The organism is Streptomyces sp. NPDC005202, assembly GCF_040608235.1.
Classification (GTDB): domain Bacteria; phylum Actinomycetota; class Actinomycetes; order Streptomycetales; family Streptomycetaceae; genus Streptomyces.
Genome location: NZ_JBEXHW010000012.1, coordinates 142,525 through 187,075, shown reverse-complemented (window position 1 = coordinate 187,075; position 44,551 = coordinate 142,525). Strand labels below are relative to the sequence as shown.

The 44,551-nt window shown below is 72.5% G+C and carries 35 protein-coding genes and 5 pseudogenes; 15 read left to right on the top strand and 25 right to left on the bottom strand.

From position 1 onward, the window contains the following. Positions 1–85: 85 nt before the first annotated feature. Positions 86–2,458, bottom strand: a complete 2,373-nt coding sequence (locus tag ABZV31_RS20035) for a SpoIIE family protein phosphatase (protein ID WP_355895414.1) — start codon at positions 2,456–2,458, stop codon at positions 86–88. A gap of 263 nt (positions 2,459–2,721) precedes the next feature. Here ABZV31_RS20035 and ABZV31_RS20030 point away from each other — a divergent pair. Next, positions 2,722–5,150, top strand: a pseudogene (locus ABZV31_RS20030) (glycoside hydrolase family 2 TIM barrel-domain containing protein); the annotation flags it as partial. Positions 5,151–5,391: 241 nt separating this feature from the next. On the opposite strand, the pseudogene ABZV31_RS20025 reads toward ABZV31_RS20030, so the two are convergent. Both ABZV31_RS20025 and ABZV31_RS20020 read right to left on the bottom strand, forming a co-directional pair. After that, positions 5,392–6,112, bottom strand: a pseudogene (locus tag ABZV31_RS20025) (2OG-Fe(II) oxygenase). A gap of 13 nt (positions 6,113–6,125) precedes the next feature. Continuing rightward, positions 6,126–6,629, bottom strand: a complete 504-nt coding sequence (locus ABZV31_RS20020) for a methylated-DNA--[protein]-cysteine S-methyltransferase (RefSeq protein WP_355895411.1) — start codon at positions 6,627–6,629, stop codon at positions 6,126–6,128. A gap of 172 nt (positions 6,630–6,801) precedes the next feature. Between ABZV31_RS20020 and ABZV31_RS20015 the strand changes: the two genes are divergently transcribed. From ABZV31_RS20015 to ABZV31_RS20005, 3 genes are all read left to right on the top strand, one after another. Then, a complete protein-coding gene (locus tag ABZV31_RS20015) occupies positions 6,802–7,047 on the top strand; it encodes a hypothetical protein (RefSeq protein WP_355895408.1) in 246 nt (81 codons plus the stop codon). A 3-nt stretch (positions 7,048–7,050) separates the two neighbouring features. After that, positions 7,051–7,428, top strand: coding sequence for a toxin Doc (locus tag ABZV31_RS20010; RefSeq protein WP_355895405.1), 378 nt, complete (start codon positions 7,051–7,053; stop codon positions 7,426–7,428). A 470-nt stretch (positions 7,429–7,898) separates the two neighbouring features. Next, positions 7,899–9,551 carry an RICIN domain-containing protein gene (locus tag ABZV31_RS20005; protein WP_355895402.1) on the top strand — a complete coding sequence of 551 codons (1,653 nt, stop codon included), beginning with the start codon at positions 7,899–7,901 and terminating at the stop codon, positions 9,549–9,551. Positions 9,552–9,612: 61 nt separating this feature from the next. Here ABZV31_RS20005 and ABZV31_RS20000 read toward each other — a convergent pair whose 3' ends face one another. From ABZV31_RS20000 to ABZV31_RS19975, 6 genes and pseudogenes are all read right to left on the bottom strand, one after another. Beyond that, complete coding sequence (locus tag ABZV31_RS20000; RefSeq protein WP_355895442.1) at positions 9,613–10,782, bottom strand: lactate 2-monooxygenase; 1,170 nt, start codon at positions 10,780–10,782, stop codon at positions 9,613–9,615. 98 nt (positions 10,783–10,880) lie between these two features. Further along, a complete protein-coding gene (locus tag ABZV31_RS19995; protein WP_355895399.1) occupies positions 10,881–11,576 on the bottom strand; it encodes an alpha/beta fold hydrolase in 696 nt (231 codons plus the stop codon). 46 nt (positions 11,577–11,622) lie between these two features. After that, positions 11,623–12,294, bottom strand: coding sequence for a cyclase family protein (locus ABZV31_RS19990; protein ID WP_355895396.1), 672 nt, complete (start codon positions 12,292–12,294; stop codon positions 11,623–11,625). Next, entirely contained in the window at positions 12,294–13,880 is a 1,587-nt protein-coding gene (locus ABZV31_RS19985; protein ID WP_355895393.1) for a cytosine permease, read from the bottom strand. The genes ABZV31_RS19990 and ABZV31_RS19985 overlap by 1 nt, the downstream gene beginning before the upstream one ends. A 616-nt stretch (positions 13,881–14,496) precedes the next feature. Continuing rightward, a pseudogene (locus ABZV31_RS19980) lies at positions 14,497–14,739 on the bottom strand (IS607 family transposase); the annotation flags it as partial. A 68-nt stretch (positions 14,740–14,807) separates the two neighbouring features. Beyond that, positions 14,808–15,359 (bottom strand): hypothetical protein, encoded by a 552-nt coding sequence (locus ABZV31_RS19975; RefSeq protein ID WP_355895391.1) that lies wholly within the window; start codon positions 15,357–15,359, stop codon positions 14,808–14,810. Between the two features lie 324 nt (positions 15,360–15,683). Here ABZV31_RS19975 and ABZV31_RS19970 point away from each other — a divergent pair, with 324 nt between their 5' ends. Continuing rightward, positions 15,684–16,115, top strand: a complete 432-nt coding sequence (locus ABZV31_RS19970; RefSeq protein WP_355895388.1) for a protease inhibitor — start codon at positions 15,684–15,686, stop codon at positions 16,113–16,115. 325 nt (positions 16,116–16,440) lie between these two features. Here the strand turns inward: ABZV31_RS19970 and ABZV31_RS19965 are convergent, their stop codons facing one another. The 5 genes from ABZV31_RS19965 to ABZV31_RS19945 form a co-directional block, all read right to left on the bottom strand. Next, entirely contained in the window at positions 16,441–16,599 is a 159-nt protein-coding gene (locus ABZV31_RS19965) for a CDGSH iron-sulfur domain-containing protein (RefSeq protein ID WP_355895386.1), read from the bottom strand. 52 nt (positions 16,600–16,651) lie between these two features. Next, on the bottom strand, positions 16,652–17,305 hold the full coding sequence (locus ABZV31_RS19960) for a HemK2/MTQ2 family protein methyltransferase (protein ID WP_355895383.1): 654 nt from the start codon (positions 17,303–17,305) through the stop codon (positions 16,652–16,654). Positions 17,306–17,326: 21 nt separating this feature from the next. Next, positions 17,327–18,340 (bottom strand): iron-containing redox enzyme family protein, encoded by a 1,014-nt coding sequence (locus ABZV31_RS19955; RefSeq protein WP_355895381.1) that lies wholly within the window; start codon positions 18,338–18,340, stop codon positions 17,327–17,329. 407 nt (positions 18,341–18,747) lie between these two features. Further along, positions 18,748–18,927, bottom strand: a complete 180-nt coding sequence (locus tag ABZV31_RS19950; RefSeq protein WP_355895380.1) for a hypothetical protein — start codon at positions 18,925–18,927, stop codon at positions 18,748–18,750. 19 nt (positions 18,928–18,946) lie between these two features. Beyond that, positions 18,947–19,954: a Ppx/GppA family phosphatase gene (locus tag ABZV31_RS19945; protein ID WP_355895377.1), complete on the bottom strand. Its 1,008-nt coding sequence runs from the start codon at positions 19,952–19,954 to the stop codon at positions 18,947–18,949. Positions 19,955–20,243: 289 nt separating this feature from the next. Between ABZV31_RS19945 and ABZV31_RS19940 the strand changes: the two genes are divergently transcribed. Both ABZV31_RS19940 and ABZV31_RS19935 read left to right on the top strand, forming a co-directional pair. Continuing rightward, complete coding sequence (locus tag ABZV31_RS19940) at positions 20,244–20,594, top strand: metalloregulator ArsR/SmtB family transcription factor (protein ID WP_355895375.1); 351 nt, start codon at positions 20,244–20,246, stop codon at positions 20,592–20,594. Positions 20,595–20,599: 5 nt separating this feature from the next. Further along, on the top strand, positions 20,600–21,127 hold the full coding sequence (locus ABZV31_RS19935) for an SRPBCC family protein (RefSeq protein ID WP_355895373.1): 528 nt from the start codon (positions 20,600–20,602) through the stop codon (positions 21,125–21,127). 4 nt (positions 21,128–21,131) lie between these two features. On the opposite strand, the gene ABZV31_RS19930 is transcribed toward ABZV31_RS19935, so the two are convergent. From ABZV31_RS19930 to ABZV31_RS19910, 5 genes are all read right to left on the bottom strand, one after another. Then, positions 21,132–23,966, bottom strand: coding sequence for an NHLP bacteriocin export ABC transporter permease/ATPase subunit (locus ABZV31_RS19930; RefSeq protein WP_355895371.1), 2,835 nt, complete (start codon positions 23,964–23,966; stop codon positions 21,132–21,134). Position 23,967: 1 nt separating this feature from the next. Next, positions 23,968–26,190: an NHLP family bacteriocin export ABC transporter peptidase/permease/ATPase subunit gene (locus tag ABZV31_RS19925; RefSeq protein ID WP_355895368.1), complete on the bottom strand. Its 2,223-nt coding sequence runs from the start codon at positions 26,188–26,190 to the stop codon at positions 23,968–23,970. Then, entirely contained in the window at positions 26,187–26,993 is an 807-nt protein-coding gene (locus ABZV31_RS19920; RefSeq protein WP_355895366.1) for an HlyD family efflux transporter periplasmic adaptor subunit, read from the bottom strand. The genes ABZV31_RS19925 and ABZV31_RS19920 overlap by 4 nt, the downstream gene beginning before the upstream one ends. Positions 26,994–27,109: 116 nt before the next feature. Continuing rightward, positions 27,110–27,325 carry a type A2 lantipeptide gene (locus ABZV31_RS19915; RefSeq protein ID WP_355895364.1) on the bottom strand — a complete coding sequence of 72 codons (216 nt, stop codon included), beginning with the start codon at positions 27,323–27,325 and terminating at the stop codon, positions 27,110–27,112. A 451-nt stretch (positions 27,326–27,776) separates the two neighbouring features. Beyond that, complete coding sequence (locus ABZV31_RS19910) at positions 27,777–28,190, bottom strand: PaaI family thioesterase (protein ID WP_355895362.1); 414 nt, start codon at positions 28,188–28,190, stop codon at positions 27,777–27,779. A gap of 184 nt (positions 28,191–28,374) precedes the next feature. On the opposite strand from ABZV31_RS19910, the gene ABZV31_RS19905 reads away from it, so the two are divergent. Further along, positions 28,375–29,781 carry a S1 family peptidase gene (locus ABZV31_RS19905; protein ID WP_355895360.1) on the top strand — a complete coding sequence of 469 codons (1,407 nt, stop codon included), beginning with the start codon at positions 28,375–28,377 and terminating at the stop codon, positions 29,779–29,781. Positions 29,782–29,959: 178 nt separating this feature from the next. Here the strand turns inward: ABZV31_RS19905 and ABZV31_RS19900 are convergent, their stop codons facing one another. Further along, the gene (locus tag ABZV31_RS19900) at positions 29,960–32,110 is read right to left on the bottom strand and encodes a SpoIIE family protein phosphatase (protein ID WP_355895439.1); all 2,151 of its coding nucleotides are present in this window, start codon (positions 32,108–32,110) and stop codon (positions 29,960–29,962) included. A 261-nt stretch (positions 32,111–32,371) separates the two neighbouring features. After that, positions 32,372–33,502, bottom strand: a pseudogene (locus ABZV31_RS19895) (lantipeptide synthetase); the annotation flags it as partial. A 186-nt stretch (positions 33,503–33,688) separates the two neighbouring features. On the opposite strand from ABZV31_RS19895, the gene ABZV31_RS19890 reads away from it, so the two are divergent. Continuing rightward, a complete protein-coding gene (locus ABZV31_RS19890; protein WP_355895358.1) occupies positions 33,689–36,148 on the top strand; it encodes a SpoIIE family protein phosphatase in 2,460 nt (819 codons plus the stop codon). A 136-nt stretch (positions 36,149–36,284) separates the two neighbouring features. Continuing rightward, positions 36,285–36,575: a hypothetical protein gene (locus ABZV31_RS19885; RefSeq protein ID WP_355895356.1), complete on the top strand. Its 291-nt coding sequence runs from the start codon at positions 36,285–36,287 to the stop codon at positions 36,573–36,575. Positions 36,576–36,862: 287 nt separating this feature from the next. Here the strand turns inward: ABZV31_RS19885 and ABZV31_RS19880 are convergent, their stop codons facing one another. Next, on the bottom strand, positions 36,863–38,077 hold the full coding sequence (locus tag ABZV31_RS19880) for an MFS transporter (RefSeq protein ID WP_355895354.1): 1,215 nt from the start codon (positions 38,075–38,077) through the stop codon (positions 36,863–36,865). Between the two features lie 159 nt (positions 38,078–38,236). Here ABZV31_RS19880 and ABZV31_RS19875 point away from each other — a divergent pair, with 159 nt between their 5' ends. Then, positions 38,237–38,413, top strand: coding sequence for a hypothetical protein (locus ABZV31_RS19875; RefSeq protein ID WP_355895352.1), 177 nt, complete (start codon positions 38,237–38,239; stop codon positions 38,411–38,413). A gap of 72 nt (positions 38,414–38,485) precedes the next feature. Continuing rightward, entirely contained in the window at positions 38,486–39,463 is a 978-nt protein-coding gene (rfbB, locus tag ABZV31_RS19870) for a dTDP-glucose 4,6-dehydratase (protein WP_355895349.1), read from the top strand. Positions 39,464–39,482: 19 nt separating this feature from the next. Here rfbB and ABZV31_RS19865 read toward each other — a convergent pair whose 3' ends face one another. From ABZV31_RS19865 to ABZV31_RS19855, 3 genes are read right to left on the bottom strand one after another with little or no spacing between them, the layout of a single operon-like run. Then, positions 39,483–40,067, bottom strand: a complete 585-nt coding sequence (locus tag ABZV31_RS19865; protein ID WP_355895346.1) for a hydrolase — start codon at positions 40,065–40,067, stop codon at positions 39,483–39,485. A 5-nt stretch (positions 40,068–40,072) separates the two neighbouring features. Next, on the bottom strand, positions 40,073–41,476 hold the full coding sequence (locus tag ABZV31_RS19860; protein ID WP_355895436.1) for an MFS transporter: 1,404 nt from the start codon (positions 41,474–41,476) through the stop codon (positions 40,073–40,075). Beyond that, a complete protein-coding gene (locus tag ABZV31_RS19855) occupies positions 41,476–41,937 on the bottom strand; it encodes a MarR family transcriptional regulator (RefSeq protein ID WP_355895344.1) in 462 nt (153 codons plus the stop codon). The genes ABZV31_RS19860 and ABZV31_RS19855 overlap by 1 nt, the downstream gene beginning before the upstream one ends. 96 nt (positions 41,938–42,033) lie before the next feature. Between ABZV31_RS19855 and ABZV31_RS19850 the strand changes: the two genes are divergently transcribed. The 3 genes and pseudogenes from ABZV31_RS19850 to ABZV31_RS19840 all read left to right on the top strand — a co-directional run. Then, positions 42,034–42,534, top strand: coding sequence for a metallophosphoesterase (locus ABZV31_RS19850; RefSeq protein WP_355895341.1), 501 nt, complete (start codon positions 42,034–42,036; stop codon positions 42,532–42,534). A 107-nt stretch (positions 42,535–42,641) separates the two neighbouring features. After that, on the top strand, positions 42,642–43,052 hold the full coding sequence (locus ABZV31_RS19845; protein ID WP_355895339.1) for a DUF2267 domain-containing protein: 411 nt from the start codon (positions 42,642–42,644) through the stop codon (positions 43,050–43,052). 388 nt (positions 43,053–43,440) lie between these two features. After that, positions 43,441–44,551, top strand: a pseudogene (locus ABZV31_RS19840) (aminoglycoside phosphotransferase family protein); the annotation flags it as partial.

Here is a 44,551-nt window from a genome sequence, read left to right as displayed (position 1 = left end):
GGGTCAACGTCATGTGGGCCCTCCTGCGTGACGGACGGTGCTACGACCCCATACCGCCCGTCACGTCCGCCGCTTGACATCTCCATTAGGAATCGTCGAGCAGGCTCAGCTCCGCCCAGATCGTCTTGCCCTCGGTGGTGTGCCTGCTGCCCCAGTGCTGGGTGAGCTGGGCGACCAGCAGCAGACCGCGGCCGCCCTCGTCCCAGGTCCTGGCCCGGCGCAGGTGCGGAGCGGTGTGGCTGGTGTCGGACACCTCGCAGATCAGGTGGGTCTCGTCGTGGATCAGACGCAGCCGGATGGGCGGGGTGCCGTACCGGATGGCGTTGGTGACCAGCTCGCTCACCACCAGTTCGGTGGTGAACGCCGCCTCGCTCAGCCCCCAGGCGTCGAGCTGCTCGACGACCTGCTTGCGGATCGGGGCGACCAGGGACGGGTCGGCGGGTATGTCCCAGGTCGCCACCTGGGAGGGTGGCAGGCCCCGGGTGCGGGCGAGCAGCAGGGCCACGTCGTCGGAGGCGCCGCCCGGCGGCAGCAGGGCGTGCAGGACCCGGTCGCAGGTCTCGTCGAGGGAGTCGGTCAGGTCGGCCAGCGCCTCGCACAGCCGCCGGTGGCTCACGTCGGCGTCCCGCTCCCGGCTCTCGATCAGCCCGTCGGTGTAGAAGGACAGGACGGTGCCCTCGCGCAGGTCGAGCTCGGCAGACTCGAACGGCAGCCCGCCCAGCCCCAGCGGGGGACCGGCCGGCAGCTCCATGTGGCGGGGCGGGCCGTCGGGCGGAACCAGCACCGGCGACGGATGCCCGGCGCGGGCGAGCGTGCAGCGGCGGGAGACCGGGTCGTACACCGCGTACAGGCAGGTCGCGCCGACTTCGCCGGGGCGGCCCTCGCTGCCGGCCTCGGCGGACATCCGGGAGACCAGGTCGTCGAGGTGGGTGAGCAGCTCGTCCGGGGCCAGGTCGATGTCGGCGAGGGTGCGCACGGCGGTGCGCAGCCGGCCCATGGCGGCCGAGGCCTGCACCCCGTGCCCGATGACGTCCCCGACGACCATGGCGACCCGCATCCCGGACAGCGGGATCACGTCGAACCAGTCGCCGCCCACCCCCGTCCGCGCCGCCGGGAGATAGCGCGAGGCGGCGTCCACGGCGGGCGTGCGCGGCAGGGAGCGGGGCAGCAGGCTGCGCTGCAGGGCGAGGGCGGTCTCGCGCTCGCGGGAGTAGCGGCGGGCGTTGTCGATGCAGACGGCGGCGCGGGCCGTTACCTCCTCGGCCAGCAGCACGTCGTCGGGCATGAAGGGGGCGGGCTGCCGGAACCGGGTGAAGACGGCGACTCCGAGGGTCATGCCCCGGGCCCGGATCGGCACCGACATCATGGAGTGGATGCCGTACTGGTTGATCCGCCGGCTGCGCTCCGGATCCCAGGAGAGCCACTTCTCGAGGTCGCCCGCCCCCTTCGACACCACGATCGAGTGGCCCGCCAGCAGGGAGGCGCCCTGGGGCGATGTGAGGGGATAGACCTCCCTCTGCCCGGGCATGGTCACGGCCTCGGGACTGCCCGGGGTGACGGACTGGTGGGCGGCGCGGCGCAGGGTGACCGGCACGGTCAGCGGCCCGGTGAAGGGCTCGCCGCCGTGCTCCGGCAGGTCCAGCAGGTCGACGCTGACGAAGTCGGCGAGGGCCGGCACACAGACGTCGGCCAGTTCCTGGGCCGTCCGGGTGACGTCGAGTGTGGTGCCGATGCGGACGCTCGCCTCGTTCACCAGCTGCAGCCGCTCCTGCGCCAGGTACTGCTCGGTGCAGTCGTGGGCGGCGACGCACACGCCCCGCACCCGGCCGTCGTCGCCGATGATCGGGGACATGCGGGCCAGCCAGGCGCTCATCCGGCCGCCGCCGGTCGGCACGTACGTCCGCACGTCGTGCCCCCGGCCGGTGGTCAGCACCTGGTGCATGTGCCGCTCGATGTCCTCGCTCTGCGGCCGGCCGCCGATATCGGAGTGGCGCAGGCCGCGCAGCCGCTCTCCCGGGACGCCGATCAACTCGGCCATGGCCGAGTTGATGCCGTGCAGGCGCAGCCGGTCGTCATAGATGGCGACGGCACAGGGTGACTGGATCAGCCCGGCCCGGGACAGCGGGTCGTCCGGCCCCGGCGGCTCACCGCCCTCCAGGGGAGTGACCAGGAGCCAGCCGCCGCCGTCCTCCGGGCGTCTGTGGTGGACCAGGACCCAGACGGAGACGGTACGGCCGTCGCGGTGCCGCAGGGTGAGCGTGCCGTGCCAGCGGCGTTCCTCGGGGAGGGCGGCGTGGGAGCCTTCGGCCAGCAGGTCCACGGCCGGCCGGCCCACGACCTCCTCCGGCGTCCAGCCCAGCAGCCGGCGCGCGCCCTCGTTCCACTCGACGAGGACGCCGTGCTCGTCGACGACGGCCCGGGCCGTGGCGGCATCGTCGACCGGATACACCGGGCTCATCGTCGCCACTCCATCGCGCACACTCACAGTGAACAGGTGCGTCACTTGAGTTCCAGCCTAGTGCGTCCCGGCTGCGTGCGGTCGGGAACCCCTGCCGTCCGGGTGCTCGCGGTCAAGGGGAACCTCCGGCCGATGTGACGCCAGGGACAGAAGCGTGTCACCGCACCCTTGACGGTCACATGTGCCACACCGTCAGAATCTGTTTGTTCACGATCAGTTGTGATTACTTCTGGGCCCTGATGAGGGAATGAAGGAGAGCCGCCATGACGGTCACGCGCAGATCGGTTTTGATCGCCGGTACGGCAGCCCCGGCGGCCGGAGCGCTTCTGGGCGCCCCGGCCGCCGGGGCCGCGGAGACCGTGGAGGCCACGGTACGCGCACCCGGCCGCCGCACCATCCCCCTGCGCGACGGCTGGCGCTTCGCGCTGGTCAACCCGGGCGGCATCACCGACCCCACCGGCGCCTACGCCGACGCGCCGAGCCGGGCTACGACGACTCCGCCTGGCGCCGGGTGGCGGTCCCGCACGACTGGAGTATCGAGCAGACCCCGACCACCGACCACGGCACCACCAGCGGCACCGGCTTCTTCCCCGGCGGCCTCGGCTGGTACCGCCTCGCCTTCACGCTGCCGCCCGCACATGCCGGCAAGCGGATCTCGGTGGAGTTCGACGGCGTGTACATGGACTCGTACGTCTACTGCAACGGCACCGAGGTCGGCCGGCACCCCTACGGCTACACCGGCTTCGCCTTCGACCTCACCGCCCTGCTGCACACCGACGGCACCACGGAGAACGTCATCGCGGTCAAGGTCCACAACCAGCTCCCCAGCAGCCGCTGGTACTCCGGCAGCGGCATCTACCGCGAGGCCCGCCTGGTGATCACCGAGCCGGTGCACGTGGCGCGCTGGGGCACCTACGTCACGACGCCCGACATCACCGCCGAGCGGGCCGTGGTCCGGGTGCAGACCTCCGTGGTCAACGAATCGGGTGCCACGGCAGAGGTGGAGGTCAGGTCGACGGTGGTCGAACCCGACGGCCGGACGGTGGCCCATGCGGCCTCCACGGTCACGGTCGACGGCCAGAAGACGCAGATCCACGAACTCACGGTGGCGAAACCCAGGTTGTGGGACTTCGCCACCCCGCACCGCTACGTCCTCAGGACCGAACTGCGTGTCGGCGGCAGGAGCACCGACGCCTGCACCACCACGTTCGGCATCCGCACCTACCGCTTCGACCCGGACGAGGGCTTCCACCTCAACGGCACCCACACCAAGATCAAGGGCGTCGACCTGCACCACGACCAGGGGGCGCTCGGCGCCGCGATCAGCATCGACGCCGTGCGCCGGCAGATGACCATCATGAAGTCGATGGGCGTCAATGCCTTCCGCACCTCCCACAACCCGCCCTCCCCGCAGATGATCCAGGTCTGCGAGGAGTTGGGCATCGTGATGATGGTGGAGGCGTTCGACTGCTGGCGCACCGGCAAGACCAAGTACGACTACGGTCGCTTCTTCGACGAGTGGTGCGAGAAGGACGCCACGGAGATGGTGCTCGCCGCCCGCAACTCGCCCGCCGTCGTCCTGTGGTCCATCGGCAACGAGATCCCGGACTCCACCAGCACGGCCGGGCTCGCGATGGCCGACCGCATCATCGGCGCCATCAGGGCCGCGGACGACACCCGTCCGCTCGTCATCGGCTCGGACAAGTACCGCAGTGTGCCGAAGAAGGGCTCGCCGGCCGACCTCATGCTCGCCAAGCTCGACGGGCTCGGCCTGAACTACAACACCGCCAAGTCGGTGGACGCGCTGCACGCGGCCTACCCGCACCTGTTCCTCTTCGAGTCCGAGTCGTCGTCCGAGACCTCGACGCGCGGCACGTACCAGGAGCCGGAGCACCTCAACACCGGCGAGAACCACACACCCGGCAAGCGTGCGACCTCCTCCTACGACAACAACCTCGCCTCCTGGACCATGAGCGGCGAGTACGGCCACAAGAAGGACCGGGACCGCAAGTGGTTCGCCGGGCAGTTCCTGTGGTCCGGGATCGACTACATCGGGGAGCCCACGCCGTACGACGTCTTCCCGGTGAAGGCGTCCTTCTTCGGCGCGGTCGACACGGCCGGCTTCCCCAAGGACATGTACCACCTCTTCCGGAGCCAGTGGACGACCGAGCCCATGGTCCACCTGGTGCCCATGACCTGGAACCACGCGGAGGGCGACACGGTCGAGGTCTGGGCGTACGCCAACGTCGAGTCCGTCGAGCTGTTCCTCAACGGAAAGTCGCTGGGCACGCGGACGTTCGACACCAAGAAGACCATCGACGGCCGCACCTATCTGGAGACCACCGAGGCCACCGGCGGCGACAAGACCTTCACCGACGGCCCCTACCCCGGCAGCTACACCAGCCCCAACGGCAGCGCGGGCAAGCTGCACCTGATGTGGAAAGTGCCGTACGCGCCGGGCGAGTTGAAGGCGGTGGCCCGGCGGGACGGCAGAGTGATGGCCACCGATGTCCTGCGCACGGCGGGGGAGCCGCACGCCGTCCGCCTCACGCCCGACCGGAAGTCCCTGGCGGCCGACGGCCGTTCGCTGGTCTTCGTGACCGCGGACGTCGTCGACGCGCGCGGCGTGGTCGTGCCCGACGCCGAGCACCTGATCTCCTTCGACGTGTCGGGCGGCTCCCTGGCCGGCGTCGGACCCGAGGCCCGGTGTCGGGTTCGTACACCTCGCAGCGCAGCGGGATCGCCCCGCCGCCGACGCCGCGTTGGACGGCCTCGCACCCGAACGCCCGATCGGGTGCGGGCGTTGCGGGCCACCCTCGACGACCATCTCGAGCACGTGGAGGACCTCAACCGTCTTTTCTGGGAGCGCAGTTCCCGCCGCAGGTGGCTGTGGGCGGCGCGCGGACAGGGCGGCGCCGGTCGCCGCCACGGCGTCAGGACGCGTCGTGGAAGACCAGCCCCAGCGCGTGCCGCCGACCGGAGCGTACGGTGCTCACCCCGTGCCGCACCGCCCCGGCCGACCAGCCGCGCTTCGTGCGCACCGGCCGGTCCCGGGTGGTGAACACCAGCCCGTGCCCGGGCTGGAGCACGGTGGCGACACCCCGGGACTGCGCCCGCGGCCGCTGCTCGACCATCAGGAACTCGCCGCCGGTGTAGTCGCTTCCGTACGCGTCGAGCCCGACGACCACCTGGAGCGGGAAGACCATCTCGCCGAACACGTCGCGGTGCAGGGCGTTCCAGTCGCCCGCGCCGTAGCGCAGCAGGATCTGCGCCGAGCGGTCCTGCCCGGCCTCGTGGCACCGTCGAAGCCACTCCTGAAGATCGTCCGGCCACGGTGCCGGGCGGCCGAGCCGGGCCGCCCAGTCACGGGCGATCGGCAGCAGGCGCGGGTGGAGCGCGGCGCGCAGGGCGGCGACCGGGGCACAGGTCGTGGGTGAAGTAGCGGTACTCGCCGGAGCCGAAGCGGTGCCGTGCCATGTCGACGGTGGTCCGGAACAGCTCCGGTCTGTCGTACAGCGCGATGAGGTCACGGCACTCGGCGGGCGTGAGCAGCCGCCCGGTCGGCGCGCAGCCGTGTTCGTCGAGTTCCTCGGCGAGCGCGGCCCAGTCGGTGGCGGCGACCCGGCGGGCGACCCGTTCGGTGGTGAGGGTCATGGCCGTTTTCTCCTCAGCCGAGCATCGGCTGCAGCGTGCCCTCGTGCGTGAGCAGCCGCACCTTGCGTTCGACACCGGCGGCGTAGCCGCGCATCGAGCCGTCCGCGCCGATCACCCGGTGGCAGGGGCGGACCAGCAGCAGCGGGTTGGCGCCGACCGCCGCGCCCAGCGCACGGATCTCGGCCCGGGGCACGCCGAGCCGCTCGGCCAGTGCGCCGTACGTCGTCGTCGTGCCGTACGGGATGTCGTCCAGCGCCTGCCACACCCGCTGCTGGAACTGTGTGCCCTCGGCGGCGAGCCGCAGCTCGAAGCGGGTCAGGTGTCCGGCGAAGTACGCGGACAGCTGGCGGGTCGCCTCGGTGAACGCCCGGTCGTCGCGCCGCCAGTCGGCGCGGACGGCGGGGGCGCCGCGCCGGCCCGGCATGGACAGACGGGTGAGCGTGACGCCGTCGGACGACTCCTCGCCGACCAGCAGCAGCGCGCCCAGCGGGCTGTCGTGGGTCGTGTGCACGGTCATGAGGCCCTCTTCCTGGTCTTCCGCTCGTGGTTTCCTCTCTTCGAGTCTGGTGCTGCGCCGGGACGATGTCCGGCGGGAATCGGACATGGCGTTCACACCCTGCGGTACCGCAGCCCCAAGGCTGTGACCTGCGGGTATTTACGAGTAAGTACCCGCGCGGTACCGTGAAGGCATGCCAGCGCTCAATGTGGAGTTCAGCGACCGCGAGCTAGAGGACCTGCGGCAGATCGCCAAGGAACGCGGTACGTCGATGAAGGCGCTCGTGCGCGAGGCCGCCGCCGCCGACATAGCCCGGCACCGGGCCCTGCAGGAGGGCGCCGAGGCCTTCCGCCAGTTCTTCGCGGCCCACGCCGACGAGTTCGCGGCCGCCTTCCCCGACGACGAGCCGCCCACCAAGGGCGAGGGACGGGCCGCCTGACCGATGACCCCTGTCATCCACATCGACGTGCCCTGGCTGCTCCAGCGTCATGAGGAAGTCCTGCCGGACCAGCCCACGATCAACGACTTCTCGGCCTTAGTGGCGGCCGTCGCCCGCCATCGTGTGGACCCGCCCCGCCTCGGTGTGGACTCCGACCCGGCCTGGCGGGCCGCCGCGCTGCTGCACACCCTCGCCCTGCTCAAACCCCTGCCCTCGGCCAACGCCCGCTTCGCCTGCGCGACGGCCGTGGCGTACATGTTCGTCAGCGGCGTGGGCATCGACCCGCCCTACGGCGCCCTCGTCGACCTCGCGCGGGATCTGATGTCCGGCAAGACCGACGTCTACGGCGCCGCCGACCGGCTGCGCTCCTGGCAGATCTGACGCCGCTCGCCCCGCCCTCGGGGCCGCCGACCGTGGGCAGGAGGAACAGGGCCGGCGGCCGTCACGCGCAGGGGAGCCGCTGTCCTGCGGGGCCTGAACCGAGGGGCCGACTCCAGTGGACGACAGGGCCCGGTGCGCCGGGAGCGTGCGTGACGCGTCGGTGTGTACGCGTGCTTCACGTCGGTGTGTGCGCGTGCTTCACACGGGGCGCATGAAAGTCCAATGCCGGTGCGAGCCACCTGCGCCGGCCCGTTTTCCGACTTTCCTTCAATGATGGCGTCAAATGATGCGGATGTTGCCCGACTGCCTTGTTGGCCCTCATGCGGTTGTGCAAGGGTGACCTACCCGTGCGGGGGGCAACGGCCGGTTCTCAAGGGACAGTTGGCGAACCGGGCCCGATTCGCCGCCGGTTGAATTCAACGCCCCCTCGCACCTGCACCACACAGGTACGCACCAAAGGAATCCGCTCCGTGCTCACCCCCCACCCCCCTCTTCCTCCCTACCCGCCGCCCGGCGGTGTTCCCGGAGAATCCGACGAGTATCTCGCCGCCCGGCTCAGAGGCAGTACGGACGGCGAGGTCGCCCAATCCGTCGCCCTGCTGATCGCGCGGCACTGGCAGCCGGTCCACGAGTACGCGGTGATCTGCCTCGCCTCCTCGTCGCAGATCGCCGCCATGATCACCGCGGCCGCCTTCCACCAGGTCTTCGACCGTCTGACGCTGGGCGAACCCGGCGTGGCGCTGCGCCCCCGGCTCCTGGTGACCGTGCGGGACACCGTCCGGCAGTGGTCCGCCGAGGACCGGATATCCGGGCTTCTCCCGCAGTTGCAGAAACCCGCCGGGGGCCGGGGCATGCGTGCGGCAGTGTCCATGACACCGGAAAACCGCAGGCTCGCCCAGCGGTCTTTCGAGGCACTTCCCGCAGTGGCCCGGTGTCTGCTGTGGCACACCGAGGTCGAGGCCGAACCCATGACCGTCCCGGCCGGTCTGCTGGGCATGGACGCCGACACCGCGGAAGCCACCCTCGAACAGGCGCGGGAGAAATTCCGCGAGGGCTGTGTCCGCGCACACCGGGAACTCGCGCCGACCGACGACTGCCGCTTCTACAACCGCCTCCTCGACGTGCCCATCCGGCGCGGCGGCGCGCTGCTGCCGGACGTCCAGCGGCATCTGGCGGACTGCCGCTACTGCCGTGACGCCGCCGAACAACTGAGCCACATCGAGAACAGGTCGGGCGTTCTGCTCGCCGAGGCGGTGCTCGGCTGGGGCGCACGCCGCTACCTCGACTCGCGGCGGGGCCGTACGCACCACGGAACGCGCCCGAAGGGCACCGCCCGGCACGGCGCCGGACGGCCGGCCGGCGGTGGCCGCCACCGGCTGCTGTCCCGGATCCCGGCCCTCGGCCGCCGGATCCCCGGCGGGCCCCGGCCCTCCCGGGCGCTGCGCACGGGCGTCGGGCTGGCATCGGCCGGACTGCTCGCGACCGTGCTCGGCGTCAGCCTGTGGTCGCACGACGACGGCGCGGCCGCCCCGGCCGTGTCCACCGGAGTGACCGGCGAACGCGGCACGGTACCCGGCACCGACTCCCAGGCCCCGCCCGCCGGGTCCTTGTCGTCGCCCGGAACGGCCGGACTGCCCACGGCGACCCGGCAGACGCGGTTGCGCAACGCCGCAGCCGACCTCTGCCTCGACATCCGGGGCGAGCCGAAGGCCGGGGCGGCCGCCAAGCTGGCGGCGTGCTCGTCCGCGTGGACCCAGCAGTGGTCGCTGGAGAACGACGGGCTGCTGCGCAGCGTGGCCGATCCCGGCCTGTGCCTGGACTCGCACGCGGACGCCGGCGTCGTCATCCTCGGCACCTGCGCGGACGCGGCCGCCGAGCGGGGCCCCGACGTGCGCTACGACCTCACCGTGCAGGGGGAGTTGCTGACCCGCTGGCAGCAGGGGCTCGCTCTTACCTCCACCACGCCGAACCCGGACGCCGATGTCGTCGTCAAGGTCCGCGACGGCTCCACCGCCCAACGCTGGCTGACCGACTCGGTTCCGGTGAGCCCCGGTTCGCTGTCGATCGCCGGGACGGGCGCGCCGTCCGCCCGGCCGGTGGAGCTGTCGGACACCACCACGTGAGCGCCGTGGTCGCCTCCCGTCGCACGGGAGGCGACCACGACGAGCAGGTGCTCCGGGGCGGTCAGGCGGTGTCCTCGACGAGGTCGCCGGAGCCGACGGTGGCCGGGGTGGCGTGCCCCGCCAGGGCGAGGGTGAGGTCGAACTCCGCGAGCAGACAGCGGATCACGTGCTCGACGCCCGCCTGACCGTCGAGGCCGAGCCCGTAGACGTACGGACGTCCCACCAGCACCGCCCGCGCGCCGAGGGCGAGGGCCTTGAAGACGTCGTCGCCGGTGCGGACGCCGCTGTCGAACAGGACGGTCAGCCGGTCGCCGACCGCCTCCGCCACCCGGGGCAGCGCGTCGGCCGCCGCCACGGAACCGGCCACCTGGCGGCCGCCGTGGTTGGACACGACCACGCCGTCCATCCCGGCGTCGGCGGCGAGGCGGGCGTCGTCCGGGTGCAGGATGCCCTTCAGGACGATCGGGCCGTCCCAGTTCTCCCGCAGGAACTCGAGGTCCGGCCAGGTCTTGCCGGGGTCGGCGAACATGCCGACGAAGTGCATCACCGCCGCGTTCGGGTCCTCGTGCACCGGCTTGGCCAGGCCCGCCCGGAAGGCTGGGTCGGAGAAGTAGTTGGCCGTGCCCACGCCGTGCAGGAACGGCAGATACGCCTGGTCGAGGTCGCGCGGGCGCCACGCCAGCAGCGGGGTGTCCAGCGTGACGACCAGGACGCTGAACCCGGACGCCTTCGCCCGGTTCAGGAAGCTCCGCGTCACCTCGCGGTCCTTGGCCCAGTACAGCTGGAACCAGCGCTCGGCGTCGCCCATCACCTCCGCGACCTGCTCGATGGGCGTGCTGGAGGCCGACGACAGGATGTACGGCACGCCCTGCGCGGCGGCGGCCCGGGCGGCCGCCGACTCGGCGTCCGGATGCATGATCGACAGCACGCCGACCGGCGCCAGCGCCAGCGGGGCGGGCAGGCCGCGGCCCAGCACCTCGACCGACAGGTCGCGTTCGTCCACGTCCCGCAGCATCCGCGGCACGATCCGGCGCCGGTCGAGGGCCGCCCGGTTCGCGCGCGCCGTGCTGCCGTTGCCCGCGCTGCCCGCCACATAGCCCACCGGGCCGGGGCCGAGCCGCTGCTCGGTCAGCTCCTCCAGGCGGGTCAGATCGGTGGGCAGTCTGGGTACGGCACCCGTCATCCCGTTCAGATAGATCTCGTACTGGAAGTCCGCCCAGTGCTTCGCCATCCGTCCGTCCCGCCTCTCGTCGCTGAGCACGCGCTGCACCCCGACGATACTGGCAGGTAGGGGCGGGTCTGCCCGCCGGGGACGGACCCGCGCCCGACTCAGGTTCCGGCCGCCGACTCGTGCAGGATCCGGGCCAGCTCACGCGGCCGGGAGAACATCGGCCAGTGGCCGGTGTCCATCTCCACCAGCTCCCAGCGCTCGCTCCCGAGGAGTTCGGCCACGGCGGGTATCGGCTCGTCGCCGTCCAGCAGGCACTTGATGTACGTCGCCGGGAGCTCGCCGAGGGGACGCTTGAGAACGGCAGGTTCGGTGAGCGTGGCGCCCGGGTGCGGGGTCCCGCCGTCCACGATGCGCTCGATCTGCTCGTCGGTCAGCCCCTGGCCCGCGTAGTCGCCCGCCGCCGGCGGAGGCCAGAAGCCGCCGTTGTCCGCGATCGCCTGCCGCACGTGCTCACTCGGCCAGCCCGACAGGAACGACTCCCCGTCGGCCGGCACGTTGGAGTCGACGAACACCACGCGCCGCAGCCGTTCCCCGATCCGCTCGGCCGCCTGTCCGACCGGGATCCCCGAGTAACTGTGTCCGACCAGGACGACGTCCCGCAGGCCGAGGCGCTCGACCTCGTCCACGACGTCCTGCACGTGCGTCTGCTGCCCGGCCGGTGCTCCCTGCTTCTCGGCGAGGCCCGACAGGGTCAGGGGGTGGACGTCGTGCCCGGCCGCCCGCAGGTCGCCCGCCACCTCGTCCCACGCCCACGCACCGAGCCACGCACCCGCCACCAAGACGAATTGAGTCATGCCCGCACCGTAGCGGCCGGGTCCGACAACGGCCCCCGGCCGCCGGTCAGCCCACGCGGGCGACCGCCCGCACCGGCGCCCCGTCCGCGCCGGGCAGCCGCAGCGGGAAGAGGAACACCTCCACGTCCCGGGCGTCGACCAGCCGCTCCAGGCCCGTGAGGTTCTCCGCGATCACACCGCCCGCGCCGCACAGCACCCGGTGGGCCGGAAGTACGAAGTCGGGGTGGGGATCGCCCGGTTGGGGCAGGGGGTCGACGCTCAGCGCGTCGATCGCGACCGTGCGGACACCCGCCTCGACGACCGCCTCGGCCGCCTCAGGCGTCAGCCAGGGGTGCGCGAGGTACTCGGCGGTGCCCCAGTACGCCGACCAGCCGGTGGCGAGCAGGAGCACCGCGCCCGGCTGCAGCCTGAGCCGGCTCAGCGCGGGTGCCAGCAGGCCGGGTGTGATCGGCGCCCGCGCCGGCAGGCCGCGGACGTCGGCCACGACCGCGCGCCCCGCGAACCGGTCCAGGGGCAGCTCGTCCAGGCGGGGCCAGGCGTCGTCGACGTGGTAGGGCGCGTCGACGTGCGTTCCGGACTGCGAACCCAGATGCAGCCGCAGCACGTTGACGCCGTCCGTCGGTGCCCGCAGGGCGGGGGCGACCGTGACCTCCGGGTCACCGGGGTACACGGGCATCCCGGTGACCACGGGCACCGACAGGTCGAGCCAGCCGGTCATCAGCCGGCCTCGGCGGCCGGCACCGGAGTCGCGGCGTCGGTCTTGGCGCCGGGACCGGTGATCGGCGGCACCGGCACGTCGACGGTACGGGCCAGCCGGGCGCCCTCGGGCCCGTACGCCGCCCGGGGTTCGGGGAACAGCCACAGCAGCGCCAGGAACAGGACCGCGGCCACGACCATCGACAGCGGCAGGCTGATGTCGACGCCGTTCGCCAGGTTGCCCAGCGGGCCGACGAACTGCCCCGGGATGTTCGTGAACAGCACCCCCACGAGCGCGGACACCCACCAGGCCGTCATGCCGCGCCAGTTCCAGCCGTGCGCGAACCAGTACCGCCCGCCGCGCTGACGGCGGTTGAAGACCTGCAGCGCGTCCGGGTCGTACCAGCCGCGACGGGTGTAGAAGCCGAGGGTCATCACGACCATCCACGGCGTGGTGCAGGTGATGATCATCGTTGCGAAGGTGCTGATCGACTGCACCAGGTCCAGGCCGAACCGGCCGATGAAGATGAACGCGATGGACAGCACGCCGACCAGCAGCGTCGCCTGCACCCGGGACAGCCTCGGGAACACCGAGGAGAAGTCCAGCCCGGTGCCGTACAGCGACGTCGTACCCGTCGACATGCCGCCGATCAGCGCGAGCAGGCACACCGGCAGGAAGAACCAGCCCGGCGAGATCGCGAGCAGTCCGCCCACGAAGTCGGGGGCCGCCGGGTCGACGTACTTCGGGGCCTTCGCCGCGATGATGCTCGCGGTGGCCAGGCCGAAGACGAACGGCAGCAGTGTGGCGATCTGCGACAGGAAGGCGGCGCCGATCACCTTGCGGCGCGGGGTGGCGGCCGGGATGTAGCGCGACCAGTCACCGAGGAACGCGCCGAAGGACACCGGGTTGGACAGCACGATCAGCGCCGCGCCGATGAACGAAGGCCAGAACATCGACTGGGTCGCCGCGTCCGCCGAGGCGGTGAAGACACCGGCGTACGACGGGTCGAAGTCGCCGGCGAAGGCGACGGCGCCCAGCAGGAACAGCACGCTCGCCGACGTCACCGCGATCTTGTTGACGAACAGCATGAAACGGAAGCCGTACACGCACACCGCGAGGACCAGCCCCGCGAACAGCGCGTAGGCGACCGCGTACGAGACCGTGCTGCGCTGCAGGCCGAAGAGCCGGTGCGCACCGCCGACCAGGGCGTCGCCGGAGCTCCACACCGAGATGGAGAAGAACGCGATCGCGGTCAGCAGCGACAGGAACGAGCCGACCACACGGCCGTGCACACCGAGGTGCGCCGACGACGAGACCGCGTTGTTGGTGCCGTTGACGGGGCCGAACACCGCCATCGGGCACAGGATCAGCGCGCCCGCCACGACGCCGAGGACGGTGGCCGCGAGGCCCTGCCAGAAGGAGAGTCCGAACAGGATGGGAAAGGCGCCGAGGACGCAGGTGGAGAAGGTGTTGGCGCCGCCGAAGGCGACCCGGAACAGGTCCAGCGGGGTCGCGGTGCGGTCGGCGTCGGGGATGCGCTCGACGCCGTAGGTCTCGACCTCGGTGAGCGAGGGTGCTGCGGGGGAGGAGTCGGGTGTCGAGGACAAGGGGGCTCCAGCGGGGGGGACGACGGTGGAGCGCGTGGTGGCGCGGTGGCGGGACGGCCGCGTGCCGCCACGGGGGTGTGCGGCGGGACCGGATGCCGTCCTCGGGGGTCTTTCGACGTTATGGCTCCGCGCAACAGCCCTACCAGAGGACGATTCATCCATATTTTCTGCCGCAGGTGGACGGATCCTCCACCTGTCGATCACCGTTCCTAAAGACTGAGCGGGAGTGAGTCCTGTTGCCAGGACTCATGCTCAGCCGAACGCCCCGAACGGTGTTGGGCGTTCTGGTTCTCCGCGTTCGCTCCGCATCCGGCGTCGACGGATCGTGTCCGTGGTCCGGGAATGCATCCGGCGTCGACGGATCGTGTCCGTGGTCCGGGAATGCGGGGGCGGGTTCCCTCACGCCCAGGGACCTCCCATCGGGCCTGGGCGGTCCGATGCCCCGCACGATCGCTCTGGTCGTGTGGGGGCGGTGCCGTCCGTCGCCGGATGGGGTGTCCCTGGGCGCGCCTTCCGATCGCCTCGGGATCGGCCAGCAAACGCCGGGCCTTGGCACGCGCCCCGTTCATCCCGAACCGGTCTCGGCCTCAACCCGGACGACGCGGTGGCCGGCCCTGGACGCCCACGTGGACAGCCGGGCAATCTGGCGTTCCAGGTCCGCTTTCTGATCACGGGAGGAGACCCGGGCATACAGGCCCACACCACCGACAGCCTCAGGCGCCGCGTTGGCCTCAACGTTCACCAGGTTCATGCGTGGCCCAACCCGCTGCGCGGGTACCGGCAAGATGCCCTCACGAAATTAGCGATACGCGGTCTGCGGATGCACACCCTGCGCTCTCGCCCACTCCGTCAGCTTCACACCCTCACAACGATGCTCACCCCATCGAAGTCACGCTCACTCAAACGACCTCGAAGGCGAACAGTTAATTACCCCTCCCCGTCAGGGGCGTCCTTGGGCTCCGTGTCGGGCCCCTGAGCCCTGACCCGCTGGACGTGTTCCAGGGACTCCCGCAACTCGGTGAGCCAGTCGTCGGTGTGCTGCTGGACCAGGCGCACGCACCAGGCGAGGGCATCGCTGCGGCTGCGTGCGACACCGCCCGCGACGAGGGTGTCGAGGACCTGGCGCTCGGGCTGCCGCAGGCGGGTCATGACGGGCGCGGCCACGTGCGTGAACAGGGCGCGCTCCCCGTCGCACTCCACGCCCCAGGACACCTTCCGGCGGAACCGGTGCTCGGCCTCGCGCGCCACTGCCATGCGGGCCTCCCGGGTGCGTTCCCGGAACTCCTGCACGCGGCCCTGGACGGCTGCCTCCTTCTCCGTGGCCGAGGCGTCCTCGGCCAGCCGGGGCGCGGGGATGCGGCCGATGACGGTGATCTCCTCGCGGTCGACCGTCACCTCGACCAGCTCCTCGAACAGGTCGTCCGGCAGGCGGCCGGCGAACCAGCCGCGCAGCTTCTCTCGCTGCTCTGTCGTAATCATGTAATGACGATTACTCGCCTCGAACATGAACACAAGGTGCTGAGGGGGAGTCCGCCGAGAGCGGAACCGGAATGTTTCAGGACGATTAACGGACGTGGGGAATCAAGCCATCCGGCCGGATCAGGTGATCGGCAACCGCGCAGATTGGGGGTTGGAACGTTCGAATTCTGTGACTTCACGCCACTGCTTCAATACGTAACGTTACCGAAACCCGTGGGTTGGATGTGAGTTTCGGCGGCGGACTCGGCAGACTCCCGCACGCCGGTCCGGCACCGACCGAGCCGGGTCCGGCAACCCATCGAACCAAGCGGAAGGATGCACACAATGCGGAACACCGCGCGCTGGGCAGCGACCCTCGGCCTGACGGCCACCGCCGTCTGCGGACCCCTCACCGGGGCCGCCGTCGCCACCCCAGCCGCCCCCGCCTCGCTCTACGCCCCCTCGGCCCTGGTGCTCACCGTGGGCCACGGGGAGAGCGCGGCCACCGCCACCCCGGAACGCGCCGTCACCCTGAACTGCGCCCCGACATCCTCCGGCACCCACCCGGCCGCGCCCACGGCCTGCGCCGAACTGCGCGGTGCCGGCGGTGACTTGGACGCCCTGACGGCCAGGGGCGACGTGCTGTGTACCAGGGAGTACAACCCCGTGGTGGTCACGGCCGACGGTGTCTGGCAGGGCAAGCGCGTCTCCTACGAACGCACCTTCGCCAACGAGTGCGTGAAGAACGCCTCCGCAACGAGCGTCTTCGCGTTCTGAGGGACCGGGATCGCGCGGTCCCCGTGAACATCTGAAGGGTTCCGCAGATGGGGAGTGCGAGCCCCTGTCGCGGGGACCCCTGCGATCTCGCACCAGGGGCCGGCCGGGCGGAGTGGGGCCGCCCGCCGGCCCTTGGTATCACGCCCCCTCCCCCCGGAAGCCGGGGGGAGCGGCGGAAAGCGCCCCAGCAGGGCGGTGGCCTGCACCAGCCGGCGGATGCGTGGCTCAATGCTCACCCGGCGCGGCCGGCCGCCGCGCCCCCGGGCCCGGCGCTCGGCCCGGCACAGCACGCGCAGCCCCGAGCCAACCTTCGTGGACGGAGCAACTAGGCCCTCCTGCGGTGGCTGGTGTCGCACCACGGATAGCGGCGGCTGCGACGGCAGGTGCACAGGGCGACGCGGAAGCGGTCGGAGGAGACGGTGGTGCCGTCCTCGAGTTCCACCTCGACCGGGCCGTCGACGAGGATCGGGCCGCGACGTTGCATCGTGACCCGACGGGGCGGCTTCGGCCGGGGGGTGTCCTCGGGGCGGGGGGTGTCAGAGGGGACGTTCGGCACGGATGACCACCAGCTCTTCCTTCTCGTCGCCCGCGGACAGCAGACCGCGCTCCCGCAGCCAGCCCTGCCTCGCCCGCAGCACGGGGCCGAAGGCGATCCAACGGCGGCGTACCACCGCGGCCTTGAGGCCGGCCGCGCGCAGGAGGTCCAGCGTGCGGTCGGGGCCGCTCAGTGCGGAGTGGACGATCAGCAGGGCGCCTCCGGGCCGCAGCAGGGCGGGAGCGTCCCGGCAGATCCGGTCCAGGACGAGGCGCCCGTCGCGGCCCGCGTCCCAGGCGCGGGACCTGCCGCGCGGCTCGCGCCGTATGTCGGATGCCGGTACATAGGGCGGGTTGGCCACGATGACGTCGAACGACCGCCCGCGCACGGGACCGAAGAGGTTTCCGCGCCGGATGCGGACCGGAAGCCGGGCCAGCCATGCGTTGAGCCGAGCGGTCCACACCGCCCGCCAGGACACGTCCACCGCGGTCACCTCGGCGCTCCGCCGGGCGGCCTCCAATGCCAGCGCACCGCTCCCGGTGCCCACGTCGAGGACCTGAGTGTCCGGTTCGACAGGCTCGTCGGACAGTGCTTCGACCAGCAACGCGGTGTCCTCCTGCGGGACGTAGACGCCCGGAAGTACCAGTGCATTCACACCGCGCGGGTACCCCGATATTCAGGATGTATGGGACATATCTGCAGAAAGCGGGGTGCGCAGCGACGACCGGCCCGCGCGCCAGGCGGCGAGCAGTCGCCCGGCGAAGCGGTCTTCCAGATGTCCGGTCGCGTCGATGCCGAAGGTGACGTCGGGCGCCAGGTGCGGCTCCTCGGCGAGCAGTCCGCCGATGACGTCGTGGCGTACGACCTGCTCGTGCACCGCGTCCGCCTCGACGTGCTCGTCGTAGAAGAACTCCGCGGCCGGTCCGGCGGCCGTGCGGCGCATCGCCTCGGCCAGGCGCCGGGAGCCGGGGGAGGAGGTGATCTCGACCGCGGCGAAGTGGCCCACCAGGGCGCCGCGCAGCTCGCGGTGCAGGCCGAAGAGGGACATGAGGTTCACCGTGGCCAGGACCTCCGCGCAGGCCGCGTCCAGGTAGCGGCCGTACGTCGTGTCCAGGCCCAGGTCCGTCATCAGGTCGGCGAACAGGCGTGCGTGGACACGGTCGGGGCGGCCGCCCCCGTACTCGTCGAACTCCACCGCCGCCATCGCCGCCTTGGCCCTGCCCCACAGGCGCGGCAGCACCCAGGCGTGCGGGTCCGCCTCCTTGAGGTGGTACAAGGAGCGCTGGGCCGCGTACTCGCGCAGCTGCCACAGTTCGCCGTCGTCCCGCAGGTAGTGGGTGACGCCCGTGCCCTCGACCGGCTCGACGAGGAGGTCGGCGAGCGCGTCGTCGAGGCTGCCGTGCCCGGGTGTGTCGGCGCGCAGGGCGGACAGGAAGCGGTGCTCCAGCGCCGCCCGGACGCGCAGCAGGTCCGGGTCCCATTCGCGCTCCGGGGCGACGCCCGCGAAGCCGCGGTAGTGCAGCTCGTAGCACAGGTACAGGGCGAGCTGGACGTCGTCGCCGTACGCGGCCGCTCCGCCGACGTCCTCGGCGTGGGGCAGCCGGCCGGTGCCCCGCAGGAACGCCGTCACGGCTGCGGAGATCGGCCCCCGGGCGCGGGGCAGCTCGGGTCCTCCGCGATCGTGTTCCATGGGCCCCGGGTACCCGGAAGGCGCCGGGCCATCCTCCAGCCGAGCCGGACGGGAAACGAGGCCATGACGAGGGCCTCGTTTCCCGCGGGGGAGGGGGCCGCAGTGAGCGCGTGACCGGTGCCGGTCGGTCGGTGCTTCCGGGTGGCGGCGCAGGGCGGTGGAACCGGTTCGGCGGCCGGTCGGGGCGACCGCTGCCGTCCGTGACGGTTGCGGCGGCCAAGCGGCGGCTGGACAGCCGGGCCGCCGGACAGCAGGGCGGCCGGGCCAGTCGCGGGGGCCCGCGTCCTCGGCTCGGGGGCCCGGTCGCGGCCGTCCCCGGCTCGGCTGCCCGGTCCCGGCCGTCCCCGGCTCGGCTGCCCGGTCCCGGCCGTCCCCGGCTCGGCTGCCCGGTCGCGGCCATCCCCGGCTCAGTCGCCCCGGGATTCCTCCTGGGCGCGGGTGTTCGGGGTGACGGCCTCCGCGGTCTCGCCCCGGTGGGGGCGTTCCTGGGAGTCGTCGACGCGTTTCTCGGCGTTCTCGATCTCGCGCAGGACTTCTTCGAACGCCGTCTCGGGACGGTCGTGGTGCTGCTTGTCGTCGTCGGACACCGCAGTCTCCTCTCTTCGTTCAGATCGTCGCGGTCGCGATGCACAGCGGCACGGGTTCACGCGGCGCGGCCTCCTCGCTGAGGCGGGAAACCTTCGCCCACCAGGCTGCCCCGTCCTCGATGTGCCGCAGCAGGACCCCTTCGCGAATCGCCCAGGGGCAGATGGTGACGGTCTTCAGGCCGGTCAGCTTCATCGCCGTGTGCCCGACCACCGCGCCGGCCAGGCTCTGCGCGGCGCGCGGCGCGGAGACGCCGGGCAGCTCGGCGCGCTCGGCGGCGGGCAGGGCGGCCAGCCGGTTGATCGCCTCGCGCAGATTTGTGCGGTGCAACTGCCGTTCCACGAACGGCCCGTGGCGTCCGGGCGCGGCCCCGCACAGCCGCCCCAGCTGCTGGAAGGTGCGCGAGGTCACCACCGCGGTGCGCGGCCCCTCCCAGCGGATCCGTGCGGCCACGTCCCGCAGTTGGTGCCGGACCTTGCGGCGCAGCGCCTTCAGCTGGTCCGGGGACGGCGGATCCTCGCCCTCGAAGAACTCGTGGGTCAGCCGCCCCGCGCCGAGCGGCAGCGAGGCCACGAAGTCCGGTAACCGGCCGCGGCCGAAGGCCACTTCGAGCGAACCGCCGCCGATGTCGAGCAGCGCGAGCGGCCCCGACCGCCAGCCCATCCAGCGCCGCGCGCCGAGAAACGTGAGCTCGGCCTCGACCTCGCCCGGCAGCGTGCACAGCGCGACCCCGGTCCGCGCCCGGACGGTGCGCAGCACCTCCAGCCGGTTCGGTGCGCCCCGCACCACTGCGGTGGCGAAGGCCGGCGCACCGGCCGCACCCCACCGGGTCGCGGTTCTGCTCGCCTCGCCGACCGCGTCGACCAGCCGCTCCACCGCCTCCTCCGGGATGTCCTCCCCGGGCCTGACCTGTTCCGACAGTCTGAGGCGCCACTTGGCGGTGTGGACCGGCAGCGGCACCCCGCCCTCCGCGTCCGCCACAACCAGTCGGACCGCGTTCGATCCCACATCCACCACGCTGATTCGCATGGGTCGGTGGGTACCCAGCCCCGCGGCTTCATACGCCGCGCCCGGGCGTGAGCCGCGGCCGCCGCCGGCTCGGATGTGTACGCCGGACGCGCTCACATGCGGACGACCGGCGCCGCGTTCGCGTCCTGCTGCGGCATTCACCAGTGCGAGCCGAGGCCGATGCCGTTACGGCAACCTTTCGCCGGCGGTCGCGTGCAGCCCTGTGACGGTCGCGTGCAGCCCTGTGACGGTCGCGCGGCGCTGCTCGTATTCCTTGACGGGCATATAGCCGACGAGGCATATTTGCCTCATGTCCGATGCCTCGCTCTGGGCTGCCCTCGCCGATCCCCGCCGGCGGGCCATCGTCGCGCTGCTCCTCGAGCGGCCGCGGTCCGTCGGGGAGATCGTGGAGGCGTGCGGTCTGAGCCAGCCGAGCACGTCGAAGCACCTGCGGGTGCTCCGCGACGCCGGCCTGGTGCGCGTACGGCAGGACGCGCAGCGCCGGGTCTACGCCCTCGATCCGGCGCCGATCGCCGAGCTCGACGCCTGGCTGGCCCCCTACCGCAAGCTGTGGAACGAGAGCCTCGACGCGCTGGGAGGGCGCCTCGACGAGACGTCGGACGACACCGAGGAACCCTCTGCGCAAGCCCCGAAGGACTGATCCCCATGACCGCCGACCTCACCGGCACGTTCCAGACACTGGACGACGGCCGCCCCGCCGTCTGCTTCAGCCGTACCTACGACCACCCCGTCGAGCGCGTCTGGCACTTCGTGACCGACCCCGGAGAACTCGCCAAGTGGTTCCCCTCACGCGCGGAGATCGAGCTCAGGCCCGGCGGCACGATCACCTTCAGCGGCGACCCGAACATGCCTGAGTCGACCGGCCGGGTCATCGCCGTCGACGCGCCCCGGCACCTGTCCTTCGAGTGGGGCGGCGACGAGCTGCACTTCGACCTCGAGGAACTCGACGACAAGCGCACCCGATTCACCCTCACCAACGTCCTCGGCGCCGAGAACACCGCCGCGCGCAACGGCGCCGGCTGGGAGGTATGCCTGGCCGCTCTGGACGCGAAGGCACGCGGCGAGCACGTCGAGGGGCCGCATGCCCGGGCCGGCGCGCCCTGGAAGGAGTTCTACGACGGGTACGTCGCCGCCGGGGTGCCCTCCGGCGCTCCCGTCCCGGGCCTGGACTGACGGCTCAGGCCAGCTGCCGCCGCACCAGTTCGTGCAGCCGTCCGCCGGTGTCCGCCAGCAGTTCGGCGGGCGGCCCCTGCTGGGCGATCCTGCCGTCCTCCATCACGATGACGCGGTCGGCGTCCAGCACCGTCGACAGGCGGTGCGCGATGACGATGCGCGTGGCGTTGAGCTTGCGGGTGCTCTCGATCACCGTGCGCTGCGTCTCGTTGTCGAGGGCACTGGTCGCCTCGTCGAAGAAGAGGATCCGCGGCCGGCGGACGAGGGCCTGGGCGATCATCAGCCGCTGCCGCTGGCCGCCCGAGACCGCCCCGCTGCCCGAGACGATGGTGTGCAGGCCCATCGGCATCCGCTTGATGTCCTCGGCCAGCCCCGCCATCTCGGCCGCCGCCATCGCCTCTTCGGGCGTGCACGGCTCGGTGCCGCGGATGACGTCCAGGATCGAACCGGTGAACGGCTGGGCGTGCTGCAGCACGACCCCGCACTGCCGGCGCACGGCCGACTGGTCGAGGGCCGCGAGGTCCTGCCCGTCGTACAGCACACTGCCGGACAGCGGCCTGTCGAAGCCGATCAGCAGCCTCAGCAGCGTGGACTTGCCGCAGCCGCTGGGGCCGACGATCGCCACGAACTCGCCCGGCCGCACCTGGAACGACACGTCGTCGAGGACGAGGGGACCGTCGTCGGTGTACCGGAACGACAGGCGGCGGGCCTCGATCGCGCCGGACAGCGGGCCCGGCCGGGTGCTCGCCGTGCGCACCTCGGGCGTCGCGTCCAGCACGGGCCTGATCTCCTCGAACAGCGGCAGCGCGGCCACCGCCGAGACGAAGGCGCCGGTCAGTTGGGTGACGGACGTCAGCAGCATCGTCACCGAGGTGTTGAAGGTGAGGAACGCGGCCGCCGACATGGAGCCGCGCGCCGGGCCCGCCAGCAGCATGAACATCAGCAGGGTGCACACCGGCAGGTACACCGCGCCCATCACCGTCGTCAGGTTCTTGATGCGGCCCACCTTCTGCTGCAGCTCGCGGCTGCGCGCGAACTGGGACGCCCAGGCGGCGTAGGCGTAGTTCTCGGCGGCCGCCACCCGCAGCTTCGGCAGGCCGCGCAGGGTCTGGAAGGCCTGGTTGTTCAGCTTGTTGGAGAGCACCACCAGCCGCCGCTGCCAGCGCACCTGCCACAGGCCGAGCCCCAGGAACACGGCGGCGATCACGACCAGCATGCCGATCGCCGCCACAGCCATGGAGGCGCTGTACCAGAACAGCAGCACCAGGTTCATGGCGCCCACGGTCACCGACTGGGCGACGACCGGGCCGACTCCCGCCAGCAGCCGGCGGATCGCGCTGATGCCCATGGCCGCGCTCGCCAGCTCGCCGGTGGAGCGCTCGGTGAAGAACTTCGTCGGCAGGCGCAGCAGCCGGTCCCACACGGCCGGTTGGAGCGTGGCCTCGATCCGGCCCTCCAGCCGCAGGATGGTCAGGTTCTCCAGCAGCATGAAGGCGGCCGCCACCACGCTGCTGACCATCACGGCCAGACAGACCTGCACGATCAGCCCCTGCTGGGCCTTCGGCACGTACTGGCCCAGCACCTTGCCGGTCGCTACGGGCACCAGCGCGCCGATGGCGACCGTCACCAGTCCGCTGATCAGCAGGTTCAGCAGATCACCGCCCGTGCCGCGCAGGCTGAACCGCAGCAGGCCGAGCGGGCCGAGCCGGCGGTCGGGCAGCGGGCGGTAGAACATCACCGCGCGCGGCTCGAACTCCTCCGCGTTGGCCTTCTCGATCGGCGTCTCCCGCCCGGTGGCCGGGTGCACCGCCACGTATCCGCCGCGCCGCCACAGCAGCGCAACCGGCGCCCCCGACAGCGCCCGGTGGCCCACCAGCGGGCCGATGTTCTCCCGCCACCAGCGGCCCTCCAGCCGTACGGCCCGGGTGCGGACCCGGGAGGCCAGGGCGACCCGCTCGACCGGGTCCAGACGGTCGCTCTCGGTGCCGCTCTGCGCGGGTGCGGCGAGCGTGATCCCGGCGGCGCGGGCCACCAGCTTGCAGGCCGCGTACGAGGCGTCGGCGTCGGCGGCCGTGGTGCGCCGCGCCGAGGACCGGCCGATGGACGCCAGCAGCGTGCGGTCGGCCTGGGCGCGGACGGCCTCACCAGCCTTGATGCCGGCCGCCGTCCGGGTCTCGTGGGTACGCTCCAGCTGCTCGATCCACCGGTCCAGCGTCGTCAGCAGCCGGTACTGCTGGTCGACCATGCTCTGCCAGACGGCCGGGTCCATCAGCAGGTCGGCGGCCGCCTCGGCGCCGTACAGCGCCCCGTACTGGACGCTGCCCGGCGGCACCTGCATCCAGAGGACGTCGTCGTCGGTGGGCGCGGCGGCCCGTTCCTCGGCCATCGGCGCCTGGAAGAGGACGGACAGGCTGCGGCCGACGCCGAGTGCGAGGGCGTACTCTAGGGGGCTGGTCGTCGGCGGCACGTACTGGGGGTTGCCGTACTCGTCGTAGGACCAGGTCTGGGTGCTCGCCGGCTGGTACAGCTCGCGCAGTCCGATGCGGTGCACCACGCAGTCCCTCAGCGGACGCGCGACCAGGGTGTGCTGCGGGCCCGCGACCGGGCCGAGCAGCAGCGAGCCCGCCTCGAGGCGACCGAGGTGGTGCCAGTGGCCCTGCTGCGCGGCGTCGACCGCGAACAGGTCCACGGCGCCGGCCGCGACCAGCCACAGCACCTGCGGGCCCTGAAGGTCGAGCCGGTTCAACCCGGCGCAGTCGATCGGCGTGCCCAGGGACCCGAGCGCGCCGAGGACCAGGTCGCCGTCGTATCCCTGGTGTCCTTCGTGGACGGACGTCATCTCACCGCTCCCTGACCAGCGCCGCGTACGCGCCACCGCGCGCCACCAGCTCGTCGTGCCGCCCGCGCTCGACGACCGTGCCGTGCTGCAGGACGACGATCTCGTCGCTGTCGCGCACGGTGCTGAGCCGGTGCGCGATCACCACGCAGGCGCAGCCGCGCCGCCGCAGGTTGTCCATCACCACCAGCTCGGTCTCGGCGTCCAGCGCACTCGTCACCTCGTCGAGGACGAGGATGCTGGGGCGACGTACCAATGCCCGGGCGATCTCGAGGCGTTGGCGCTGGCCTCCGGAGAAGTTGCGGCCGTCCTGCTCGACCTTGCTGTGGATGCCGCCCGGGCGGCGCATGACGACGTCGTACAGTGCCGCGTCCCTGAGCGCCTCCACCACCGCGTCGTCCGGGATCGATGGATCCCACAGCGCCACGTTGTCGCGGACCGTGCCCTCGAACAGGAACACCTCCTGGTCGACGAACGACACCGAGGCCGCGAGCGCGCCGCGCGGGATGTCCTCCAGGCGCTGCCCGTCGATGCGGATCACGCCCTCCCAGGGCGTGTACAGGCCCGAAATCAGGCGGGAGACGGTGGACTTGCCGCTGCCGGAGCCGCCGACCAGGGCCACCTGCTGCCCCGGGCCGACGGTCAGGTCGAAACCGGTCAGCAGCGGCTTGTCCAGCGGGCTGTAGCCGAAGGTGATGTTCTCCAGCTCGACGTGGCCGTGCAGGCGGCGGGTGGACTCGCCGGTGCCGGGGCGGGCGTAGAGCGGGTCCGCCTGGAAGTTCTCCACGTCCTTCAGGCGGGCCACGTCCGCCGCGAAGTCCTGGATGCGGCCCGCGACGCCGTTGAGGCGGGTCAGCGGCGCGGTGAAGCGGGTCACCAGCGCCTGGAAGGCGACCAGGAGGCCGACGGAGATGTGGCCCTCGATGGCCCGCATGCCGCCGATCCAGAGGATGAGCGCGCCGTTGAGGGTGGCGAGCGTCGGGGCTACCACGCCCAGCCAGGCGCTCGGCACCCCGAGCCGCTGCTGCTCCTCCAGGGTGGTGGCGTGCTGCCCGGCCCACTTGCGGAAGTAGCCGTCCTCGCCGCCGGTCGCCTTCATCGTCTCAATCAACTGCAGCCCGGTGTAGGCGGTGTTGGTCAGCCGCGCGGTGTCGGCGCGCAGCTTCGCCGTCCGTGTCGCACGCAGCCGTACGACGATCCGCATCGCGACGATGTTGAGCAGCGCCACGCCGATCCCGACGAACGTCAGCTGCGGGTCGTAGGTGTACAGCAGCACCGCGTACAGCACCACCACGACCGCGTCGACGCCCGCCGCCGCGAGGTCGCGGGCCAGCGTCTCGGCCACCTGGTCGTTGGACTGCAGCCGCTGCACCAGGTCGGCCGGGCTGCGCTGGGCGAAGAACGTCACCGGCAGCCGCAGCAGATGGCGCAGGAAGCGGGCGCTTGCGAGGGTGGAGGAGATGATGCGGCCGTGCAGCAGGTTCGCCTGCTGGAGCCAGGTCAGCACCACCGTGAGCAGCACGCACGCGCCCATCGACGCGAACAGCACGCCCAGCAGCGAGGTCTGACCGCCGATCAGGAACATGTCGATGTAGGTCCGGCTGAGCGCGGGCACCGCCGCGCCGACCGCCACCAGCAGCAGACTCGCCAGCACCGCGGCCGGCATCGTGCCCGCGGTGCCGCGCAGCCGGGCCGGCAAAGCGCCCAGGATCCCGGGCCTGCGGCCGCCCTTCTCGAAGCCCTCGCCGGGCTCCATCACGAGCACCACGCCGGTGAAGCTGGTGTCGAAGTCCTCCATCGGGACGAAACGGCGGCCCTTGCCGGGGTCGTTGATGTACACCCCGCGGCGGCCGAGGCGGCGGCCCATGCCGTCGTAGACGACGTAGTGGTTGAACTCCCAGAATAGGATGGCCGGCGCCTTCACCTTGGCGAGGGCGGCGGTGTCCATCTGCATGCCCTTGGCCGTGAGGCCGTAACTGCGGGCCGCCTTCAGCAGGTTGCTGGCGCGCGAGCCGTCCCGGGAAACGCCGCAGGCGATGCGCAACTCCTCCAGTGGGACGTGGCGGCCGTAGTGGCCGAGCACCATGGCGAGCGAGGCGGCACCGCACTCCACGGCCTCCATCTGGAGCACGGTGGGCGTACGGACGGTCCGGCCCCGCCCCTTGGGGACCGGGCGTTTGGGAGGGGCGGCGCGCCGACGGCCTCGGGTTTCCTGGGCGGTGGTCACGGGAGCAGCCAATCGAGGGGACGCTGGTCGGCCAGGCGGATCGAAGCCGTGGCCAGGGTCATGGAGTCGAGCCTGTACGGCGGGCCGTCCGCGGACGACCACCGGTAGCCGCTCTTCGTCGCGGACGAGCGGTCGAGCCGTACGAGTACGGCGACCGGCCGCCCCTTCTTGGAGAACTGCTCGCCCAGCTGGCTGTCCCCGAGGAACGCGGCGATCTGCTGGGCCGACTGGGCGGAGCGGTCCACCGCTTTCACATGGCCGCGCAGGACGCCGTACTGCTGGGTCGGCACCGACGAGACGGTCAGGTCGACGGAGGCGTCGGCGGGGATGGCGGCGGCGTTCTCGGCGGGGACGTACACCGTCGCGTACAGGGGGTCCGAGGCGTGGGCGACCTTCTCGACGGCGGCGACGTTGGCCCCGGTCTGGATGATCTGCCCGATGGTGGCGGCGAGCGCGGTGATCCGACCCGCGGCGACCGTGCGGACGACCTGCTCGCCCTGACTCGTACGGACCTTCAGGACCGGCGAGTTCGCGGGCAGCCGCTCGCCCTCCTTGGCGAGGACCGCGGTGACCTGGCCCGCGACCGGACTCTGCAGGAGGTAACTGCCCTGCCCGTGGGTGAGGATGGCCTGCGCGCCGACCGTGGAGGCCACGGACCCCGTCACGGCCCACACGGACGCGGCCGCCATGGCGACCAGAGTGACGGACAGCACGAGCCAGCCCTGGGGGCGCGCCAGGCGCACCGGAAGATCGAGCTCTTCCGGCGACTGGAGCTTGGCGAGGGCCTGTTGGCGGAACTGCACGGGATTTCCCTCACCTGTGCGGACGTGCGTGCGAACTTGGGGGAGAGATCTTTTACGGCATCCGAGAGCCCCGGAACCGGCATACGGCTCCGGGACTCAGCGGCAACGCGGTGCGATCAGAGACCGGCGACCAGGTTGGTGACCGGGGCGGTGTTCAGGCCGGTCACACCCTCGACGGTGCCGACGGCCGTGTCGACCAGGCCGGTCACCGGGGCAATGCCGTCCACCAGGCCGGTGGCGGTGCCGAGAGCGTTCACGGACAGACCGCCGGAGACGTTGTCGAGCTCGGTGTCGGAGATCTCGACGGTCTCAACCTGGGGGGTGGAGTTCATGATGGAACTTCCCTTCGTATGGATATTCACAAGGGGGGAGCGGCCCCTTCTGGGGACAGATGGACGGCCGCGACCGCGGGCGCCGGACGCCCGTCTCCGGGAGCCCTGCGGGATCCCGCGGTGCGATGGATCAAAGCACGGTACGGCGCGCCGCTGCCAATCAATCGGGCTTCCCACCAGGGCACTTGTGCCCTGAAGGCCTCCATTCGTGCAGGTGTGTGCACGGCTTGCCAGCGACTTCTTCACATGCCGCACGGCATCGGCTCAGCACACCTCTTGCGGGCACGACGGCGAATCCGGCACTCCGCGCCAAAGGCGTGGCCGGTGCCGCGCGCTTGTGCAGATCCGCCGTGCACGGTGACTTCGTTGGGTATTGGATGTGCAGATTCGCTGAAGCCGGGATTCCGCTCACTGTTCGCAACGGATCGTCATCGATCGGTTGCTGATCGTGTCAGCCCAAAAGCGCGTACACCGTGCTCGCGCGGGCCGCGAGCTCACCCGACGCCTCGTCCGTCAGAGTGATGTCGGCGAACGCCATCCGGCGACCCAACTTGGTCAGCACCGCTTCGATCAGGACATCCGAACCGGTCACCGCCCGCTGGAACGACGTCGACTGCTGCACCGTCGTCATCGGCCCGTATCCGCCCCGCGCGGCCGACACCGCGATCACGGTCGCCGTGTCGGCGGCGGCCATCAGCACCTGTCCCGACAGCGCCCCGCCCTCCCGCGCCAGCCGCGCCGACCAGGGCAGTCGCAGGATCGCGCGGTCCCGGCCCAACGCCTGGACCGTCAGACCCAGTTCGAGGATCCACGGGGCGAAGTTGTCGGCGAGGATCTTGTCGGCTTCGGCGGTGGTCATCGTCATATGGGGGATTGTTCCCGGCGCGGCGCGGCCGGACGCGTGAGTTGGCCGATTCGGCGTGGTGCGAGGCGAGTTGGCAAACGGAATTGAACGCCCCACTCGTCCCGTGCGTACCAACAGCCATCCAGGCGTCCCCAAGCAGCTGCCGAACGGCGGCACAGACCCCGTCCCCGGGAGGTCGAGAAGTTTGAGTCACAAGCGAATTCCGAAGCGCAAGGCCGCGATAGCGGCAGGCAGCGTGGCGGCGCTCGGAGCGGCTGCCCTGCTGCTCCCGCACGCCAACGCCTCCCAGGACGGCGCGGCGGACAACGCCACCCCCAAGACCCTCAAGGCGACGGACGCCTCGGACCTCGCCTCGCAGCTCGCCGGCATGCTCGGCGACTCCTTCGCCGGCTCGTACTACGACAGCGCCAAGCAGCAGCTCGTCGTCAACGTGGTGGGCGGCGCCAACAACAACGTGGTCGTCCAGGCCAAGAAGGCGGGCGCGGCTGTCCGCCAGGTGGACAACAGCACGGCCGAACTCAAGTCCGCCGCCCAGACCCTGAAGACCAAGGCCACCATCCCCGGCACGTCCTGGGCCATCGACCCGCGGACGAACAAGGTCCTGGTCACCGCCGACAGCACGGTGACCGGCGCCAAGTGGAACAGACTGGAGTCGACCGTCCAGAGCCTCGGCTCCGGCATGGCGACCCTCAAGAAGTCCGCCGGCACCTTCAAGACCTTCGCCTCGGGCGGCGACGCCATCTTCTCCCAGGCGCAGGGCGGCACCGTCCGCTGCTCGCTCGGCTTCAACGTCACCGCCAGCGACGGCAGCCCCGCCTTCCTGACCGCCGGGCACTGCGGCGTCGCGGCCAAGCAGTGGTCCGACTCCCAGAACGGCCAGCCCATCGCCACGGTCGATCAGGCCACCTTCCCCGGCAACGACTTCGCCCTCGTCAAGTACGACGACCCGGCCACCCAGGCGCCGAGCGAGGTGAACGCCGGCAACGGTCAGACCGTCCAGATCACCCAGGCCGCGGACGCCACCGTCGGCGAGCAGGTGTTCCGGATGGGCAGTACCACCGGTCTGCACAACGGCACGGTGACCGGTCTCGACGCCACCGTCAACTTCCAGAGCGAAACCGACCCCAACGGCGTCGACACCGTCAACGGTCTGATCCAGACCGACGTCTGCGCCGAGGCGGGCGACAGCGGCGGTTCCCTGTTCACACAGGACGGCAGCGCGGTCGGCCTCACCTCGGGCGGCAGCGGCGACTGCACCTCCGGCGGCGAGACCTTCTTCCAGCCGGTCACCGCCGCGCTGCAGGCGACCGGTGCGACGCTCGGTGGCGGCAACGGCGCCGGCGGCCAGCAGGCGGGCGGTGACCAGCAGGCAGGTGGTGACCAGTCCGCGACGGCGGCTCCGGGCGACCAGAGCGGCACCGGGACACAAGCCCCCGGGGACCAGTCCGGTACCGGGACGGGAGCTCCCGGCGACCAGTCCGGCACCGGGACGGGAGCTCCCGGCGACCAGTCCGGTACCGGGACGGGAGCTCCCGGGGACCAGTCCGGCACCGGGGCGGCCGACGGCTCCGGGCTCACCCAGAGCCACTGAGCGCCTCACACCTCACCCGGAACGTGCAGACCGTGTGAGCGGCTCACCCCGAGCCGCTGACCGGCTCACCCCACGCCACTGACCGGCCCCACCCGCGGTTCCGGCCGGGCAGTGGAGCGGTCCGGCCCTCCGGCGGGAGGGCCGGACCGCTCTGTTGTCCTCAGCCGTCCGCTGTCTCTCAGCCGTCCCCCCGCGCCCGCAGCAGCAGCACCGCCACGTCGTCGATCCGCTCCCCCGCCGCCGCGCTGTGCCGCACGAGGCAATCGGCCAGCTCGCCCAGGGGTACATCCCCGGCCTCGATGAGCTGCTGCCCCAACTCGGCGAGCGCATCCTCGATGTCGACGCCGGGCGACTCGATGAGCCCGTCGGTGTAGAGGACGAGCACCGAGCCGGGGGCGAGGTCGACCTGCGTCGTCGGATACGTGGCCGACGCGTCGATGCCCAGCAGCGGGCCCCCGGCCAGGTCGAGCACGCGCACCCGCCCGTCCGGCCGTCTCAGCAGCGGCGGCGGATGCCCCGCGCGGGACATCACGGCCACCCCGCGCGCCGGATCGAGCCGCAGGTACAGGCAGCTGGCGAACAGCTCGACCCCGAGGTCGATCAGCAGGCGGTTGGTGCTGCGCATGACCTCCTGCGGCGCCTGGCCCACGGTGGTGTACGCGCGGACGGCGGTGCGGATCTGCCCCATCAGCCCGGCCGCGGTCACGTTGTGCCCCTGCACGTCCCCGATCACGGCGGCCGCCGTCGGCTCGGTGGGCACCAGGTCGTAGAAGTCGCCGCCGATGTCCATCCCTTGGGTGGCCGGCAGGTAGCGGGCGGCCGCGTCGATGCCCCGCAGCCGCGGCAGCGAGTGCGGCAGCAGCGCCTGCTGCAGACCGTGCGCCAGCCGGTGCTTGGCGTCGTACAGCTGGGCACGCTCCAAGGCCTGCGCGATCAGCCCGCCGAGGCTGGTCAGGACGGCCCGCTCGGCCGCGGGGAACGGATGCGGCTCGGCGTAGGCGAGTACACAGGTGCCCACCGGGCGCCCGGACGCGATGAGCGGCAGATAGGCCCAGGCCGCGAAGCCGTCGGCCGCGTGCCGGACGGGATACAGCCGCTCCAGCTGCTGCTGGGAGTCGAAGAAGGCGGGCACACCGGTGCTCAGGACGCGCGTGCCCGGCGTCTGCGCGGTCAGCGGCACCGCGTGGAGCCGCTCGACGACGTGCGGATCCGGATAGCCACGGTGCCCCAACACGTGCAGCCGCCCGGACCGCGAGCCCAGGATCACCAGCGCCCGGCTGCCGACGGCCGGGACGATCTCGTCCGCGACCAACTGCACCACGTCCTGCACGCCGACCGCCTCGGTCAGCGCACCGGCCAGGCTCAGCACCTGCGAGATCGTCATCAGGCTGGACGGTCCCTCACCGGGCTCGGGCCGGACCCGGGCCATGTCCGCCACCGCCCGGGCCCGGCTGATGCGGACGCTCAGTCCGGTGGTGTTCGGATACATACGGAAGGACAGCCAGTCGCCGGGCGGGCGCAGCGCCACGAAGGAGGTGACGTGCTGGCTGATGAGCGCGGCCCGGTAACGGTCCTCGTACATCGGGTCGTTCAGCCACGGCACCGACGCCCACAGCCGGATGCCGAGCAGTTCGCCGGTGGGCAGGCCGAGCAGGTCGGCGGCCGCCGCGTTGACGAAGGAGACCCGGCCGTGCAGAGCGAGCGAGGCGAGCCCGTACGGCAGCCGCGCCACCATGCGCGCCGCCTCGACCGAGCCGAGCGTGCCGGCCACCCCGCCGACGGGCGGCGTGGCCAGCAGGTCGGGCTCGGGGAGGACCGGGCGGCTCTCCGCGGCGGCACGCTCCAGCCGCACCGCGAGCCGGTCGCAGGCCGAGGTCAGGTGCTCCCGCTCCCAGTCCGACAACACCGGCGGGTGCGACCCGGGCCAGGTCACGAACACCGCGCCGTACGCGTCGGTCGCCGTCGCCACGGGCAGAGCGGCGAGCGCGAAGGGGTAGCGAAGGACCAGGGCGATCCTCGGATAGAGGCGTGCCATCTCCTCTTCGCCGCCGACCCAGACCAGCCGCCGCTCGCGCACCGCCTCGGCGACCGGGATCGGCGCGCTCAGCCCCACCCGCTCCCAGGGCGCCGCGAAGGCCCGGGGCATCCCCGCCATCACCGCCATCTCCAGCACCGGCTGGTCGGGGGCCAGCAGGTACACCGCACCGGAGTGGGCGTGGATCTCGTCCATCATCGTGGCCAGCGCCAGGGACAGCAGCGGGCGGTCGACCGCCCTGCCGGCGGCCGTCGGAGCCTGCCCCGACGTCTGCCCGTCGGACACGCCGACCACCTCCTCGCGCGGCCGCGCGACGGTCCCAGGGATCAGGCTCCCTCCTGGCGGCCCGGCGCGCACGGCGAGCGGGTGCGGCGCCGGGCGGGTCGGCTCCGGGCCGGGGCACAGGCAGACCCGCGGCGGTGAAGAGCTCTCGCATACCCCGTCGGCCGCGGACCATGCCCCCACACTCGAAGCGCGCAGCGGGGTGCGTGCGCCGCGCGTGCGCCCCCCGTGCACCCTGTTGGCCGGTTCTTCGCGCCCGAGGACGGTCGGGTCCATGATGTTGAACACGTGCAGGTCGTTGATGACGATCCCGCGCGCGTGCACTTTCTCGACGGCCCGCTCCACCGCCCGGTGGATGCGCAGCGCCCACGCCGTGCAGGCGGCGACGGCGTCCGGATCCGGGTCCGGGGTGAGCAGCGGGTGGCGCTCGGCGAAGAAGGAGTTGAGCGGGCGCCCCTCGAGGAAGTCCATGACCAGGAAGCGGTGGTCGCCCAGCGTGAACCCGTCCCGCACTTCGGGCGCGATCCCGGTCCCGGCGACCCGCTCAGGGCCTGCTTCTCCCACTGAAGCCGGGCGACGGCGTCCGCTCCGTCGGCGGCCAGCCCCGCGTGCGGCCGCCCTTCCTTCAGGACCACCCGGCGCCCGTCACGGATGTCGGTGCCCGCGTACACGCCGCCGCCGTTGAGAAGCGCAGCGCCTCCTCGATGCGGTACGGCAGCTCGCCGACCGTCGTGGTGTTGCGCGCCGCCAGATGCGGTTGAAGGAAGGACGGCAGTGCCACCCGCTCGGGACCTGGAAGGAGGGCGCCCGCCGGTCCGGCACCAGCCGTCCCTCGCCGTCGCGCACCGCCGGCACGAGCGAGCCGCGCTCGTCGACGACGAAGGCGCGGGCGAAGGCGCCGTAGCGGACGTAGAGCGGACCGTCGCCCCAGCGCAGGTCGGTCAGGATGTACGGCCCCTCTAAGCCCTCCAGCAGCGCGCCCAGTTCGCGCCGGACCTCATGCAACTGCTCCTCGCCGGCCGGGTAGATCGTGACGAACTTGCCGCTGGTGTCGCGGGCGGCGTACTTCGTGTTCCGTAAGTGCAGCAGATGCGGTCCGGGGACGAACTTGAACGGGATCCGGCGCGGTACGCAGTAGTCCCAGACGATCGCGGCGATCCGCTCGGCGTTCACACGGGTGGCCGAGGAGTGGATCTTCCAGCCCTGCGCCGGGCCGGGCGCCGGCCGCCGGGCCGAGCGGCATCAGCGTCAGCCAGTCGCCGATGCGCGCCGCCTCCCACCCCTCGGGCACCACTCGCCGGGCCGTCTCGTACAGGGCGCGGCGTCCCCTCCGCCGCCCAACAGCCGGTCGGGCGTGTCGTAGAAGTGCCGGTCGGCGGGCGCGACCTCGTAGCGCTGGTCCATGTCCGTCCCCCTCCGTGGTCGGCACCGAGCCTGCCAGCCGGGCGGAGGCCGCCGACAGTCACGCCTGTCACGAGATCACCGTGCGGAACGCATGTGTCAAGACATGTTCGACGGGTTTCGAGCTCCGGCCGCCCCGGAGTTCCAGGACCGTCACAGGGGCTGCGCAGGCAGCTGATAAGCGCTGTAATGGCCAACGTGGTCAGTGAGGGCGCTACGGCACGCAGAACGAGAACTCTGCGGGCCGAACTTGCCCTCAAAACGATCACCGCCGATCCGTCCTCCCAGGATCGGCTTCGGCGCGTCCTCGAACAGGCGCTCGTCTTCGCCGGCGCCGCGTTCGCCGCCGTCTACACGCCCGGCGGCGAGCAGGGCGACCAGCTGTGCCTGTCCGAGTCCGTCGGGGTGCCGAGGACGCTGTACGGGCTGCGCGACACCTATTCTCTGGCGGGACGGTCCCCGGCGGCCGACGCCCGCCGCACCGGGCACGCCGTGTGGCTCGGGCCCGAGGAGCTCGCCGGGTGCGCCGACTCCCGGCGGATGCCGGCCGGGGACGTCTTCATGTTCCTGGCCGCGCTGCCGCTGGGCGAGGAGGACGGCGGGTGTCTGCTCGCCGTCACCGAGACCCCCGGCGGCTTCGACACCGAGGACCGCGAGTGCCTCGAACTGATCGCCGAGGCCGTCGTCTGCCCCGCCCCCGCCGAGACCGCCCAGGGCGAGGAGCTGCCGGCCAACGCGTTCAGCCTCGCCATGGACACCGGGCGGATCGAGGTCGGCGACGACGTCCTCGCCCTGTTCGGGATCGGCCGCGCCGACTTGGACGGCAAGGTCGAGACCCTGCTCTCGCTGACCGTCCCGGAGGACCTGCCGTCGTTGATGTCCGTGGTCGAGGCCGATCAGATGTCCATCGGCGAGCGCGAGCTGGAGTTCCGCATCCTTCAGCCCGACGGCCCGCCGAAGTGGCTGCGGCTGCGTGGCCGGCTGCTGTCCGGCGGCGAGGGCCGACCGGCCCGCCTGGCCGGCACCGTCACCGACGCCTCCACGCTCCGCGCCGGCGTCACCGACGTCGCGCGGGTCCAGCGCCTCGCCTCCGCCCTGGCGACCGCGGGCACCGTCCGGGACGTCAGCCAGGCCGTGGTCGCCGCCCTGCGCAAGCCGCTGCAGGCCGACCGGATCGCGCTGGCCGAGCTGGAGGGCGACCGGCTCGTCGTCACCGTCCTCGACCCGCCCGAACCGGAGGCCTGGCCCGAGCTGTGGCGGCTGGAGTGGCGCACCGAGTGGCCCGACGCGCCCGTGCGGGCCATGCCCACCCTCGCCGCCGCCCTGCGCGAGGGCCGTGCCCACGTCTGGCCCGCCGGAACCGCCCTGGAGCCTGCCCTCGCCGAGGTCGGACCCGGCGGCCTTGCCGTGCTGCCGCTGCCCGCCGGCGGCCGCATGGTCGGCGCCTGCCTGATCGGCTGGGACAGCCCGCACGACTTCGGTCCCGACGAGCGCGCCCTGCTCACCGCCTCGGCGGGCCTGGCCGGGCAGGCCCTGATGCGCGCCCACGCCTTCGACGCCGAGCACGAACTCGTCGGCATGCTCCAGCGCACCCTGCTGCCCCGCCGGCTGCCGAAGCTGCCCGGCGCGGAGGCCGTCGCCCGCTACCTGCCCGCCACGGCCGGCCTGGAGGTCGGCGGCGACTGGTACGACGTGATCCCGCTGCCCGACAACCACGTCGCCCTCGTCATCGGCGACGTGCAGGGCCACAGCGCGGGCGCCGCGACGCTGATGGGCCAGATGCGCACCGCGCTGCGCGCCTACGCCGCCGAGGGACACCCGCCGGACGTGGTGGTCTCGCACGCCAACCGGCTCCTGCTGGAGATGGAGACGGACCTGTTCGCCACCTGCGCCTACGTCGAGGTCGACATGGAGGTGGGCTCCGCCTGGTGCGTCCGCGCGGGACACCTGCCCCCGGTCCTGCGCCACCCGGACGGCAGCATCGAGGTCGTGGAGGCGGAGGGCGGGCCGCCGCTCGGTGTGGTGACGCAGGCCGACTTCCCGATGACCCCGCTCCGGCTCCAGCGCGGCACCGTGCTCGCCCTGACCACCGACGGCCTGGTGGAGTCCGCCGACACCGACATCGACGTCGGCATGGACCGGCTCGCCCACGGCCTGGCCGCCGCCGACCCCGCGCACCTCGGGCTGGTCGCCGACGCCCTGCTCGACGGCGCCGGCCGCAGCGACGACATCGCCCTGCTCCTGATGCGCTACGACGGCATGGCCGTGCGCCCGCTGCGGGAGAGCTGGACGGTGTGGCGGGTGCCCGAGGCGGTCCGGCACGGCCGCCGCTTCACCCGTCGCACCCTGCGCGCCTGGGGCGTGACCGAGGAGACCGACGCCGTGCTCCTCGTCGTCTCCGAACTGGTCACCAACGCCCTCGTGCACACCGGCGGCCAGGTTCGCCTCGACCTCACCCTCGTCAACCACCGGCTGCGTGTCGCCGTCGCCGACACCTCGCCCCGCACCCCGGTCAAGCCGACGAGCATCGGCTGGGAGGCCACCGGCGGCCGGGGAATCCTCCTGGTCGAGGCCATGTCCTCGGCGTGGGGGGCGCTCCCGGTCAGCGGCGGCAAGCAGGTGTGGGCCGAACTCGTGCTGGGGCAGTGAGGCACCGGCGCCGAGCCGGTGACGTGCCCGCGCCCCGTGTGGCGGGTGACGTCCCCCCGCCACACGGGTGCGCTGCGCGGCGATGACGGCAGGTCGGGACGGCTCCTGGCCGCTGTCGCGCTTAGGGTCCTTGCTTGTGGCACACACCTTCGAAGAGCTCGTGGCGAAGCAGCGCGCGGCGAACGAAGCGCACGCCAGGGTCGTTCAGATGCGGGAGGCCCTGGGGGCGCCGGCACATGAGCGGTGGACCGGGGCGCAGACCGAGACGTACGAGACGGCGTGGCGGGCCTGGCGCGACCTGGCCCGCGATCTGCAGGCCGCGCTGAACGAGTACGCGAGCGACGAGGGCAGGTCGCGGGCCGATGTCGAGGCGGACGTCGAGCGGGCGATTCAGGAGGGCGGCGGCAGCGGGCCGGAGGGTCCGTGAGCCCGTCCGCGAGGCCGCGGCCGGCGGCCCGCGGACCGGGGAGCGGGGAGCGGGCTGCTCGTGCTGGTGCTGACCGGCGTGTGGCTGACGCTGTTCTTCCACCGGAGATGCGCGAGGTCGTCCACGCCGGCCGGTACGCACCGCTGCGCGGGGTGCGCATGTCGGCGGACTCCGTCTGTCGACCGGCCCGGCGGCGTCGGCCACTTCGGCCCCGGTACGGTCCTTGGGGCGCCGCCCGGACCCGGGGCGCCCTGGATGCCCCGCCGGCCGTCAGGGGTCCGGGCGGATCAGGTGCGGCGCGTGCGGGTGACCGCCAGCAGTACCAGCGCCAGCCCCTGCACCGCCGCCACCACGGTGATCAGCGCCGGGATCGACACCCCGTACAGTGCGCCGGTCAGCGCCCCGCCCGCCAGGCTCGCCCCGCCCACCACCCCGGCGAACACGCCGTAGGCGGTGGCTCGCCGCCCGGACGGCACAAGGTCGGCGACCGTGGCGCGCAGCGTCGACTCCTGTACGCCCGTCGCCGCGCCCCACACCAGCGACCCGGCCACGGCGACCGCCACCGTGTCCGTGAAGGCGAGCGCCGGAACGGCCGCGGCGAGCAGCGGCAGCACCACCAGCACCTGCGGGCCGTGCCGGTCGTACAGCCAGCCGGTCGCGAGGGCGGCCAGCGCGTCCACGGCCATGGCGGCCGCGTACAGGACCGGCACCCACGCCGGCGCGAGCAGCTGCCGGGTCACCAGGTGGTAGGAGAGCACGCCGAACGTGGCGAACCCCGCCGTGGTGGCCGCGGTGAACGCCGCGTACGTCCAGAACGCCACCGGCAGCCGGATTCCGCCCGGTGCGGCGGCGGCCGTGCGCGCGGCCGGCTCGTCCTCGTACCGGCGCGGGTCGGGCACCCGCGCCCGCAGCCACCACAGCAGCACCAGTACGGCGACACCGGGTGCGGCGAGCACCCCGAGCGCCGGTCCGTAGGCGTCCCCGGTCAGCGCCAGCACTCCCGCCACGGTCAGCGGGCCGACCAGCGCCCCGACCTGGTCCATGGCCTCGTGCACGGCGAAGCCGCGGCCGCGTCCGGTCGCGGCGGTGGCGTGCGACAGCAGCGTGTCCTTGGCCGGCGAACGCACCGCCTTCCCCACCCGCTCGGCGACCACCAGCGTGCACGCGACCCACAGCACCCCGACGACACCGAGCAGTGGCACGGACGCCACCGTCAGCGCGTACCCGGCGATCGTCAGTCCCCAAAAGCGCCGGGTCCGGTCGGCCAGCGGCCCGGACACCAGCCGCAGGCCCAGCGCGGCGGCCTCACCCGCGCCCGTGACCACCCCGACCACCAGGGCCGAGGCGCCCAGCGACGACAGCAGCGGTCCGGTGACGGAACGGGCTCCCTCGTAGACGAAGTCCGCGAGCAGGCTGACCGTGCCGAACCACACCACGAACCGCCACGGCCCCATCCCGGTCCGCGGCGCCTCTTCGGTCCCCTGCGCCGACACCGGCTCCATGCCCGACAGTGTCGACCACGGTGGGCGGTGTGCGGTACGGGAACGGCGTGACCGTGGTGCGAGGTTTGCCCTGGCCGTCGCCGGGGACTCGATCGTCACGCACAGGCAGTTCGAGCCGGTCACCCAGCACGACCGGACGCAGAAGGAAGATGAGGCGTCGTGACCGCGCACACAAGTGAGAAGTCCGCCGTCCACCCGCACGAGACCGGCTGGGCCGAGGCCCGTCGGCAGCGGGGGAAGAGCGTGCGCACCTGCGTCCCGGCGGTCGAGGACCGCAGCGGTCCCTCCGCGGAGCACACGGGTCCGGAATGGAACATCGTCCGCGGCGAGGACTGACCCGCCTCAGGCGGACCTGGTCGGTGACCCCCACCTCGGCCCCTTCATCCCTGTCGGGGAGAACATCCGTTCATGAACCTCCTCGTCACCGGCGCCGCCGGGTTCATCGGTTCCACCTACGTCCGCACCCTGCTCGCCTCCAGCGCGCCCGACGCGCCGCACGTCACCGTGCTGGACAGGCTCACCTACGCCGGCAGCCTCGACAATCTCGAACTCGGCCACCCCCGGCTCACGTTTGTCCATGGCGACATCTGCGACGCCGGCCTGGTGGACAAGCTGATGGCCGAGGCGGACCAGGTGGTGCACTTCGCGGCGGAGTCCCACGTGGACCGCTCCCTCACCGGCGCGGCCGACTTCGTCCGCACCAACGTGCTGGGCACCCAGACGCTGCTGGACGCGGCCCTGCGCCACGGGGTCGGCCCGTTCGTGCACATCTCCACCGACGAGGTGTACGGCTCCATCGAGTCCGGCGCGTGGCGGGAGGACCACCCGCTCAGGCCCAGTTCCCCTTACTCCGCCTCCAAGGCCTCCTCCGACCTGCTCGCCCTCGCCCACCACCGCACCCACGGCCTGGACGTCCGGATCACCCGCTGCTCCAACAACTACGGGCCGCGCCAGTTCCCCGAGAAAATCATCCCCCTGTTCGTCACCAACCTCCTCGACGGGAAGAAGGTCCCGCTGTACGGGGACGGGCGCAACGTCCGTGACTGGCTGCACGTCGAGGACCACTGCCACGGCGTCGACCTCGTGCGCACCAAGGGCCGGCCCGGCGAGGTGTACAACATCGGCGGCGGCACCGAACTGAGCAACAGAAACCTCACCGGCCTGCTCCTTCAGGCCTGCGGGGCCGGCTGGGACCGGGTCGAGTACGTCGAGGACCGCAAGGGCCACGACCTGCGCTACAGCGTCGACTGGAGCAAGGCCCGCGACGAACTGGGCTACCGGCCGCGCCGCGACTTCACCACCGGCCTCGCCGAGACCGTCGCCTGGTACCGGGACAACCGGGCCTGGTGGGAGCCGTTGAAGCGGCGCGCCGGGCTGTCCGGGTGACCGGCCCGGACGCCCCTCGTCAGCCGTGGGTCTTGGCCAGGAGCTGGAGGATCTCGGCCGTGGTGCCCCTCTCGCCCAGGCGCGGGAAGATCCGCTCCAGGCTGTTGCGGTGGGCCTCCGGGTCGAGGTCGGCCATGGCGTCGGTGGCCAGGGTGACGTGGTAGCCGTGCTCGTACGCGGCGCGTGCGGTGGACTCCACGCCGATGCTGGTGGCGATGCCGGTCAGTACGATCTGCGTCACCCCGCGGCGGCGCAGCTGCACGTCGAGGTCGGTGCCGTGGAAGGCGCCCCAGTTGTGCTTGGTGACAATGATGTCGCCGGGGTGCCCGGCCAGTTCGGGAACGATCACGTCCCAGCCCTCGGGGCGGTAGCCGCCGGGACGCGGCGCCTCGGTGCGGCCGGGCACGACGTCCCCGCCGTCGGCGGCGAAGGAGACCCGGACCAGGACGACGGGCAGGCCCTTGGCGCGGAAGGCGTCGGCGAGTTCGACCGTGCGGGAGACCACCTCGGCACCGGAGTGGGGCGCCGTGGGCACGGTGGCGATGCCGGCCTGGAGGTCGATCACCACGAGGGCGGTGCGCGGGTCGAGGTCGGTGAGTGCCATGGTCATCAGGCCTTTCGGGGGGTCAGGGTGCGAAGGGAACGGTCGGGAAGGGTGCTTGCCAGGAGCAGCGCCGATCCGGCGAGCATGAACAGGGCCAGGCCGTGCAGCCCGGCCGTGTCGGCGCGGTGCGGGAAGAACGCCGCGGTGGCGGCGGAGGCGCCCAGCGCGCCGAGGTACATGAAAGTGCGCAGCAGCCCGGCGGCCGAGGCGATCCGCGCGGGGTCGGCCTGCCGGTAGAGCGCGTTCTGGTTGGCCAGGCCGCTCAGCCCCTGCGGGACGCCCATCACGAACCCGGCGGCGAGCAGCACCCGGACGGGGCTGCCGGAGCCGACCAGCAGCAGGGCGGCGCAGGCGGCGATCTGCACGGCGCCGCCGACGAGCAGCTTGGCCCGCACCGCCTCGCGGCGCCCGGTGAGGCTGGAGACGGTGAGCGCGCTGACCGACAGCGGCAACAGCACGAGTCCGGCGGTGGACGCGCTGAGCCCGCGACCCTCCTCCAGCCATTGCGTGTAGCCGTACAGGAAGGCGTACGAGGTGGTGTAGCCGAGCAGTTGGCGCACATACGTGGCCAGCAGAGGCACGTTGCCGCCGAGCACGCGCAGATCGACGAACGGCTCCGCCGACCTCAGCTCCCGCACGGCGAAGGCGCCGGCCGCGATGGCGGCGAGCAGCGGCAGGTACCAGTGGCTCAGCCGCGGCCCTATCAGGAACAGCATCAGCGACACGAGCGTGGCGGCGAACAGGGCCATGCCGGGCAGGTCGACGTCGCGCCGCGGGCCTGCCGCGCTTTTCGCCCGCGGCAGCCGCAAGGCGCCGAGGACCAGACAGGCCGCGGACAGCGGCACGTTGACCGTGAAGACGGCACGCCAGCCGCCGACGCCGATCAGCAGCCCGCCGAGCGCCGGGCCGACCACGGCCACCGTCTGGTTGGCGACGGCGAGCGCGGTCAGCACGCCCGCCGGGCTGTCCTGCCCGGTGCGCTCGGCCTCGCGCCGGGTGAGCTGCATCGCCGCCGGGTACGCGGCCGAGGTCCCGAACCCCAGCAGCACCCGCGCGGCGATCAGCGCGCCCAGCGACGGCGCCAGCGCACCGAGCACGCCGGCGACCCCGACCAGCGCCGTACCGATGAGGTAGAGCCGACGGGGGCCGTACATGTCCACGAGCCGCCCGATGACGGGCTGGCCCACGGCGGTGGCCAGATAGAGCGCGGACACCAGCCAGACCGTCTGCGCCGGGGGTGCGCCGAAGGCGGCGCCGATGGGAACCAGCGCCACGGCGATCATCGAGGAGTTGACCGGGTTGAGGACCGACCCCAGGACCATGGGGGCGATCAACCGGCGGTCGAACCCGGCCGGGGCGGGGCGCGCCGTCCTCCGATCGCCCCGCCCGGTGCGGGTGAGCCTCGGTATCACGCCTGCGACAGCCGTTCCAGCAGGGCCAACGCCTCGATGAGCGTGTGCCGTTCGTCCTCGGTGTAGCGGTCCTCCAGGGCCCGGGTCAGCCACTCCTCGCGGACCTGCCGGTTGCCCTCGATGCGCTCGCGGCCGCCCTCGGTGAGGGTGACGAGTTGCCGTCGGCCGTCGTCGGGATCGGGACTGCGCCGGATCAGGCCGTGCTGTTCGAGGGCGGCGAGCGTGGCGGCCATCGACTGCGGACGGACGCCCTCGGCGGACGCCAGGGCGCTGGCCGTGGCGGCTCCGTGCTTGCCGACCAGGGTGAGCGCCGACACCTGGGACGGGGTGAGGTCCTCGTCCTGCGCGACCTCCCGGATCCGGCGCCGCAGCCGGCTGAACACCACCCGCAGATCGCGCGCTGCGCGGGCGGCGGAGGCGGAGATGCCCGCGGGCACCTCGGTGGGCTTCTGATCCATGACACCACCGTAGAACCGTCAGCCGAAACTGTCCAGTTGGAACTGAACAGTTTGGGCTGAAGATCTCCCGGCGGTGGTGCGCAGTACGCTGACGTGGTGCGCCTGCTGCTGATGTCCGACACCCACCTCTCCAAGCGCGCCAAGGAACTGCCCGCGCAGCTGCTCGCCGAACTGCCGCACGCCGACGTCGTGTTCCATGCCGGGGACTGGGTCGACGTCGCCAGCCTCGACCTGCTGGAGAGCCGCAGCAGCCGGCTGATCGGCGTGTACGGCAACAACGACGGCCCCGAGCTGCGCGCCCGCCTCCCCGAGGTCGCCTACGCCGAGTTGGGCGGACTGCGCTTCGGCACCGTCCACGAGACCGGCCCCGCCCAGGGCCGCGAGGCCCGCTGCGCCGCCCGCTTCCCCGACCTCGACGTGCTGGTCTTCGGTCACAGCCACATCCCGTGGGACACCACCGCCCCCTCCGGCCTGCGCCTGCTCAACCCGGGCTCCCCGACCGACCGCCGCCGCCAGCCGCACTGCACCTACATGACGGCCACCGTGGCCGACGGCCGCCTCACGGACGTGGAGCTGCACCGACTGCCGCCCCGCTAGAGGTCCCGTTTCGGCGCACCCGCCCCCGGGCACCCGGGACGCTCGACGGCGCTGCCGTCGACGCCGTCGCCATCGAAGCCGACGACACCACAAGGTGGGTACGAGTCATGCAGCACGACGCATTCATCGGCCAGGTGCAGGCCCGGGCCCGGCTGGGCAGCCGCGGCGCCGCCGAACGGGTCACCAGAGCCAGCCTGGAGACGCTCGGGGAACGGGTGCCGTCCACCGTCGCCGAGAAGGCCGCGGCGCAGCTCCCGCACGAGATCGGTGAGCATCTGCGCCGGGTGGCGCACGCGCCCGACAAGCCGCCGGTCGGCGAACACATGAGCCAGCGCGACTTCTTCTCCCGCGTCGCCGAACGGGCCGGCGCGAAGTACCCGAAGGCGATCCACGAGGCGCGGTGCGTGGTGGAGGTCGCCAACGAGGCCGCCCACGGCGCCTTCGCCACCGACATCCGCCCTTCACTCGACCGCGAGCTCGAACGCGTCCTGTTCGCGGGCAGCGACGGGCCGACCTGAGCGCCCACCGACGTCCGGGGGACTGTCGGACCCCGGTGAACTCGTGGACCCATGGCTGACACACCGGTAATGCCCGTCCGACGCGCGGTGAGCGCCACGCGGCGCGCCTCGTCCGGGGATTCCACGCCGTCGCGCTCGGCTCGGCCGGCCTCTGCACGGCCGCCGTGGTCCTCGTCCTGGTCCTGCTGCCCGGCGCCTGCTGCCCGGCCGGAAGCGAGCGCGGTGACTGGAAGCGAGCGTGGGAGAGGGCGGCCCGGCCTGGGCCGCCCCGGGATCACTCGTCCCTTTCTCGTTTTCGGCTGGCTCGGGCCGCTCCCCGCGTGGAAGCGGCCCGGGCGCTGCGAGTGTGCGCTGTCACGGACCTCCTTCCCGCTGGGATGTGCCGCACATGTGCTGCAGAGGCGATGCACGCCTCATTCGTGGTCGCCTACCCGCCCCCGGCGCCCCCATACCACCCAATCCACAAACATCCGGCAAACATCCGGCAAATTCGGAACCGGCGGAACCGGCGGAACCGGCGGATCCGGCGAATATCGGTGGACACGTGCGGGCCCTCCCCGGTGGGATGAGCGCCGTGCTGATCGACGCCCCGCTCGTCCGCCGTCTGCTCGCCGCCCGGTTTCCGCAGTGGGCGCACCTTCTGCTCACCCCGGTCCCGCAGTCCGGCATGGACAACGCCACCTTCCGGCTCGGCGAGGAGCTGTCCGTACGCCTGCCCCGCTACGTCCACTGGGCCGGTCAGGTGGAGCGCGAGCATCGCTGGCTCCCGCGGCTCGCCCCGCAGCTGCCGCTGCGGATCTCCGAGCCCGTCGCGCGGGGCGAGCCCGGCGAGGGCTACCCGTTCCCCTGGTCCGTGTACCGGTGGCTGGAGGGGGAGACGGCGACGACGGAAGGCCTGACCGACCCCGCGCGGACCGCCCTCGACCTCGCCGGATTCGTCACCGCCCTGCAGCGCACCGACCCCACCGGCGGACCCGGCCCCGAGCAGAGCAACGCGTTCCGCGGTGTGCCGATGGGCGACCAGCGGGACTCGTTGGCCGCCGAGGCGCGGGTCAGGCGCAAGATCGAGGCGTTGAAGAAGACGGGCCTGACCGACACCGACGCGGTGACCGAGGTGTGAGAGGCGGCCCTCGCGGCGCCGGCGTGGGACCGGCCGCCGGTGTGGATCCACGGCGACCTCGCGACCGGCAACCTGCTCGCCGTGAACGGCCGGCTCAGCGCCGTCATCGACTTCGGCACGCTGGCCGTGGCCGACCCGGCGGTGGACCTGCTGCCGGCCTGGAAGTTCCTGCCCGACCAGGCGCGGGACGTCTTCCGGGAGGCGGTGGGCGCCGACGACGCGACCTGGGCACGAGGCCGCGGCTGGGCCCTCGCGGGCTCGCTCCCGGTGCCGGACGACCCGTTCTTCCCAGGACCCGGCGCGGGTGACGGCGGCCCTGCACCACCTGGAGCAGATCATCGCCGATTACCGGCGCGAGGCTGCCTGAGAAGCCGGGACC

Bases quoted from the DNA above. Each gene is read 5' to 3' on its own strand.
- ABZV31_RS19955 (WP_355895381.1), bottom strand. From the start codon at position 18,340: ATGGAACACGATCGCGGAGGACCCGAGCTGCCCCGCGCCCGGGGGCCG.
- ABZV31_RS19915 (WP_355895364.1), bottom strand. From the start codon at position 27,325: ATGAACTCCACCCCCCAGGTTGAGACCGTCGAGATCTCCGACACCGAG.
- ABZV31_RS19845 (WP_355895339.1), top strand. From the start codon at position 42,642: ATGCAGCACGACGCATTCATCGGCCAGGTGCAGGCCCGGGCCCGGCTG.
- ABZV31_RS19945 (WP_355895377.1), bottom strand. From the start codon at position 19,954: ATGCGAATCAGCGTGGTGGATGTGGGATCGAACGCGGTCCGACTGGTT.
- ABZV31_RS19855 (WP_355895344.1), bottom strand. From the start codon at position 41,937: ATGGATCAGAAGCCCACCGAGGTGCCCGCGGGCATCTCCGCCTCCGCC.
- ABZV31_RS19995 (WP_355895399.1), bottom strand. From the start codon at position 11,576: ATGACTCAATTCGTCTTGGTGGCGGGTGCGTGGCTCGGTGCGTGGGCG.
- ABZV31_RS19990 (WP_355895396.1), bottom strand. From the start codon at position 12,294: ATGACCGGCTGGCTCGACCTGTCGGTGCCCGTGGTCACCGGGATGCCC.
- ABZV31_RS19880 (WP_355895354.1), bottom strand. From the start codon at position 38,077: ATGGAGCCGGTGTCGGCGCAGGGGACCGAAGAGGCGCCGCGGACCGGG.
- ABZV31_RS19865 (WP_355895346.1), bottom strand. From the start codon at position 40,067: ATGGCACTCACCGACCTCGACCCGCGCACCGCCCTCGTGGTGATCGAC.
- ABZV31_RS20015 (WP_355895408.1), top strand. From the start codon at position 6,802: ATGCCAGCGCTCAATGTGGAGTTCAGCGACCGCGAGCTAGAGGACCTG.
- ABZV31_RS20010 (WP_355895405.1), top strand. From the start codon at position 7,051: ATGACCCCTGTCATCCACATCGACGTGCCCTGGCTGCTCCAGCGTCAT.
- ABZV31_RS19890 (WP_355895358.1), top strand. From the start codon at position 33,689: ATGGCCAACGTGGTCAGTGAGGGCGCTACGGCACGCAGAACGAGAACT.
- ABZV31_RS20035 (WP_355895414.1), bottom strand. From the start codon at position 2,458: ATGAGCCCGGTGTATCCGGTCGACGATGCCGCCACGGCCCGGGCCGTC.
- ABZV31_RS19940 (WP_355895375.1), top strand. From the start codon at position 20,244: ATGTCCGATGCCTCGCTCTGGGCTGCCCTCGCCGATCCCCGCCGGCGG.
- ABZV31_RS20000 (WP_355895442.1), bottom strand. From the start codon at position 10,782: ATGGCGAAGCACTGGGCGGACTTCCAGTACGAGATCTATCTGAACGGG.
- ABZV31_RS19935 (WP_355895373.1), top strand. From the start codon at position 20,600: ATGACCGCCGACCTCACCGGCACGTTCCAGACACTGGACGACGGCCGC.
- ABZV31_RS19975 (WP_355895391.1), bottom strand. From the start codon at position 15,359: ATGATTACGACAGAGCAGCGAGAGAAGCTGCGCGGCTGGTTCGCCGGC.
- rfbB (WP_355895349.1), top strand. From the start codon at position 38,486: ATGAACCTCCTCGTCACCGGCGCCGCCGGGTTCATCGGTTCCACCTAC.
- ABZV31_RS19970 (WP_355895388.1), top strand. From the start codon at position 15,684: ATGCGGAACACCGCGCGCTGGGCAGCGACCCTCGGCCTGACGGCCACC.
- ABZV31_RS19910 (WP_355895362.1), bottom strand. From the start codon at position 28,190: ATGACGATGACCACCGCCGAAGCCGACAAGATCCTCGCCGACAACTTC.
- ABZV31_RS19965 (WP_355895386.1), bottom strand. From the start codon at position 16,599: ATGCAACGTCGCGGCCCGATCCTCGTCGACGGCCCGGTCGAGGTGGAA.
- ABZV31_RS19930 (WP_355895371.1), bottom strand. From the start codon at position 23,966: ATGACGTCCGTCCACGAAGGACACCAGGGATACGACGGCGACCTGGTC.
- ABZV31_RS20020 (WP_355895411.1), bottom strand. From the start codon at position 6,629: ATGACCGTGCACACGACCCACGACAGCCCGCTGGGCGCGCTGCTGCTG.